The following is a 57671-nucleotide window of genomic DNA, read 5'->3' as shown; positions in this document are numbered from 1 at the left end:
AGCAGATCTTTGGTCTTAGAACCTACGATAACATCTACATCAATGCCGTGCTCATGCATCCATTTTACCTGCGGATAAACCGGAGCCGCACCGACACCGCCGGCTACGAAGAGGTATTTCTTCTTTTTCAGCTCTTCTACATCCTCATGGATAAACTCGGACGGATTTCCAAGCGGTCCTACGAAATCATGGAATGCATCCCCAGCCTTGAGGGTGCTCATCTTCTCGGTAGAAGCTCCCACGGTCTGGAATACGATCGTGATCGTTCCTGCCTGACGGTCAAAATCACAGATAGTCAGCGGGATTCTCTCGCCCTCTTCGCCCATCTTGACGATGACAAATTCGCCCGGCTCACATGCACGCGCTACACGCGGTGCTTCTACAACCATCAGATAAATCTTATCTGCCAGTTTTTCAGCTTTTAAAATCGGGTACATTCTATTCCTCCTTACTGTTATATGAACATTTTATTGTTTGACTTTTCAGAATTCTCGATTATTTTACCACTTTGTCCTATTTTTGACAACCTTAGAGCGATTCCTTTTCCAGCTTCCGATATTCCCTGAATTCATAGCATAAATTGAAAAATGTCTGCTCGCCGCTTCGTCTTACCAGTTCCCAGCCTTCTTTCTCCAGATCAACCATGTGTGTGTCTGCCACATAGGAAAAATCAATCCAGGTGATCTGCGCTGTGTCGCAGAACGGAAGGAACTGCCGGTAAACCGACTCGCCGCCGATGATGACGACATCTACATCTGTCAGATGTTTTTCCTGTTTCAGCTCGTCAATCCGCACCAGCGCCTCCTCGACACTATGGCAGATCTCTGCCCCCTTTACGCTCAGAGCCTTCTTTTTTGTCAAAATCAGGTTGATTCTGCCATCCAGCGGTCGCTGAGCCGGGAAGGTCAGAAACGTTTTATAGCCCATCACGATGATTTTTCCCATCGTTTCCTGCCGGAACAATTTCTGATCCGACGGGATCACCGTCAGCATCTGCCCTTTATTGCCGATACCCCAGTTCCGATCCACTGCCGCAATCAGCTGAAAATGTCTCGGAAACCGTTCCGGAAACTGTCTTTTGAGTGTCTTCATCATGCTCGCCGCATTGATATAGAATGCCTCGTCTGGCTGTTCTTTCTTATCTACATGAGAATGGAACACGCGCTCCATCTCCCGAAGCGCCGCCTCTTCTTCCGGGAACCGGTTCATAATATCAATCATGACATCACGGCTGTCACGAAGCTTCTGCATCAGGACATCCCAGATCGCCGCCTTATCCGCTTCACTGACAAAGCCATAGTGGTTTAAAATAATCTCTTTTGCATCCAATTCCGATGAATACTCTATCGATTCTTCTGCCGCCTTATAGTCTACCAGAAACGACGGCATATAACTCCCATCATGCCCCATGACGCCTACCGTCTCACTGCACAGCATCAACTCATCATCAATCAGGTAAGACATGGAACATTTCGTGTGGCCGATCGTCGCAAACGCGTAGATCGTATGGTCGCCCAGTTCGATCGTCTCGCCGTCCTCCAGCGATACATCAATCTGTAAATCTGCATCGTCATATTCCGAATCCCATGGAAGCCCCGCCGCTTCTGCCGCCTCGCCGCTTAGACGCCGGATCGTCTTCAAAGCGCCCGGTTTCACTAAAATTTCTTTTGCGCGCTCGGAAGCATATGTTTTCACCCCCGGCCATGCTTTCCGCACCGCCGGAAGCCCCGCTACATGATCATAATGGGAATGGGATAAAAGAACCGCGTCTAACTCTGCATCGCCCAGTTCTCTTTTTATATTTTCCACCATCTGATCGGCAGCATACGCCATCCCCGCCTCGAACAGGAGATTGGCTTTTCCCTTTATCAAAAACACCGCACCGCTTCCGCAGCCAGATACATCGATCACCGTCATTGCTTTCTCATCCTTTTTGTTTGAATTTAAAATCGAACCGAGAAAATTTGAACAAAAACAAATCCTCAAATCCATATTTCGTATTTGATTTTACTGGATCTTTATGAAAAATACAAGGACTGGTTCAAATCAGATGAATGTAAGGAATAATAGGGTAACTGTTCACAAATAGGAATTTTCTGAACTGAAAATTCTGTACGATACAGTTCTCGCAGCAGATTTTGCCGATTTGGAATGCGCAGCATCGGCAAAATCCCGTTGCTGGGCACACATGTGTGAGCAGTAACATAATGGGATTTTTAATAACAGAATGCCGCAATTTCATTCCAAACAAACGGAACAATATCTGAGCGGGTGTGGCTGGGATACTCGGACAGATTTTCTAAATTATAAAAAGGATCGGCACCGATATGAAATCGTGTGTTTCGTTACACAGATTCCGGATCAGCGCCGATCCTCTGGGTGGTTGGTTTTAATTTAGTAAATTATGGGGAAGAGCTGCACCCCAGCATGCTCAGTGGCTTCAGCGTGCTCAGTGCCCCAGCTCAAAAAAGCTGCGCTTTTCTTCGCTGGACGGGCTGCGCCCTATAAATCAGTCCAGCAAGACAGTTCCTTATGTGCAAGCACAACGTTCCTGTCTTACTGCCCTGCTTTGCACTGCTTATGCCTCAACCATGTACGGATATGTTACATCCAGGCACGGTACTCTGAGTTCTTTGATGGTTCTCGGGCTTAACCAGCGATACATGTTGATCTCGCTGCCGGCTTTGTCGTTGGTTCCGGATGCTCTTGCACCACCGAACGGCTGCTGGCCGATAACTGCACCGGTCGGCTTGTCGTTGATGTAGAAGTTTCCGGCTGTTCCTTTAAGTGCATCTTCCATCTTAACGATAGCTTCGCGGTCATCTGCAAAGATTGCTCCGGACAGACCATAGGACGTTGCGGTATCGCAGCTTGCCAGAGTCTCATCCAGTTTGTCATCCGGATATACATATACGGTCATAACCGGTCCAAAAATTTCCTCTACCATAGTCTTGAAATCTGGCTTCTTAGCCTCAATCAGGGTCGGATATATGAAATATCCCTTGGAATCATCGTATCCGCCGCAGATAACTTCTGCATCCTCGGATGCTTTTGCATAGTCGATGTACTCTTTGTTGGTCTTGAATGCGGATGCATCGATAACAGCACCCATCAGGTTTCTGAAATCGGTTATATCGCCAATTTTAATCTTCTCAATCTCTGCCAGCATACCCTCTTTAACCTGCGGCCAGATGCTTGCCGGAACAAATGCACGGGAAGCTGCGGAGCACTTCTGTCCCTGATACTCGTAGGATGCTCTTGTCAGAGCTGCTACCAGACCCGGTACGTCTGCGGAATTGTGAGCAAAGATGAAGTCCTTTCCACCAGTCTCGCCAACCAGACGCGGATATGTTTTGTATTTCTTGATGTTCTCGCCTACTAAGGAGTAAACACCGCTGAACACTTCGGTAGAACCTGTGAAATGGAATCCTGCCAGGTTCGGATCGCTTAATACGTACTTGCTCATGTCAGAACCACGGCTCGGTACAAAGTTGATAACACCTGCCGGAAGTCCTGCAGCCATCAGGGCCTGCATTACATAGTAGTTGGAAAGAACTGCTGTGGTAGCCGTTTTCCAGAGAACTACGTTACCTGCGATCGCCGGAGCGGTCGGAAGGTTAGCACCGATGGATGTGAAGTTGAATGGGGAAATCGCGGTTACGAAACCTTCCAGCGGACGGTACTCGATGCGGTTCCAAACATTCGGTGTGTTGTTCGGCTGTCTGTCATAAATCTGCTGTAAGTAGTATACGTTGAAACGAAGGAAATCAATCAGCTCGCAGGTATCAATCTCAGCCTGATATGCGGTCTTGCTCTGTCCTAACATGGTAGCTGCATTTACTTTATCTCTCATCGGACCAGCAATTAAATCAGCTGCTTTTAAAAAGATAGATACGCGGTGTTCCATCGGCATCTCGGTCCATGCTTTTCTAGCTGCCAGAGCCGCTGCGATTGCATCCTTTAACTCTTTCTCACCGCCGGAAGCTGCTTCTGCGATTACATGAGCATGGTCATGCGGCATAACTGCTTTGGTTTTTCTCTCTGTCCAAACTTCCTTACCACCGATGATCATCGGAACCTGAACAACCTGTGCGGACTGGCGCTCCAGTTCTTTCTTTAAGCTGGCTCTCTCCGGGCTTCCTGGAAGATATGCTTTTACCGGCTCATTTTTCGGCATCTCTACTTTGAAATATCCATTGCTCATTGTTCATCTCTCCTTTTTGACATTTTGTCTCATTCGTGATTATGATATGAAATTTTTTCTCACTTCATTTTCGTAAAATCTAATTTTTTCTTTTCAATTTTCATATCAGTGAATTTCTATGGCTAAATATTAGCACGTTTTTCATTTTGTGTCAATACTATTTCATATTTAAAAATACATATTTTCATTATGTTTTTCTGTGCATATCGCATAATATCTTTGCTTTTTCCTGTATTCTGTTTTGGATTGTAATTTTTATCGATCTTACTGTTCACGCATACGTGCCCAGTAACAGAATTTGCCGTGGCTTCGCATTTAAATACGGTAAATTCCTGCTGCCACCACGTTTTCTTACGGCACTTTTGCTTCCAAAAGTGTCCACCCGGGAACAGTAACTATCGATTCTTGTAATTCTGTATGTTTTTTTATGCTTTGTTTACGGGACATGGTTTTTGTGGTATACTGATCCCGCCTGAAACAACTCACAAAAGTGAGTTTATCCTGAAAATAATTCACTTATATGAAAAAGGAGTTTGATTATGCTTAAATTAGAACGTACCAGCGTCATGAATCTGGAAAATGCCATGCGCGGTGCCCGCAATCCGATGAACAGCTGGGGACGGATGGACAGCTTTTATGATGAGAATGGCAAATATAAACTGGGACCGAACGATCTCGACCTTGCGAAACGTCTCCGCAAAGCAGGCAGCGACCACCGCAAGTTTCTGCGCCAGGTATTTGTCTCAGTCGATGTGACCGCACCTCTCTACTGGTGGAAAGAATATGATACTTATAAAGTAGCGACCGTCGCCAATTCAACCAGCACGATGCACAAAATCGCCAGCAAACCGTTTTCGATGGACGATTTCAGCTGCGACCACATGACAGCCGGAACACGCGCATTTATGGAAACAGTTATCGCCAAGCTGGAGGAAATCCGCCTGCGTTATCTGGAGACAAAGAACAAGGATGACTGGTATGATATGATCCAGCTGCTGCCGAGCAGTTATAATCAGATGCGGACTTGTTCGTTTAATTATGAGACACTGATTAATATTTATTATGCCAGAAAGGATCATAAGCTGGCGGAGTGGCATACATTCTGTGATTGGATCAAGACTTTGCCGTATGGGGAAGAATTGATTATTGGGGAAGGAAAATAGATAATTAGTTTGATTTTCGTGAGAGGGACGGAGAAAAAGCCGCCCGGGCAAAAATGATCAGGTTTCGAAGACTGGGATTTTCTAGGCATCTTCGGTTTGATTAAAAACAGAAAGAAATCCTCACAAAGCAAGTTTGTTGCGGTTTCTTTCAACATCAAATCCGAATCTGCCAAGTAAATCCACAGTCTCGAAAATTCCATTTTTGCTCGGGCGGCTTTTTCTCCTGTTTATTGGATGATAACTTGGTAAAATTTAAGATCCTGGTGTCATCCAGCGCATGAATGCGGCTGGATGACGACGTAGGATCTTTTTTTATGACAGTATTGTGTTTATGATTTTAGCTGACATCTACTGTCTTATCTTATTATCTAATAAAGTAATGCCGTCACTGCTAGTCCTTCTTCTAATTGCTGAATGAGCAATTAGAATAGACGTTTAGTTATGGCAGAGAACTGGCATTCCCTTGTATACTTTCTCGTAGAGAAGTTTTGCTTTATCAACCGGCAGATTGATGCAGCCGTGGCTGCCGGAATACTGGTAGATGGTTCCGCCGAATTTACTTCTCCAGCTTGCGTCATGGAAACCGATGCCGCCGTTGAATGGCATCCAATAGTCTACGTGACTTTCATATTCATATGTGCCGTCTGCCCGTTTGGCGCCGCGCAGAACGCGGTCGGCCTGCTTGTAGGTCAGGCTGTAAATACCTTCCGGGGTTGTGTAGTTTTTGGATACGTTTCCGGTTACGCACGGAGCATCCCAAGTCAGGGCGCCGTTTTCATACATATATACATGCTGGGCGCCGAAATCAACTTCTGCGTAGGTATTGCCCCAGTCTGCGTCTGAATGGCTGGCTGCCTGCTGGGAGAACTGGACTTCACGTTCCTGATTGATACCTGTCTGCGCCATCAGAACCAGGTTGTCTGTCTCTGCAGTCTGGTCAATCTTCCATCCATAAGGGCCTGTCAAGGCTACCTCTTTTCCGGAAGTGGTATGGAAAGTACGGGTAGTTCCAGCTGTGTCGTATTTCGCTGCCAGCGCCTTGATGTAAGCAGCTGCCTTATCGCGGTCTACAGTAATGACACCATTCTCGCCGCCTGTATACCAGCTGACATATTCAGTACCGGACAGTGTCTCGGTCGCATCACCGATATGGAAGGTGATGGTCGCATTTTTAGCCTGGTTCATCTGGGCGCAGAGTGCTTTTAAGGATGCATCGCCGGAAGTCACCTGGATCGGTGTGTAACATCCCAATGCTTCCAGATCGATCTCTGTCATGCCGGAGGCGATCGCCGCATTGATCGCCGTCTGTACCTTTGCCTTATCCACAGATTCTCCCTTTACTTCCGGAACAATCGTGAAATCTTTTCCTTCTTCCCAGGCGGATATATGGGCATCTACCGTCGGTGCTACACTATCTGACATACAATTTAAGGAAGCAATGCGGTTTGCAAGCATCGTCTGATCGCAGGAAAGCGGCATCGCGATCGTCAGCGCTCCTGCTCCAGCTACCCCTGCTGCCTGCTGGTCAATCGCTGCCTGCAGCTCATTTGTAATCACTACTTTATAGCCGATCTCCGCTGCGGTGATCTCTTCTGTCTTGCCTCCACATTCTTTAATCGTTAATTTATAAGAACCGTAATTCTGCTCCAGCTTTGCCTTCGCTTCCTCATTGCTCATTCCGCCGACTGCGACGCCATTTACACTTGTTCCATTTGCAAAACTGCCATCTGCCAGTACTGGCTGTGCAAACATCAGCACCAGTGCAGCTGCTGCACCAGTCATTTTAAGTATACTCATACTTTTATTTTTCATTTTTTCACAAACCTCTCTGCCGCGCCATATGGCTGCGGCCTGTATATATGGATTCTGAATCCTTATTATAGCAGAGTCGGAAAAAAAGTCCAGACCGATTCTAAAAAAGATCGTCAAAAGATCCGATTCGTAAGAATTTCTTAACGGTTCCTTTTTTCTTTCCTTTTTCTTTCATTTTTTCCATATTCATGATTGCAGTTTTTCCATTTTGCAGTATGATGGTATTCATTGCAAATGGGAAGTATAACTTTCAGAACGTCCTTAAAAATGTTTAAAATTTTCATGTTCCCAAAAGCGCCAAAAGGACCGCCGCATCTGGCATGCCCTCTTCTAAGTAAACAAGATTTTTATTGTTATCTTGGTCTGCTTAAAAGGAAATATGCCAGTCTGCGGCAGTCCTTCTTTCTATTTCCGGTCAATTTCCGGATTGACATGCACCATAATGTGTTTTACCTTCGGAAATGTCTTTTCAATGCTGTTATGCACCACCTCGGCAATCTTGTGCGCCTCCCGCAGCGGCATGGAACCGTCTACCTCAATCTCAATGTCCGCATAAATTTTATTGCCAAAGATCCGCGTCTGAAGCAGGTCAATCCGCGCCACATCTGGATTCTGAAGAACGCAGGCGCGCAGCTGTTCTTCGGTCTTCTCATCACAGGAATGATCGACCATTTTATCCATCGCATCTTTAAAAATCTCATACGCCGCTTTCACGATAAAGACGAAAATAACCAGGCTCGCGATCGGATCCATGACCGGAAATCCCATTCTCGCGCCCACGATTCCGACCAGCGCACCGATCGAGGAAAACGCATCGGAACGGTGATGCCATGCATCTGCCATCAGTGCGCTGGAATCAATCTTTTTCGCATAATATCGGGTGTACCAGTACATCGCTTCTTTACTGACAATGGATATAACAGCCGCTGCCAGCGCCAGCATTCCCGGAACCTGCAGGTGACTGTATTCTCCCTTGAGCACGTCCGTAAGCGCCTCCACGCCAATCCCCAGACCTGTCATAAAAAGAACCATCGAGAGGACAATCGCAGCCACACACTCCATCCGCTCATGTCCATACGGGTGCTCCTTGTCCGGCTGTTTGGACGACAGCTTAATTCCAATCACCACGATCATCGTGCTGAACACATCGGACGCCGAATGGATACTGTCACTGATCATCGCATTCGAATGTGCGAACACGCCGGCTAACAGCTTCATAAACGCCAAAAGGATGTTCACTACTATCGTTACAAAAGACACCTGATTTGCCACCTTCTGAAAATCGTTCTGTTTCATATTCGTTACCTCCAAAAAATATCTCATGGCACTAACGATAGGTGGGTGCTGCGGTTTAACCCGTAAAAAAGTATAAAAAAACACCCACGAACCAGTATGAGTAACTACTGTCCCGTGGATGAAACTAACTTCCACTGTCGCTTCTGCGACCCGACCCCATGATATTCACGGTCTGCTCAGTTTGTACTGTAGTTTGATATGCAGTGCAAAGAGTTTATGATGAATAATAGCACAAGTTTACTTAGTTGTCAATATCGGGAAACGCCCTTTCTTCCATAATTTATTTCTTCAATTCCTTAATCCCAGCCTCAAGCCCTGCCGCCGTCAGCGGAAACATCGGGATCTCATCTCGGATCAGGCTGATCGTGTACGCACCGTAGGCATATGCCCAGTTATTTTCCCGCATCGGGTTCAGCCAGATCGCCGACGGAAAACGCCGGTGCATCTCCTGCAGCCAGTAAATGCCCGTCCGTTCGTTGCTGTGGAAATAGTCGAGACTGCCGCCGCGGTACAGAAGTTCCGACGGCGCCATCGACGCATCCCCGACCAGAATTACCTTGTATTCCGGTTTCAGGTTGTGAAAGACCCACTCGGTCGAGATCTTATCCCGCCAGGAGCAGGACGGCGTCGTAAACAGCTGATCGTAGAAACAGTTGTGGAAATAATAAATCTTCAAATCCTTAAAATGGGACGACTGATTGACCGCCTGGAACAGCCGGTTGCACAGATCCGCATATGCCCACATCGACCCGCCGCTGTCCATCAGAAGCAGGAGCTTCGTCTGGTTCTTTCTAGGGCGCTCCATGACGAGCTCCAGACGTCCGCCTTCGTCACAGGTCTTCTCGATCGTTTTCTCCACATTGAGTTCCGTTTTCGGTCCATCCTCACGGCAGGATAAAAGACGCAGCTTTTTGAGCGCCACCTGGAACTGCCGGATCTGGATAACCGCATCGTCGCGGAAATCGCGGTAATTCCGCTGTTCCGCCACCTGCAGCGCGCTCCGGTTTTTGCCCGGTCCGCCCACGCGGATGCCCTTCGGGCTGTAACCGGAATGTCCAAATGCCGACGTACCGCCGGTTCCAATCCACTTATTGCCGCCGTGGTGCTGCTCATGCTGCTCTTTCAGTCGTTCCGCCATCATTTTACGGATATCGTCCAGATCAAGTCCCGCAAACCGCGCATCGACCTCATCCTTATCATACGGCGTCTGCGCGTGCGCCTTGGCAAGCCAGTCTAAGACCTCCTTCGGAAGTTCCTCAAACGTCTGCACATTTTTAAAATATGCCAGAAATGCCTGGTCAAATTTGTCATATTCGGACTCTTTTTTGACCAGAACCGCCCTCGCCATATAGTAAAACTCCGTCAGGCTCGCGTCGTTCAGGTTCATTTCCAGCGCATCCATCAGGCTGTTCCACTCATTGAGGCTCGTCTTCATCCCGTAAGAACGGAGTAGATACAGAAAATCAGTAAACATATCGGTTATTCTCCACCAGCTTTAAATCCTCTGTCTTTTTTAAGAGTACCCCCGCAAACGGGATCTCCTTTTCCAGCTTCTCCACCGGCACGCCGCCGATCACAAGCGCCTGAATCCAGTCCAACACCTCGGAGGTACTCGGCTTCTTCTGCAGGCCGCGCAGATCGCGCACCCGGTAGAAGGCGTCCAGCACGCCGTCGATCAGCTTCTGGTCTAGATCCGGGTAATGTGCCTTGATGATCTTCTCCATCATCGGCTGCTCCGGGAATGCAATATAATGGAAGATACAGCGGCGCAGGAACGCATCCGGCAGCTCCTTCTCCGCATTGGAGGTAATAATCACAATCGGACGGTGCTTCGCTTTGACAGTCTTTCCCGTCTCCGGAATGTAAAATTCCATTTTGTCAAGTTCCCAGAGCAGGTCGTTCGGGAATTCCAGATCCGCTTTATCGATCTCATCGATCAAAAGAACCGTCTGCTTTTCCTTCTCAAATGCCTCTCCCATCTTTCCGAGGCGGATATATCTGGCAATATCATCAACGCCATCCGCACCAAACTGGCTGTCGTAAAGACGCTGTACCGTATCGTACACGTAAAGACCGTCTTGTGCGCGGGTCGTCGATTTAATATTCCAGATCAAAAGTTCCATATCGAGGGATCTGGCAATCGCCTCCGCGAGCATCGTCTTTCCAGTGCCCGGTTCTCCCTTGATTAAGAGCGGCTTTTTGAGCGCCGCCGCAATGTTAACGCTGCGGATCAGTTCATCCGAAGCGATGTATTCGTCACTGCCGTGAAATTGCTGCATGGTAAATTCTCCTTTTAGAAAGTTCTCCTTTTACATAACTGTAAACACTAACAAGGGCAGCATAACGATTCAGGATCCATGCTGACTGCGATCGGTTCGGATCCATCGTTCCTCTCGATCGTCATACATAATCCTGCCCGTTTGCCACCCTATTGATTTGCGATACCAGATTGCTCCGCACTATATGCTCCCGCAATCTTCAAAACCATTCGTAATTCGCTCATTTTTCTTTGAAAAATGGCTACTTACTCATGTTTTTGGCGGGGCCCAAGGTCAAAAATTCTCCTGCAAGCAAGCTTGCGTCGAACTTCTGACCTTTTGACCCTGGTATCATCATAATATAGCAATATTCTAATAGTTTGTCAAATCGTATATATGTTTAGGATTTTATTAAGAAAAACATTAATTACAGTTCACACAATTCTACTTTGCCACCCGGATATTCTTGCTGCCGCTAAATCCTTCCGGCGGCTCTGTCTCCGTGAGGATCGTCGCTTCTTCAAACCCCCCGAACGTCACCGAACTTACCATGCCGAATTTCTGGCTGTCCGCCAGCACATAGCAGCGCTCTGTCTGGCGCATCGCCTCTTGCTTGACTAATGCCTCATTCGGATCCGGCGTCGTGAAACCGTGGCGCTTGCTGACGCCGTTGGTTCCAAAAAATCCCTTTGTAAAATGATAGCTCTGGATCGTCAGGATCGCCTGACTTCCGATGACCGCCTCCGTCGTGCCCTTTAACTCACCGCCAATCAGAATTACGCGGTTTCCGGCGGCTGCCAGCCGTTTGGCATGTGATACCGCATTCGTCACAAACGTGGCGCTGCGCGCCGGAAGATAGTCTAAGATATACCCGGTCGTCGTGCCCGCGTCCAGATAGACAAAATCATCCGGCTGGATAAGTCCCGCCGCAAACTGGGCGATTCTCCTTTTCTCCTCCTGCTGCAATTCCATCTTCTGTGCCACTGACGGCTCGGTTCCCGTAAATGTCCCGTCCGAGGACACCGCGCCGCCAAACACCTTGGTCAGGCGCCCCGCCTTGTCAAGCGCATTCAGATCCCGCCGGATCGTCGATTCCGAAACTCCCAGCACCTCTTTAATCTCAGGAACTGTCACACTCCTCTTTTTATCCAGAAGTTCCAAAATCAGTTCGTATCTTTTTTCTGTCAGCATGACTCTTTTCCTTTCATCTTCTGCTGTGGTTGAACTTTTTTTAGCTCAATTTTTCACTTCTCTCTGTCTTAATATTCTTATCAACTGCAGCTGCTTTCGACAATGACCTTCCGAATCGGCAGCACACGCCCCGGCGATACGGAAAGCTCATCCACACCCATTTTCAGGAATTCTTTTGTCAAACTCAGATCCGCGCCCAATTCGCCGCAGATACCTGCCCAGATGCCCTCAGCGTGCGCATTTTCGACAACCATGCGGATCATCGCCAGTACCGCCGGATGGTGCGGATCGTAAAATGCATCCAGCTCCGGGTTCTGACGGTCAACTGCCAGCGTATACTGGGTCAGGTCGTTCGTTCCGATGCTGAAAAAGTCCACTTTTTTCGCCAGATCCCGGCTTACCATGACTGCCGCCGGGGTTTCAATCATAATGCCCTGCTTCGGATCGCCAAACTGGAGATTCTGTGCGGTCAGCTCCGTCTTGACCTCCTCGACAATCTTCGCAATCGCCTCGACCTCCCAGACACTTGTGATCATCGGATACATGATCTGGAGATTGCCATAGGCACTTGCCCGAAACAGCGCGCGAAGCTGTGTCTTGAAAATCTCCGGTCTTGTCAGGCAGATACGGATCGCCCGGCAGCCCATCGCCGGATTTTCCTCTTTTTTCAGTTCAAAATAATCGCACTGCTTGTCCGCGCCGATGTCCAGCGTGCGGATAATGACCGGTTTGCCCGCCATCGTTTCCGCTACCTGTTTATATACCTGGAACTGCTCCTCCTCCGTCGGAAATGTTTCTTTTTCCAGATACAAAAATTCGCTGCGGAACAGTCCGATGCCCGCCGCATCGTTCTGAATGACCGACGCCAGATCCTTGCTGTTGCCAATGTTCGCATACAGGCGGATCTTCTTGCCATCCATAGTGACTGTTTCGCGCCCTTTCAGTGTTTGCAGCAGTTCTTTCTTCTCCTGTTCCTCCCGCTGCCGGCGGCGCATTGTTTCCAATGTCTCCTCATCCGGTTCCACATACAGGACTCCGTTCGTACCATCCACAACCGCAAATTTCCCATCTACCGTCTCATCGAGCGCCACGTCCGTTCCGATCAGAGCCGGAATGCTCATCGTACGCGCCAAGATCGCCGTGTGGGAATTGACGGAACCGTGTACCGTCACAAAGGATAGCACCTTGTCCTTTTCAAGCTGTACCGTCTCTGACGGTGCTAAATCATCTGCCAGAATAATCACCGGCTCGTCCGTATGGATGCCCTGACCTGCGCCTCCGGACAGAACGCGCACAATCCGCTCCGAAATATCTTTGACATCCGCCGCGCGCCCGCGCATATATTCGTCCTCCATCGCCGCAAACATCTGGGCGAAATTGTCACCGGTCACCGCAACCGCATACTCGGCATTGACCTTCTGCGTATCGATGATATTCTGAACCGCGTCCAGATAGTCCTCGTCCTCCAGCATGATCTGGTGAATCTCAAAAATCGCCGCATTCGCCTCGCCAACTTCTTTTACCGCCTTTTCATACAACTCGCCGAGCTGGCGGATGGACTCCTGAACTGCCGCATTAAACCGCGCTTTTTCCTGCTCTGCATTCTCTATTTTCGTCCGTTTTACGGTCTGCTCGCCTTTCTGATACACACATATTTTTCCAACTGCGACACCACCAAATACACTTTTTCCATGATATGTCTGCATGACCATTCCCCTTTCCATTGATCCATTATCGAAAAATGCCGCCATGTAATAATCCCTTACATCGCGGCATCTTTGTTAAACTACATATTTTCCTTCATAAACTGGCTGACTGCCTCATAAGCTGCTTCTTCGTCCTCGCCCTCAAAGGTCAGGGTTACTTCCTGCCCGTTCTTTACCGCCAGTCCCATGATACCGAAAATCTTTTTGCAGTCGCCGCTCTTTCCGTCTTTCGTCAGTTTGATCGTACTCGTAAACTGTTTTGCCGCCTTTACCAGTTCACCTGCCGGGCGTGCGTGGATTCCTTCCGGGTCTGTAATGGTATATTTAAACTCTTTCATGATGATGTTCTCCTTCTCATTATAACCTATTTTGATTGATTTGACCAAAAATTTCTAATAAAGATTCACATTCCGTCAAAAAAAATTATTTATCTATTCTTCTACATTCTTCTTGAGAACTCCTAAGAGTACCGTCGAGATCGCCATGCCAACCACCAGTGCCAGCAGATAGAACAGCGGATTTCCCATGACTGGGAATACGAAGATTCCGCCATGCGGCGCCATCAGCGTACAGTTAAATAACATGCTCATCGCTCCCGCAACACCCGAACCGACGATGCAGGCTGGAAGCACGTGTACCGGATCGGACGCTGCAAATGGAATCGCGCCCTCCGTGATGAATGCCAGACCCATGATGAAGTTGGTCGGTCCTGCCTCGCGCTCTTCCTTTGTAAATTTCTTCTTAAACAGCATGGTTGCCAGCGCAATCGCACACGGCGGTGTCATACCGCCAATCATAACAGCTGCCATCACATCGTAGTTGCCGGAGGCGATTGCCGCCGTACCAAATACATATGCCGCCTTGTTGAATGGACCGCCCATGTCGATCGCCATCATCGCCGCCAGCACAAAACCAAGAATCAACTTACTCGAACCACCCATGCTGCTCAGACCATTGTTTAACGCCATATTGATCGCGCCCATGACCGGCTCTACGACGAAGCTCATAACCAGTCCGATGAGCAGGACGCCCACAACCGGGTAAATCAGGACCGGAGCAATCTTTTCCAGTGCCTCTGGAAGATTCTCGCACGCTTTCCGAAGCGCCAGAATCAGATATCCGGCAATAAAACCTGCCGCCAGGGCGCCAAGGAAACCTGATTTTCCCTGAGAAGCAATCATGCCGCCGACAAAACCGACTGCCAGCGCCGGGCGGTCTCCGATCGCCATCGCGATGAAACCAGCCAGAATCGGGAGCATAAAGCCAAATGCCACACCGCCGACATTTTTAAACCATGCCGCCAGCGGGGTAATCGTACCAAAGTTTACACGCTGGTCGAGCGGAAGTGCATTCATATCCACACTGAAACCATCAATCAGAAACGCAATCGCAATCAGGATGCCGCCGCCGACTACAAATGGAAGCATGTGGGAGACACCATTCATCAGCTGCGTGTAAATCTGGTGTCCGACACTGCCCGATTTGCCGCCAGAGGCTGCCTTTGCCGGGCTGCTGCTTCCAGATGATGCTGCGTGGTAAACCGGTACCTCCCCGGACGCCGCGCGCTCCAAAAGCTCCGGTGCCTTGCTGATACCGTCCGAAACCTGACATTCGATCACTCGTTTTCCGTCAAACCGATCCATCGGCACCTGTGCGTCCGCTGCCACGATGATGCAGTCCGCCGCCTCGATCTCCTGTGCCGTCAGCACATTTTTTGCTCCGGCTGAACCGCGCGTCTCAACTTTGATCTTCCAGCCCTTCGCGCGTGCCGCTTTTTCCAGGCCTTCGGCTGCCATGTAGGTGTGCGCGATACCGGTCGGACAGGAAGTAACCGCTAAGATCTTCGGTCCGGCTGTCTTTTCCGTCTCTGCACCCGCTTTTTGCGCCTGAATCTCCTGACCACCTGCCTGTGCGGCATTCTCTCCATTTGTATCTGCCGCTTCTTCGACGGAATCAGCCGCCAGTCTCTCATCGATGCCTGCCTGTTCTGCATCTGCCTTATCAATAATGGAAAGAAAGTCTTCCACCGAAGAGGCATTTCGCAGGGAATCTGAGAAATTCTCGTCCATCATGAGAACGGAAAGCTTGCTCAACACATCCAGATGTACGTTATCTTTTGTATTTGGCGCTGCAATCAGAAACAGCAGAGTGACCGGTTCGCCGTCCAGGGAGTCGAAATCCACGCCATTTTTGATGACCATCGCCGCCAGCCCCGGCTTTTTGACCGCATCACATTTTCCATGAGGAATTGCAATCCCCTCGCCGATACCGGTCGTGCTCTCTTCTTCTCTCGCATAAACCTGCTTGCGGAATGCTTCGACATCCGACAGCTTTCCGCTCGCCGCCATCAGCTCTACCGCCTTGTCCAGTGTCTCCGATTTGCTGGTGGGTGCCGCATCCAGCGATATACTTCTCGGATCCAGTAAATCAGTAATCTTCATATCTGTTGCCTCCCTATTTATGCCCGAATGTCAGGTATGCATTGCATATCCGGCAGTACATTCTGCCAGCTTCAAAAATGTCTGCATACAACCTCATCCGATTTTTGTGATTTTACAGGTCTCATACACTTTCTTTATCTCATCCTTCGTCGCCAGCTGCTCCGAAAAGGCGCTCGCGCTTCCAGCTGCCAGTCCCATGCGGAAGGCGTGTTCATAATCTCCGCTCTCCCCGTATCCGGCCAGGAAACCGGCTACCATCGAATCTCCGGCTCCGACACCATTTTTCAAGGTTCCCTTCGGTGCTTCCGCCGCATAGACGCTTCCATCCTCCGCCAGAAGAACCGCGCCCTTGCCTGCCATCGAAACCAGCACGTTGACCGCACCTTTTTCCTGCAGCTTCTTCGCATACGGAACAACTTCCTCCCGCTCCGAGAGCTTCACGCCGAAAATGTCTCCCAGTTCATGATTGTTCGGTTTGATTAAAAATGGATGGTGTCCCAGCACATTGAGCAGCAGATCCTTGGTCGCGTCCACAACAATCCGGACGTCCCTGCCATCCAGGCGCTCCATAATCTTCTGATAAATATCATCCGGCATCGACGCTGGAATACTTCCAGCCAGCACCAACGTATCATCCGCCCCCAGCCGGTCAAGCTGGGTCATCAGCGCATCCACCGCTTCCCGCGGAATCCTCGGTCCCCGACCGTTGATCTCAGTCCCGTCGATGGATTTCAGCTTCAGGTTGATGCGGGAGACTCCCTCATCCAGGGAAATAAACTCGGCTTTCACGCCCAGCTGCTCCACTTCCTTCCGAACCTCCTCGCCGACAAACCCGGCAGTAAAGCCAAACGCCGTATTGGCAATTCCAAGGTTTTGAAGGACCGTCGAAACGTTGATTCCCTTTCCGCCCGGAAGCAAAAGCTCCGAATCCGTCCGGTTGGTCAGTCCGAGCTTAAAATCACTCACTGACACAATATAATCTAACGATGGATTAAAGGTTACCGTATAAATCATAAGCCTTCATTCCTTTCTTATCTTGATTGATTCTGACTGTATTATAAAATCATTTTCATTCAAAATCAATCAAACTTATTCACAAACATGATGCCTCTTTTTGGGTTATATTGCACAATTTTGATTTTTTATGATTGTTTTTGATTGATTGTTTCGTGTGAATTCCGGCGAAACGATTGCTGTCACTGATGGAATAGTGTTTCCAAAAAACATCATTTTTACTCAGTTTCATCTCCTCTTCTAATCGTAAAATCCCCATTTGTTGACAAGGATTTCCCCATTTGCTATAGTAAATGAAGAATTTTGTAATATCTTTGTAATATTTCCAAGATGTTTTTATATCAGAAAGGATATACAATATGAACGATTCCCCTTTGAAACCTGCTTCTTCCAGGCGCAAAAAAATGGATAAAACAATGATGGCGATCTATTTCCTGATCCTTTTTATTGTGACCGGGGCGGCTCTGCTGGTATTTCTATGCCTCTCTAAACCTTCTGATAAGAAGAACAAAGCAGGCTCTGATCCTTCCATTGCTTCTTCCAGCACCTTAAAAAACAGTCATCAGACCGGCACCGATACTAAAAGTACGGCGAAAGCCAAAATCAAAGAAGAAAAGCCGGTCGATCCGTATGAAAATCTCGCGGTCGCCAATGTGGATGATGCGCTGAACCTGAGAGAAAAACCAGATACAGATGCCAAGGTACTCGGCACCTGCTTCCGCGGAGGCGGCGGTACCATTTTAAAACGCAAAAATGGCTGGACAAAAATCCGCTCCGGTGGGCTGGAGGGATGGCTCAAGGACGATTATCTTGTATTTGGCGATGATATCAAGCCGCTCGCCAAAGAGCTCGGTCTCTATATCGCTACCGTCAGCACACAGACACTCCATGTACGTGAGGAAGCCAGCACGGATTCTGCCATCGTCGGTCTGGCTGCCGCGGAAGACTACTATCCTGTACTGAGTCAGGAAACTGGATGGGTCAAAATCCAGCTTTCCGTTGACACCTCCGGTTACGTTTCTTCTGATTATGTCACAATCAGCGTCAAGCCAGGACGCGCAATCAGCATTGAGGCTGAGATGGCAGCGCTGGAGGCGGCACGGCAGGCTGCTGAAGAAGCTGAGCAGGCATCCAGAGCCGCCGAGGAGGCCCAGATTGCAGCCGCAAAATCGCAGGCAGAAGCAAACGCGGCTAAAGGTTCCTCCCAGACTTCGGGAAAATCTGGAAATTCTGGAAGCTCTTCGAAAAAGAGCACGGCTGCACCAGCCGCTAAATCATCCTACGTGATCTCCGCCTCCGAGAGCGACGTTTATCTGCTCTCCGCCTGCCTCACGATGGAAGCCAACGGCGGATCCTATGAAAGCTATCTGGCAGTCGGAAGTCTGATCGTCAACCGCGTCAAATCTGGCAAATGGGGCAAATCCATCTCCAGCGTCATCTACGCGGACGGACAGTTCCCAGGCGCGACCTCCGGCCTGCTTGACAAATATCTCGATAGAGGACCGTCCTCTACTGCCACCAAGGCGGCAAAGGCAGCGCTCGCCGGGGAGAATCAGATAGGCGACTACCTTTATTTTACCTCGACCAAATCAGCAAACTACGACAGCTACTCCAGCTATCAGGTGGTTGGTGGGAATTGTTTCTATAAAAAATAAAAGGCTAAAAAAGGCGGATTTAAACGCATTACATTAAACCTCATATACATTCCCATCGCCTTATGATATGATAATCATATCAGCCAAACATACAGGCAGAGGACACCTGCTGTCCATACCTTATTGATAGGTACTCTCGGAGTCTTTCCTGCAAATCATCTCACAACATTAAGCACAGAAAGCTTCCGGGAGTCCATTGATTGCAAATGGAGGAAATTATGAGAAAATCAATTTATACCTTGATGGTTTCCACTCTCATCGCAGCCGCCAGCATGACCGCCTGCTCCAGCCAGCCGTCTGAAACAACCACGGCTGAAACAACTGCCGCTGAATCCACACAGGAAAACGATACATCAGCAGAAAGCAGCGATGCCAGCGAAACAACTACTGCCGGAGAAAAAGAAACCGCCCAGACAACGGATGCAGATTATGCAGAAGACGAGACTCTGAGCGAAAAAGAAATCACAGAACTTTACCGTGGTTTTGCCAGATCCCTTCAAAGCATCATCGCCAATAAAAATATGAACGATTTAGCCGAGCTGCTTGTCTATCCGTCCTACATCGGCATCGATGACGGGATTGTCGTAAATAACAGAACTGAATTTATGGCTCTCGACGCAGACAAGGTATTTACCGACGCGCTGATTGAGGCAGTCAAGACAGCCGATGTTTCTTCCACCGAACTGACCAAGGCAGGTTTCATCGTAGGCGATCCATCCGGTAAACCGGCAGTTACCTTTGGTCTGGACAAAGAGGGATCTATCGGTATCACAGGTATTAACTACTAATCAGATATAAAATAGTGAAAAAGAGCGCCGCAACACTCACAAACCGGCTTTCCATTTCTGGTAAAACCGCTCCATGAGTGCCGCAGCGCTCTTTTCTACGTTACAGCCAGACAACTGCATCCATCAATCCGGCTGACTGCTTCTTCTACATTATCCTTCAATCGCAATATATTTTTTCTGCTCGACTTCCGGTTTTGCTTCTTTCTTCGGAACAAAAATCTTCAAAATACCATGCTTAAATTCCGCCTTGATATCTTCCTCTGTTATATCATCACCGACATAGAAGCTTCTCGCACAGGAACCTGCGTAACGCTCTCTGCGGATGTAACGACCGGACTTTTTCTCCTTCTCGTCCTCATCCAGTCCCTTCGCAGCCTGAATCGTCAGATTACCATCTTCCAGGGAAATCGAAATCTCTTCTTTCTTAAATCCCGGCAGATCCATCTCCAGCTCATAGCCATCTTCCATTTCCTTGATATCGGTCTTCATCAGGTTCTGTCCATGGCGTCCATACAGCTTTTTCTCTATCTTCTGTCCGGCGTTATCATCATAAAACGGAAAATCATTAAAGAAATCATCAAACAAATTTTCTCCAAAAATACTCGGCATTAACATAAGTCATCTCTCCTTTTCTAACTTCATTTCATTATGTTTATTTACCAACATTTTCGGAACCGGGACGGTCTGGGAACTTTTCTTTTCTTCCTCTTCCTTCGTTCTGGCTATGTTATAGCACTTCTTATTAGCACTGTCAAGAGGCGAGTGCTAATTTTTTTGTGAAGAATTTGTGAACGCTACGAGCCATGCACATTTACGTGAAAGAGCCATCTTTCAAGCTTGCTTGATAAAGATGGCTCTTTCATGGAAATGTATAGGGCGACAGCCCTACAGCGAGGGAAGTCTTTCCCGAGCTGTGCATGGCGTATGCCACTACTTCACAGGGATTTTTCACTTACTTTCGCACTCGATTTTCTTGATTTGACCACATTTTTACCACAAATTCTTGGAAAAATATATTCGTCTGATTTTCTTACCACATTTTACGACAACAACTTATGGTTTATACCACAGCAGGTACGGTTTCTGGCAGGTTCATTTTAGACATCTCATTCTCCACATGAGACTTATCTGAAATATGATTATAGACATTCATTGTGATCTGTGCATCTGAATGGCCCATCACATACTGCATAACTTTGGGATTGACATTGTTCTCACCCAATCTGGTACATCCCGTATGACGAAGGGTATGCGATGAAATAGGAGGCATCAACTCCGGCTCTCGCTTCTCTTCTTCTGCCAATTTGCTTTCTTTTTTATTATAGGCATTAACAATATTTTTCAGAAAGCTGTTCACTCCCGCTGGCATAATCGGACGTCCATGCTTTATATTAAAGATGAATCCACTGCGTCCACCTATCTCAACATTACTCTGTAAACCAAACATTAGGTTCAGTTCTCTCTGCTTACGGAACGCATCATATACCATCTGTGTCATAGGAATATTTCTGATTCCTGCATCCGTTTTGGTTTCTGAATCATGGAAACAATATCCGTCATCACCTTCATAATACACAAGCTGTCCACCTACATGGATCTCCCTGTTCTTCATATCCACATCTGACCAGGTTAAGCCGATGGTTTCACTCACTCTCAGGCAAGCCCCAAACATAACCTGCATCATTGGAAGATGAGGCTTATACACATTACTCTGTTCAACAAACTTCAAAAGTTTTTCCTGCTGTTCCAGTGTCAATGCTTCTTTCTCCTTTGCCGGAGCCCCATAATCTCCAAGTGTTCCTGTTACTGGATTCTTGCGGATAATCCCATCTTCCACTGTCAGTTCAAAACTGGGATTCAATAAGCCATAAAGACCTTTGATCGTACTGTGTGCCAGTCCTTCATCTGACAATGCAGAAAAGAACGTCCTTACGTGAGATGTCTTAAAATCCACAACACGTAGCAAAACTTAAATTCACTGCATTTTTCCTCTTTGGCAAAAGGAAAAGCACTGTAAAACCCATAATCCAACGGTTTTCAGTGCTTTTTTCATATTACATTATTGAATATCCCTCATTCTGCCTATATAAGTGAAACTTAGCGAAACTTAAATTAAATCTCTTTCAGACAATTCAATTTGGATATTCACCGACTGTGGATTATTTCTCAGTGCACCAGTTTCCAACTTACCGCCTGCTGCCTTGCATCCACAAATCTCTTATAAATACCTTCCTGTTTCATTAATTGCTCATGTGTTCCCTGCTGTGCAATTCTTCCTTTTTCAACAACCACAATCTGGTCTGCATGTCTGACTGTTTTTAATCTGTGGGCAATCATAATAATCGTTTTTTCCTTTGTAAGTGCATCTACTGCATCCATCAGCTCCTTTTCATTCTCCGGATCAACATTTGCCGTTGCTTCATCCAATATGACGATTGGCGCATCCTTCATAATCGCTCTGGCTATCGAAATACGCTGCTTCTCACCACCGGAAAGTGTGGCTCCTCCTTCTCCGATCACTGTGTCATATCCATTCGGAAGTTTGCTGATGAAATCATGACAACATGCTTTCTTCGCCGCTTCCACCACTTCCTCATGACTTGCATCCTGGCGTCCGAATTTAATATTATTCTCAATGGTGTCTGCAAACAAATACACCGACTGAAACACAAATGAGAAATTACTCATCAGACTGTTCATGCTGTAGTCTTTTACATTCACACCTCCAAGTGTCACTTCCCCGGAATCCACATCCCAGAACCTGGCAATCAGATTGCAAAGTGTTGATTTTCCTCCACCAGATGGTCCAACGATTGCTGTCGTCGTTTTCTGCGGAATAGAGAGCGATATATCATCAATGATCTTCCGTTTGTCATAAGAAAACGAAACATTAGAAAGTCTGATATCGTAATTTTCCGGCTGTATTTCTTTACCGTCGATATCCATGGTATCCAGCTCCAATATTGCATTTGCTTTATCTACACATACGCTTACCACATGTAAAAGAGATGAATAATTTCCTGCACATTCCAGACTGGCATAAAGCATAAATGCTGAAATTGTCATACCGATCGCATAGACCGCACTCATAGTTCCATTAATATAAAAATATGCACTGCAAGCCACGATCACAGCACCTGTAATTTTGGTTATCACACTTTGCAGAAAATGATAGGGCACAAACAGCATTTCCATCTTTGTATTGATCTTTTCACATGCTTCATTTGCATCATTTAATCTTTTCGCCTGTTTCCCAAGCAAGTTATATGATTTAACTTCTGATATTCCCTGCAGATACTCCATGATCTGGTTTACAAGCTCCATATCGCATACCACTTTTTGCTCTGAATCTTTTTTACCCGCATTCTGCATCACAGAATTGACCCCAAAGAAAATAAGTACTCCTGCTGCAGCTATCAGTCCAATTCTCCACTCAAAAATAAACAGCATAAGAATGATCATTGATGTTTCCAGAATTCCCTGCATTGTCAGCATAACCACTCTCGCAGCCACATCGCCAAGTATTTCCATTGTATTGGTTGTAATGGAAGAAATTTCCCCGATACTATTGGAATTGAAATACCCCATCGGCAGATATCGCAGATGTTCTGCAATCTTGATTCTCATAAAAGCACTTGCATTATATCCTCCCTCTGTCTGAAGCACTGTAGAGTATCTCTTGCAGATTACGTCGACTACAATTGCAAGAACCATAATCGCAACGGAGCCTCCAATATATTTTCCTGTCGGTTTCCCACTCAGCAGACCAATCAGTATGTACATAATAGCCGGAATCTTCATTGCTGAGGCAAGAGCCTCTATGAGTCCGATCACTATCGACAGTTTAAATTTATTGCCATTTTCCCTGCCTGAAAAACGAAAGAATTTTGCCAGAATCCCAAACATATCATTCTCCCTCCTTCACCGTATCTTTTACAGAAATATGGGCATTCCACATTTCCTTATAAAGCGGGCATGACACCAGAAGTTCCTCATGTGTGCCATGTGCTGTTACATTTCCATCATTTACAACAAAGATCTGGTCACTGTCCTTAACAGTAGAAAGTCTGTGTGCTATTACGATCAGGGTCTTCCCTGCTACCAGTTTTGCGATAGAATTCTGCAGAATTGCCTCATTTTCCGGATCTGTGTAGGCAGTTGCCTCATCAAGGATCACGATCGGAGCATCCTTTAACATTGCTCTTGCAATGGAGATACGCTGCCTCTCACCACCTGACAGATGTCCTCCTGCACCTCCTACAACCGTATCAAATCCATTCTCCAACTGCATGATAAATTCATAGCATCCACTTTTCTTTGTCACCTCGATGATCTGTTCATCTGTAGCATCCGGATTTCCCTGTCTGATATTTTCACGGACTGTTTCATTAAACAGATAATTGTCCTGTGCAACATATGCAATTTTCCGATTAAAATCTGCAAATGCCAGTTCTTTGACATCAACTCCACCGATTTTGATGCTTCCGGAATCCACATCCCACAGGGACGCAATCAGCTTTGCGATGGTCGACTTGCCGCTTCCGGAAGGTCCTACGATTGCATTTACCGTTCCTGCTTTCAGCTCCATAGTTACTCCGTACAGGATTTCTTTGTCGTGATAACCAAATCTGACATCTTCAAGAGTAACGGAGTTATCTTTTGGAACACTTTTACTTTTCTCTGGACGTTCAAGCTCCGGCTGTTCCAGAATTCCTGCCACTTCACCAACAATCACTCCGATCTTGCCAAGATCATCTGTATAGGAACCCACTGTGATCAACGGTCCAACGACTCCAAGTGATAAAATAATGCAGATGACAAAATCTGAAATCGCAAGTGTTCCATTAGCTACATAATGTGCCCCAAACGGCAATACCGTAAGAAGCGTATAAGGTGTGACCACCATCATCAGTCCATGAAAGATCGAGCACCGTTTCATCCAGGAAATAAAGGAATCTGCATAAGCCATAGCCGCCTTTGTAAATTTTGCATAAGAACTTTCTGTCTTTCCAAATGCCTTGATCACTTCGATTCCGTCAATATATTCCACTGCCGCATCATTCAGATCTTTTGTTGTCTGAACCGTTCTCTCGAAGCTTGGTTTATAATCCAGCATCATTCCAAAATAGGAAAGAAATCCCACTATAACCGGCACCAATGACCAGAGTGCCAGTCTCCAGTCTGTCAGGAAGAAATAAATCAAAATCACAATCGGTGCCAGCAGATTGGACGTGAATTCCGGGACAATATGCGCCAGTGTTGTCTCGATACTGTCGATTCTTTCCACCATAATATTTTTAAATGTACCGGAAGGTGTGTCTTTCACATAGCCAAGAGGTACCCGCGCCAGCTTGTCACAGCAGGATTTTCTTATATTTGCAAGTACTGCAAACGTTGCTTTATGTGACAATGCTGTCGAAAGTGAATGAAGCAGTTCTGCAATGATAAACGATAATGCAATCAGAACCGCTTTTGCAAGATATATTTCAAACTCCTTTTCACCATTTAAAAACAGCTTTACTACATCTGCAATAATAAAATACGGCAAAATCTTAAAAATCACATTTCCTATTGCAAGTAACACACTCCACACATAGGCAATTCTTTTTTGTCCGGCCCACGTCAGGATCCAGCTGACTGCCGACTTCTTTTTTTCTTTCACATCTTTTCACTCCTTACGTTCGTTTTATTGTTTCGTTTTATTATTTTACCTTCTGTTAGTTCGCACTAACCAACATATAATAAAATAGGTGGTCTACTGGCATCAACCACCTGATATTATTATCCTGTCTGAACTTTATTCAGAAATCCAGAACCTGCAACACACATAACCTATTCAGAATTCCTGCATCAGTTATACTGGAAATTCAATATTCCACAATCGTTCCCAGCCACCTGTATTAAATTCTTTCAGTTGATGTACATTTTTCTTTGCAGTCTCCCTGTCTATATCATGCTCAATGATCTGAAATACTGATGAAAAAAATCCCGTATAGATCATATGCATAAGGCTTTCCTCTACAATCGGTATTTTTACACCGTTCTCTTTCATCTTTTCCATATAATTCAGGCTGGACTTCATTTCCCGCTCTACCATATTGTGTATGAATAATTCAAATTTTCCACTGTCTCCGCATTTCAACAATAATCTGAAATTATCATAATGATCATAGATATAATCAACCATCTGCTCCATCCCATCACTGGATGTATCCGACATATTCCTTGTCTGATCACTGGCAGAAAGCTTTTCAAACTCCTCAACGATCTGGTCATAAATCTGATAAATATGTTCCATATAAGGATCCGTCAGTGCATCAAAAAGTGCCTCTTTCGTCGGATAATATTTGTAAAATGCGCCAGTAGTAAGTCCTGCATCTTTTACAATATTTCTTAAAGATGCTCCTGTCAAACCATCTTTCAGAAAATGTTTTCTGGCTGTATCTAATATGTTTTTCTGTGTATCTTCTGCTTTCGTCGACATTCTTTTCGTATCCTCTAAACTTCTTTTCAAAATATAACAGTGCTATATAACACTGTTATATTTTAACTCATTACAGGAATTTGTCAAGTCTTGGTGTTTCAATTTTTTATTTTCCTCGTGTATTCAGTTTCCACTCCGCAGATGCTTTCTGCAGTTTTACAAGTCTGTTCTATTCAGACAGATTTTCTGTTCCTCAGATCGTCGTTGCTCTGCTGAAGCGATTGATTCAGCTTCTGCGTTTCGGACAATTCGGTTGTCAGACACTGAATTCCTACGGTTGATTTCCGAACTTCTTCTCGCAATCTCTGCCTGTCGGACAAGATCGTCTGTTTCTCTTCTTCCAGCATCTGTATCTGCTTTTTCTGTGTCCGCATGAACTCTTTCGCTCTCTCGAAACTCTGCATTAGAAGATCTTTTTCTACTTTGAGCTTGATCGGTGATTCCTCCGGCAGCTGCGATGGCTGTGTCAAGTTCTCTGTAATAATTTCTAAGTTCTTCGGCTGCTCTGCTTTCTCTGATTTCAATATCTCTGGATTTTTTCCTATTTCTATCAAATTCATTCTCTAGTCCCTCCTTGCTGATATCCAGATGAAATGTTTTTGACAGATTGCTGTCTCTCACCTTCTTCCCATCCTGGTTCTGAAAAGTAATGTGCTTCCGTTTCTCTGTCCAATTTACATTCCATCCAAACTGTTTCATTTTTTCCTTAAACTTTTCTTTGCTGATACAATTTTCCAGTGCTTTTAAAACTGCCATTGCACAATCCGCTACTAAGCTGTCTTTCACCTGCTGATGGAACAGGTTATATTTATCTTTGCTCCATGCAATGACTTCCCCTTTTTCAATCTGGCTTCTTATTCTTGAAATGGTGATTACTCATTACCGTAAAATTCTTAGTTCTCTCTACACGAAAAATCTGTGCCATTCTATCTCACTTCCTTTCCAGACAGAAAAAGACGCAAGCCACATTTCTATGACTCACGCCTTTCTCTGCACTTCATTATTAAATTGAAAATTTCTATTCTTCTTTGTATACGTTAATTTCATTTTATTAGCACTCTCCATTTCTCATCTTTTTTTGACCACAAATTTACGACATTTACGACAAATCTGACACTGCTTTACAATACCAGACAAAATGGCTGATGCCCCGGAAAGCCTGTAAAACAGGCACTTCTAGGATACACAAGACAGAACAAAAATCGACTTCCATTATCAATAGGTGAGTGCTAATTATTTGTGAATATTTTGTGAAATTATCAATCCTTTTTCTCTCTATCGATACTGCCACACTAAAGAGGATAGGAGAATTCTTGCAAAGTGTTGTTAAAAAAGTAAATCTCTAATATTATTCTTATACTATTTCATAATCAAAACCGTCGCCAGAATACAGACGAATCCAATCAACTCTGCCGGTGTAAAAACGGAATTCAGCCAGACCGCTGACAGGCACGCCGCCGTCAGCGGTTCCAGGCAGGCAAGCACCGAAGCGCGCACCGGTCCCGTCAAAGAAACTCCCTTTAAAAAAAGAGTATACGCAACCGCACTTCCCAGTATCACAAGCACACCCAGATAAAATGCGGCATGACCGTCCAGCCCCGCCGGAACTTCCCAGATGCGGACGGCTCCCGATAAAAGCACGCCGCCGATAAACATTCCCATCCCGGTTGCAGGAATACTTCCCCACTGCTTCACCGGATTTTTTGAAAGCAGGAAATACGCAGCTGCGCCGACACCTCCCATGATTCCCCAGAAAAGTCCCTTCGCCGTCAGTTCCATGCCGTCCAGTCTTCCTCCCGTCGCGATCAGCCAGACTCCAAAGAATGCCAGACAGATACAGAAAAACGTCCGTTTCGTGGGCAATGTACGTTCTGCCGCGCATACAAAGACCGCCACAAAGATAATCGATAAATTCTGCAGCACCGTCGCCGTTCCCGAATTGGTCCATTTGATTGCATTTAAGTACGCATACTGGGACAGCACCAATCCCAGAAACGAAAACAGCACCATCTGAGCCATCGCTTTCTTATCCTGAACCAGTGCCCGCACCGGCAATTTTCCCTTCGCAGCGGCAGCAAGCAGAAGAATCGTCCCCGCCCCCAGCATTCTAAGCGCCGTCACCCACGCCGCATCAATCGGGTAGGATGAAAACAGTGCCTCCCCGCATGTTCCCGAAAATCCCCAGCTAGTCGCGCCGATCATGCAGCAGAGAGCGCCGAGGCGGGCAGACGAAGAAGGAACTTCTGTGGAATTTGATGCCTGTTTTTCTGTGGCATGATTCGACTCCTTGATGTTCATTTGATTCTTTCCATCTCTATTCCTTTTTAACATCTTTCATTTCTCCACTATTCTTTTATGAGTTTCGTTCTTTTTCATTGACTTTATCATTATATCGGTATTATCTTTATTTATATATAAAAATATCGGCTTGTTTTTTCATTATATTGAGGTTATTATGATTACAAACTATCTTTCCATAAATTCTGACCGGGAGGAAAACCTGATTCGTATTTTCCCGGATTTTCCGGTTTCGGTGTACCGAACCGACTTTTCCGATCCGTCTTATCAGCTTGTGAGCTGGCACTGGCATGAAGATTTCCAGTTCTGCCTGGTCGAGCGCGGCGAGGTCTGTTTTCAGACGCCTGGTTCCAGATTCCCGATTTCGTCCGGCTGCGGTATTTTTTTAAACCGACGGCTCGTCCACAGCGCTTTGCCATTGACGCCGGATTCCTCCTACTACTGCATCAATTTTTCCCCGGCGCTTCTGACTGCTGCCAGCGGGGCTGCTTTGTCGGATGCGATGGTTCTGCCCCTTTTGAATGAGGAAACCTTGTCTTTTTTCCAGTTTGACGCCCTCACACCCGACGGTTCTCTGCTGACGGACTCCATCTGCCGTATTTTACAGCTTTCAGAGAATCACACACCTGAAAGCTCGTTTCAGGTATATGGTACCCTGTTTTCCCTCTGGATCATCGCCTGGCGCTTTCTCCGTCAAGACGAATCCACGTTCAATAAACGCGGCGATACTTCTGCCGCCAACAGCCGCCTGAAAGAGATTTTCCACTACTTGCAGGCGCATTACTCGCAGAAAATCACCCTGCGCGAGATCTCTGACGCAGTCTGCCTCTGTCCGGAAGAATGTGAACGTTTTTTCAAACGGATGACTGGCATCACGATTTTCCAGTATCTCCTTGAATACCGGATCAAAAAAAGCCAGGAGCTTTTGAACAACTCCCGCCTATCTATCGCGGAAATTGCCCAAAGCTCCGGCTTTACAACACAAAGCTACTATTCTTCCTGTTTCAAACGCCTGACCGGATGTACACCGGGGGCGTATCGTAAGCGGAAAATTTCTCTTATAACTTTTCTTTAAGGAATTGCTTCTTCTTGAAACTTCCTTAACCGTGTTCTCATCCGATTCTTTCCATACACAGCACAAACGAGACACTTTGCACTCCTGTTTTATCAGGGATTGCAGTTCTTACAAGGTTCATATCCATCTGCAATCACTTCATCGCGCGTACCGGTAAATTCCTGCCGGTTTGCCGCCTTCATCTGGGTGACAGATGTGCAGCTTGGAAGATGAAATTTTTTCGAGTTGGTATTGAGAATGTAGGTCTGAACCGTCGCGCTGCTTCCAGAGGATCCAGCGCTGCCTCCCGACGAACCAGCTGCTCCCGATCCAGCCGATTGATTCTGGCTGCTGCCATTTCCAGCCGTTCCCTGTCCGGCTGTGCTTCCCGCACTTCCAGAACCGTCCGCCCAGCTTTCTCCTGTCGCATAATCGATCGCAATACCCGGCTGGACATTATAGACGTACACGCAGAACAGCACTCCCTCGCCCTGATCCTCGACGGATTCCGCCTCCATCAGGACGCCGGAGACAACCAGATTATTGCCCTCAAAAACCGGTGTCACGCGGTACATGACATGGTTTCCGGTTTCTTTCACGTAATCGGCTGTCAGATTTTCAAATGGCAGCATTCCCTGTACGTTCAGATAGCGGGTTCCGGTAATCAGGTTTTTGACATTAGCATTCTCCGCCGTGAGCTGGTAGCCGATCAGATGACAACGGTTATAGAGATACTTTCCATCCACATTGTCATACTTCGCCGTATGCCAGCCCGTCGGCTTGACTTCCCCGATCGAGCCGCGCTTCTCCGTCGGCATCGTGTCCTGCGAAACCGAAGCATATGCCACGCCGCAGCGCCCCAGGCTGTCCAAATCACTGTAACTCTCAAATGATACATCCGTCAGGTCCGCATCGGTAAAATACGGCACATTTCCATTGACCGCCACATACGGCTGACCGGAATATGCCGGTACATCCGCCAGATTAAATGACGTTCCCGAAGCAGAAGATACACGGTTTCCACCATTTTCTGACGATGACACCGCCTGCGAATCTCCGTCCGCACTTTCCGCCGGATTTTCCTCCGCGCTGACACTTCCGTTTCCATTCAGACTTTCCTCTGGAATCTCCTGCGCGCACGCTGAAACAGACAGCATCGCCGCTGCAGCCAGCCCCAGAAGCCACATTTTCAATTTTCTCATATGAATTTCTGCCTTTCCGTTTAAGCCTATCCCTTTCAGAGCCATGTAGATTTGCGCGTTCTGGCGCCTGATTTTCAGGTGCAGAACCGGCTCTTTTTTATATTTGACTTGTTTTTTATGTTTTTCTTACTCTTTTATATTGTACTTACTTTTTATGTATATTTTTTACCTGCGCACATACCGCTCTTCTGTGATTTTCTCATGCGAGGAACCCGCATATTCCTGCGTTTCTGCCAGCTTCCAGCTGCCCAGATCCATCTTAAAATACATATCTGCCGGATAATCCCGGTTCCAATGACAAAGAATCACTTCTTCGATCCGGCTCTCATACGGAACAACATCCTTGTTCTCGACAAAACAGTACTCTCCCGGCCCCGCCTTTTCCAAAAACGCTTCATCTGCCTGAATCTGCCCAGATTGCCCCAGTTGCCCGGATTGTTCCTGTTCTTTCGGCATATTTCCATTCACCTGTAAAAACTGTTTCTGGCTGTATGCATTCATCCACAGTTTTTTCCCACCTGTCAGCTCCATAATACGCTTTCTAAGCACGCGGTCCTGGCTCTGCCGTCTGTGATTGAACATCATGCCGTTCTGATTATCCACACATACAATTATCTTCATCTCTCTTTTTCTCCCTTTTTCTATCTGCTGTACGTTTCATGTTTCCCAAGGAATCAAAGCAAGCGTCAGCTCCTCCATCCAAGTCCGCAGATTGGGACGTCTGACTGCCAGCGTATTGACAATCACCGATCGTACACGCACTGGCATCGTTTCTCCTTCTTTTACCAGCCTGCTCACATCGTTTATGACATAAAAATTGCCATTCTCATATCCCAGATACATCATCACATGTCCCGGAAAATATAGAAGTGTGCCCGGTTCTAATGCTCTTAAAATCTGCTCTTTTTCTGAGCAGCACCGCCCCGCCAGCTCTATTTTTCTAACTGGCATCTGCAGCTGACCGGTCGTATTGCGAGGCAGGATCCATCCAAAACAGCGGTACACTTCCCGGATATAGGAAGAACAATCCCGGCTTTCCAGCATCCCGCCCCAGCCGTAACGATCTCCCAGGCACTTGAATGCCTGTTTAAGAATCCCACCGGTTGTCAGATTCAAATACCCCACTGATACATCCCGGCTCATCGGAATCAGTCCTTTTTGCCGGAAGAAACTGCCATCCGGGGCGCGGCATGGAAGCCAGACGATGTAATTATTCCAAGACAGTCTGTTCTGTACCCTCTGTTCTGCCTGTGCTTCTGTTGTCTCTATTAGCGCTCCTGTCCCTTTTATTCTGTTTGTTTCTATTGTTTCTTTTATCTCTGGAATTCCTTCTTCCACGCACAATTCCAACACCGTACCCATCCGAAGCCGGTATGCACTGGTTCCCGGATAGACCGCACTTGCTTCCAGCCAGACCATGTCCCCTGTCACTACTAACGGATGGATCGGAAATGCCGCCATCAGCCATTCCGCCCGGTTCCGACAGACTGCCACCGACTCTGCCGATATCCAGCCCTCGCTGCATTCATTCCGGACATACAGATAACTCTCCTCCTGCACCGAACCCAAAATCAAAAGCGGTTCCCCGACCATACAGAGACAAAGTGCTACCTCATCCCACTCCGGATCGGATGGATCCTCCTCATCGGCTAAAAAAGTCTCCATCGGAAACTGTTTGATCAACCCCTGTGAAATCGCGATTCCATATTTGATATGAACATTTTTATTCACGCAATTTTGAGCATCACGCACAGTCCAATTTATCCCCTGTATCCCAAATGATAAGAAATTTCCACACCATTTATCATAAACAACTCTCTCTTCTTTGGCAAAGGCTTCACTTTTCAAATCATGCATTTCCGTTCCAGATGTCCGTAAAATCCGTGCATTCAAATTTTCAATTTCTTCCGGCGTCATTTTTACTGATTCTGACACATTTTCTATATCGATCCAATGCTCTGCCTGGCATTGTTCCTTCGAAACATCTGGTGCGAATGATAAAAAAGACGATCTCATATGAACTGTTCCAAAACAGCCTGCTTAATTTTCGTATCTTTTATATGATGCATCTTCCTTTTTTATACACAATAAGGAATCGGCAGCACCCTCAGCTGGCGTCTCGTCGTTTCCGAAAGTGCCCCAGCTGACTGACCAGCAAATCCATCAGATCCTCGCCGTCCATGGCATATCCACTCTAACTCACATTACTTATACTCAATCACATACCAAATCCAGAACTACCTCTTGCGTCTCACATTCCCAAAAAAGGCATCTGCTTCCACGATTGAGTCCCCAGATTTAGTAATTCTCCGCATGAACCTCGAAATAAGCCTGCGGATGCGCGCATACCGGACAAACTTCCGGTGCTTTCTCGCCTACTACGATATGACCGCAGTTGCGGCATTCCCATACCTTCACTTCGCTCTTCTTAAATACTTCCTGCGCTTCCACATTGTGAAGCAGGGCACGGTAGCGCTCTTCATGATGTTTTTCGATCTCCGCTACCATACGGAATTTCGCTGCCAGCTCCGGAAAGCCCTCTTCCTCAGCCGTCTTGGCAAATCCATCATACATATCTGTCCACTCATAATTCTCGCCGTCTGCAGCAGATGCCAGATTCTCTGCGGTATTTCCCAGGCCGTCTAATTCCTTAAACCACATCTTTGCGTGTTCTTTCTCATTGTCTGCGGTCTTTAAAAAAAGGGCGGAAATCTGCTCAAATCCCTCTTTTTTTGCCTTGGATGCAAAATAGGTATATTTATTTCTCGCCTGTGATTCGCCGGAAAAAGCCTCCCTCAGGTTCTTTTCCGTCTGGGTTCCTGCATATTTGTTAGCCATTGCGTTGTCCTCCTTTTAATTGCATGAAAACAGTTCATCTTTTCTTTCTATTATAGCACGCTTGAATGTTTTTAATATATTTTTCAAAAGCATTTTTTTCCAACATCCAGACAAAAACAGGGATATCAGACGTTCAAATCTGATATCCCCGTTTCTTTTCTAAATAGGAATCTACTACCTTCCGCTTCCCTTACGCCTCATCAATCGCATGCCCGATATCATGGCGCATATATTTGTTAGCAAAATTGATCCACTCGGTCGCCTTGTATGCGTTGGCGCGCGCCTCTTTCAGGTCTTTGCCCTTTGCAGTAACGCCCAGCACTCGACCGCCGTTTGTCACGATGTCGCCGTCCTCATCGAACTTCGTGCCCGCGTGGAATACATAGTAACCGTCCGTGTCTTTGAATTTCTCCAGACCGTGAATCTTGAAACCTTTTTCATATTTCACCGGATAACCATCCGACGCCAGAACAACACAGACTGCCGCATTGTCCTCAAATTCCAGCTGGATCTGATCCAGGGTTCCGTCGATACATGCCTCAAAGACTTCCACGATATCGTTCTTCATGCGCGGCAGGACAACCTGTGTCTCTGGATCGCCGAAGCGCGCATTGTATTCCAGCACCTTCGGACCATCTGCGGTCAGCATCAGACCGAAGAAAATGATGCCCTTGAAGGTACGTCCTTCCTTTTTCATCGCGTCAACCGACGGCTGATAGATGTACTTTTTGCAGAATTCGTCTACTTCTTTTGTGTAGAACGGGCTTGGTGAGAAGGTTCCCATACCGCCTGTATTTAAGCCCTGATCGCCGTCCAGCGCCCGCTTGTGGTCCTGGGAGGAGGTCATAATGCGGATCGTATCGCCATCGACGAAGGAAAGGACAGAAACCTCGCGTCCTGTCATGAACTCCTCGATGACCATCTGATTGCCGGCAGAACCAAACTTCTTGTCCTCCATGATCTCCTTGACGCCTGCCTCTGCTTCCTCTAAAGTATTGCAGATCAGAACACCTTTTCCAAGTGCCAGACCATCTGCTTTCAAAACGATCGGCATCTTAGCTGTCTGTAAGTATTCCAGCGCCTTGTGCGGATCGGTAAAAGTCTCATAGGCTGCGGTCGGAATGTTGTATTTCTTCATCAGATCCTTGGAAAATGCCTTCGATCCTTCCAGAATCGCCGCATTTTTTCTCGGTCCAAATACACGCAGTCCCTGTGCCTCGAACACATCCACGATACCGCCAACCAGCGGATCGTCCATGCCAATCACGGTCAGATCAACCTCATGCTCTTTCGCAAATGCCGCCAGCTTATCAAATTCCATTGCACTGATCGGCACACACTCTGCATACTCTGCGATTCCCGCATTGCCCGGTGCACAATAAATTTTATCTACCTTCGGACTCTGAGCCACTTTCCATGCGATCGCATGCTCACGTCCGCCGCTGCCAACGATTAAAACTTTCATGTTCTTCTCCTTATATTCTTCCGTTTGCAATCGCATCGATCGCCTGCGGAAGCAGTACCCACTCTGCCTGTTCCATCACGCGCTGCTGCAGCGTCTTCGGCGTATCATCCGGCTGCACCTCTACGGCTTTCTGGAAGAGGATCGGACCGGTATCGGTTCCCTCATCCACATAGTGAACCGTCGCGCCCGTCACCTTGACGCCGCGCGCCAGTGCCGCCTCATGCACCTTCAGTCCATAATAGCCGACGCCACAGAAGGACGGAATCAGGGACGGGTGGATATTGATAATTTTATTTCTGTATGCCTCGATCATCGCCGCCGGAATCTTCACAAGAAATCCAGCCAGAACGATGAGATCCGGCTTACATGCCTTGATGGTCTCCAAAAGCGCCTCATTGAACGCATCGCGTGTTTCATACGCCTTCGGAGTCACAACAAATGCCGGGACGCCGTGGTTTTTCGCGCGCTCAATCGCATAAGCGCCCTCATTGTTGCTGATAACCGCCACAACTTCTGCGTTCGTGATCTTGCCGTTATCAACCGCATCCAGGATTGCCTGAAGATTTGTACCGCCGCCAGACACCATTACAACGACTCTTAGCATAATGTTACTCCCTTTTCTCCTGCCTCAATGGAACCGATGATGTACGGTGTATCGCCAGCGGACTTCATTGCCTCCATCGTTCGCTCTGCATCAGCCGCATCGACTGCTACGACCATGCCAATACCCATATTGTAGGTATTGTACATCATGTGCTCCTCGATATCGCCTTTCTTCGCCAGCATACCGAAGATCGGCGGAATCTGATAGCTGTCTTTCTTGATGACTGCGCGAACACCGTCTTTCAGCATACGCGGAACATTCTCATAGAAGCCGCCGCCTGTGATATGGCTGCACGCTTTCACAGTCACGCCTGCATTCTTCACTGCTTTCAGCGCCTTTACATAGATACGGGTCGGTGCCAGAAGTGCCTCGCCAAGCGTGGTTCCCAACTCCTCATAGTAGGTCTCCAGTCCCTCTTTGTTGAGTTCCTTCTCAAATACCTTGCGGACCAGGGAGAAACCATTGCTGTGAACGCCGGTGGATGCCATACCGATCAGTACATCACCCGGTTTCAGGTTTTCGCCGGTAATCATGTCTTTTTTATCAACCACACCGACAGCAAAACCAGCCAGATCATAATCTTCCTCCGGCATCAGTCCCGGATGCTCGGCTGTCTCGCCGCCGATCAGAGCTGCCTCCGACTGTAAGCAGCCTTCTGCAACGCCTTTTACGATATCCGCGATCTTTTCCGGATAGTTCTTGCCGCAGGCAATATAGTCCAGGAAAAACAGCGGCTCGCCGCCTGCACATGCAATGTCGTTAACACACATCGCAACCGCGTCGATACCGATCGTGTCATGCTTGTCCATGATGATCGCCAGTTTTACCTTGGTACCACAGCCGTCCGTACCAGATAAGAGAACCGGATCTTCCATCTCTTTAATCTTTGCCAGGGAGAATGCACCGGCAAAGCCGCCCAGACCTCCCAGCACTTCCTCACGCATCGTTTTCTTTACATGCTCTTTCATCAGTTCTACCGACTTATAACCAGCCTCAATATCTACTCCGGAATTCTTGTAATCCATGGTTTTCCTCCGTATGTCCTTGTTTATATTTTTAATATTTATTTCTGTGCCAGATACTCTTTATGTCCCAGTTTCTGTAATTTCTCATCCTTACCGACCACTTCGTTCTTCATCTCCTCAGAGTATGCTTTTAATTTTGCTAAAAGCTCCGGATCGGAAGTTGCCAGAATCTTGGCTGCCAGAATACCCGCATTCTTGCCGCCGTTGATCGCTACCGTCGCAACCGGAATACCGGACGGCATCTGTACGATCGAATACAGAGAATCAACTCCGCCTAAATCCGAGGTTTTCATCGGAATACCGATTACCGGCATCGGAAACAGTGCCGCGCACATACCCGGCAGATGCGCTGCCTTACCAGCACCTGCAATGATAACCTTAAAGCCTTTCTCCTCAGCGGATTTTGCATAGTTAAAAAAGATGTCTGGCTCACGGTGTGCAGAAATGATTGTCATTTCATAATCAATCCCCATCTTGTCCAGAAAATCTGCTGCCTGTGCCATGATCGGCATGTCCGAATCGCTTCCCATTACAATTCCTACTTTTGCCATCGTTCATTCTCCTTTTCTCTGCATTGTATTTATTAGTTCTACTTATAAGTAATTTGAATAAAAACAGCCTTACTTATTAGTAATGATACTAGGTTTTTGATCGCAAGTCAATAGGGTTTCGAGAATCCTTCAAAAAATACTATGAGATTGCAGCCTCCTTGCTTTTATGTTATCCTTATTGGCATCACAATGATTACAAAGAGGTTCCCTAAATGAAACGGACATTATCATACACTATTACAAATAAAAACAAAGCTGACACCATCGGCGCCTTCCTGCGCGATGCCGGATATTCCCGCCGCATCCTCATCGAGCTCAAACAGAACCCTGAGCAGATCTGCCTGAACGGAACACCGTCCTGGCTGAACACACCGCTTCAGATCGGAGACACCCTGACGCTCTTTCTCCCGGACGAACCCGTTTCCTCAGATATTCTTCCGGTCAATCTTCCGATCGATATAGTATATGAAGACGAAGATCTCATAATACTCAACAAAGCCACCGGAATGCCTGTCCACCCGTCCCAGGGACACCATGAAAATACGCTGGCAAACGCCCTCGCGTACCGGTTTGCCTCGCGGGGCGAACATTTCGTGTTCCGTGCCGTGAACCGCTTAGACCGCGACACCACCGGTCTTCTGCTGATCGCCAAACATAAAATAAGCGGCGCATTTCTCTCCGCCATGACTGCAAAAAAAGAGATACGCCGCGAATATCTCGCGATTGTTGCCGGTAAACCAGAAGAATCCGGCACCATCGATCTGCCGATCGCCCGAAAAGATGGTTCCACCATCGAACGCTGCATCGATATGAATCATGGGGAACACGCCGTCACCCATTACCGGTGTCTCGATTACCGGGACGATCTCGGCTGCTCCCTCGTCCGGCTTCGCCTGGAAACGGGGCGCACCCACCAGATCCGGGTCCACATGAAAGCCATCGGGCACCCGCTTTTAGGGGATTTTCTATACAACCCGGATTACCGCTTCATCGAACGGCAGGCGCTTCACTCCTATACGGTGGCATTCCGGCATCCGATCACAGGGGAAGCAATGGAGTTTACGGCTCCGATGCCGGAGGATTTTTCCTTCTTCTATTAATACTGCTTCCGCAGTCCCTTCGGATAATGGTTTTTCAGCGTCCCGCCGCTCTTCTTGCCCCATCCGAGCGAATACCCGTCCACACTCACAAGGCACCAGCCTTTTCCGGCGTCTTCCTCAGAAAGCTGGATCGTCTCGCCGCGCAGGTATGCCGCCGTCTCCGGCGCGTCGGCAGACAGGTTCACGTTCTGTTTTACCTCCGATGGATGCAGGGCAAGTGCCAGCGCGTGGGACGGCTCAAAACGATTTTTCTTAAATTCTCCCATCTGAAGCCCCGGGCGAAGCACCCGCAGCCCCTTAAAATCGACCATCTCCTCCGGCGTCCGGTAAAGCTGATCGCCAAACATCGTCATCGTACTGTCCGCTGTCCATTTCTTCGGCTCAATAAATATCTCTTTGCAGAAATCCTCATAGACTGCCAGAAGCTTCTTGTCCTTCATCGAAGCCGGATATTTACGCTTCACGCTCTCCGGCTCGCCCGTTTTTCGAAGAAGTGCCGCATAATGGCCTTCTCCCTCGGTCCGGTGCGGCCAGATACGGACCGTTTTCTCGATTCCATCCGTCACACCCGCCCCCCAGGCTGGAACGCCATGCGAAAGTCCCGGATAGTCCGGCGTTTCCTCTAGCGCAAACTCTGGATGTGCCTCTAAGAAACGTCCGATCGCCTGCTCGTCCTCCTCCGGCGCAAAAGTACAGGTGGAGTACACCAGCCGTCCGCCCGGTTTCAGCATCATCGCCGCATTTTCAAGAATCTCCTGCTGCCGCCCAGCACAGCGACGCACATTCTCCGGGCTCCATTCCGTGACCGCCGTCTCATCCTTGCGAAACATTCCCTCGCCGGAACACGGTGCATCCACGATGATCCCATCAAAAAATGCCGGAAAATACTTCGTCAGCCGCCCGGAATCTTCATTTGTCACAACCGCATTCCGGATTCCCATGCGCTCGATATTCTGCGAGAGAATCTTTGCACGCGCCGGATGGATCTCATTGCTCACCAGAAGTCCTTCTCCGCTCAGTCTCGCCGCCGCCTGCGTCGATTTTCCGCCCGGTGCCGCACAGAGATCCAGAATCATTTCCCCCGGCTGCGGGTTTAAAAGCGAAGCCGCAATCATCGCGCTCGGCTCCTGAATATAGTAAACGCCCGCATCGTGGTACGGATGACGCCCCGGACGATCTTCCGCCCCATAAGCGAATCCCTCCGCCGCCCACGCAACCGGATTCAGAGAAAATGGAGCCGTCTTAGCAAATTCCGCCGGATCCGTTTTCAGTCCGTTCACGCGCAGTCCCTGTGAGCGCTCCTTGTCGTAACTGGCGATAAACGCATCGTACTCCCTGCCGAGCATCTGTTTCATTCGTTCAGTAAATGCTGCTGGTAAATTTATCATGGTTTTGTATTATCCTTCTTAATCAAACATATAATTCATCTTTTCTAAATAATAATACTATTACATAAACAGCAATTCCGTCAACTATTTCTGCCTCTTCTTTCCAGTATCTTTTCCGCCCCATTTTCCCACACTATCCTCATGATTCGATGGATATTTACGTTCGTTCTCCTCCCATTTTTTAGTTTCTCACTCACACGCGGATGCAATCTGTTTTCTTCCAATTTTTCCAGTATCAGCATCGCACTGCACCGACGCGGCGAATTTTTTCTCTGGTGCCTGCTCTGCGGCGGCTTTTTCTACTCCCAACTCTCCCTGTACCGCCCCCGCCAGGCAAAATGCTGCCTGCTTCTCCTCACTGCCGCTGCCCTGCTGCCCTATACCCCGGAGCACCTCCCAGTCTGTGCTATCCTTCACACGCTTCTGGCGCTGGCGGCTGCGCTGTTATTTCTTTATAATCTGTTTTATTTAAGCTTGCAGCTCTATTTTTCGTCCCCAGCTCCTGTCCATTATTCCCAAAGAACCTCCAATACTGCCTTTTTCAGCAAATTGACTCACTCTCTGGATTCTCCTGCTACCCGTGGGCGTCTCTGCCTTCTGCTCCTCTGGATTTCATCCGTTTTCTGTCTGGACAGCTGGATTTTATCGGGAATCATCAACAGCGCCATGGAGATTTGCCTGACCTTAACCGCTGGAGTACTGTTCTGGCTGTTTTTTCCTTCATTCCGCCCTGCACTGAATCATCCGCATTCCCTTTTATGATTTTAAAACATCCCCATATCAAAATATCCACAGATCAGTGAACCGTCCGTGAGACCTGGCGCGTGATTCTGGTCAGCGAAGCTGACATATTCCATACAGAATCACTGTGCATCCTCGCGGAGCGTATTTTGTTTCATAGGACGTAACTGTTCAGTACCTTCACAGTCACGCGCAAAAATCCATCAAAAATTGCCTACGGCAATGGGATTTTTGCCTGCTGGCCCATGTTTTCGTACGGTCAGCGCAGTAAATGCGCAGACCTACTGAACAGTTACCATAGGACACATTTTTCTATGAAATAAAAAGCCAGTTCTATATCTCTCTTAATACACCAAAGATATAAAAACTGGCTTTTTACCATTCTTAGATTTTTATACCTGCTCCCTCATTTTAAGCAGATATGGTATGTAAACTTCCCGTCATACAGAGCCGGAAACTTCACCGAACGCCCACCTTAGTACACAATCTTGTACTCGCTGGAACCTTCTCCATTTACCACATAGTAAACGGCACGCTCTTCCGGTTTAACATACAGGGTCAGAGTCTCAATCTCGTCCTCTTTATGTCCCAGAGCTGCATATGCTTTCTTTGCTTCTGCCTCCAGCTTCTCGATAGAAATCTCCGCACCTGCGTACTGTACGTATGCAACTGTCTTTACTTCCTTTTTCTCAGCTGTCTTCTTTGCTGCAGTGGTTGTCTTTGTGGTTGTCTTTGTGGTTCTCTTTGCAGTTGTTTTCTTTACGGTCACGTCTGTCTCCTTTTTCTCTGCGGCTGCTGCCATCTCTTTCTTCTCTGCGAGGGCGGTCTCCTTCTTCTGTACCGGCGCTACGGCTGTTTCTTTCTTCTCTACATGTGCCAGTGCAGTTTCCTTTTTCGGAACGGATGCTACTGCCGTCTCTTTTTTCTCCACCGCTGCAACAGCTGTTTCCTTCTTTGCCACTTCCGCTACCGCTGTCTCTTTCTTTGCGACTGCTGCCACTGCCGTTTCTTTCTTCGCCACTTCAGCTACGGCTGTCTCTTTTTTCTCCACAACAGACGGAACCTTTTTCTCTTCCGTTGAAACAGATTTCTTTGCCGCTGTCTTGGCTAATGTTTTCTTTCTCTGAACCATATATCTCATCCTCCTTCTCTGCTTTCTCCGCAACGTCTTCCGGCTTGTGATTCTGTGCTCACTCACACGGCGCAGCTTTTCTGCCTGCGGCAATGCCTCATATCCGATTCATTCCCGACAGTCGAAGTAGGGACACCGCCTAATCACATCCTTGTCATTCTGCGGTATCCCCATAATTTAATTGTCTTATATTCAAGTTTCCCCAAGTTGTCTGTCCATTCAGATTATCACACAAATGGTCTTTTTCCGCCCTTGATCCACCGTCAAGCACATCCTATCCCTATTTCCATGACCTTGTCTGAACTTTAACAAATTATACGGCAATTTCCTGTTTTTGTCAACAAAACCGCTCTTCCTACCGAATCGCCAAGTACAAATTATAAAATCCAGTTACACTGACGATTCCCACCATAATCGGCGTCAGGAATCGGATGCAGAACACCCAGAGTTTTCCCAGACGGAATTTCGTACCGTCCGCCTCGATCTCCGCAAGCAGATACTCCGGTTTCCATTTCCAGCCTACATAGTAGCACATCGTGAGTCCACCGAGCGGCATCAGAATATTATCCGTTACCAGTCCGGCGAAATCAAAGACCGACTGATTCAGGATTGTGACATCACTCAGGACGCCGAAGGACAGCGCACTCGGAATGCCAAGCAGCGTGATCGCCGTACCAATCACAAGCGCCGCATGCTTGCGTTCCCAGCCCAGCGAATCAATCGCAAAAGAGGCACAGACTTCCAGAAGTGCGATCGCACTCGTAACGGCTGCGAAAAAAACCAGCGCAAAAAACAGGATTGCAAAGAAAGTTCCCCCCGCAATATTCGCAAATACCATCGGCAGTGTGCCGAAAATCAGTCCCGGTCCCTGTCCCGGCTCCAGACCGAAGGCAAATACTGCCGGAAAGATCGCGATACCCGCGAGAACCGCAATCACGGTGTCCAGACCACCGACGATCATACAGCTTTTTGGAATATTTTCCTTTCCACTCAGATAGCTTCCGTAGGTGATCGTGATACCCATACAGAGACTCAGGGAATAAAACACCTGTCCCAGTGCCGCGCTGACAGAAGAAAGCGTGAACGCCGAAAAATCCGGCTGGAAGATAAATAACAGTCCTTTCGAAGCTCCCGGAAGCGTCACGCTTCTGAAAATGATGACAAATAACAGAACCAGAAGCATCGGCATCATCAATTTGCTCGCTTTCTCAATGCCATTGATGCCAAAATAGCAGACAGCTATAGTCGCTGCCATAAATACAATATGCCAGATCACCGGCTCGCTGCTGCCGATAAAGGCGTTAAAATCCGGCGCTGCCGCCGTCGTCACATAGCTGGCAATATACTTTAAAATCCAGCCGCCGATGACGCTGTAATAACTCAAAATAATAAACGCCGCCAGTACGCCGAATATACCGACAATCCGTGCGTGCGGATGAATGTCCGCATATGCCTGCACCGGATCATGCCGCGTCTTCCGTCCCAGGGACATTTCCGTGATCATAACCGGCAGTCCGAGAACGACGATAAAAAACAGATACGCAACCAGAAATGGAAATCCACCGTTCTTTCCCATCAGATATGGAAATTTCCACAGATTTCCCAATCCAATCGCCGCCCCAGCCGTCGCCATAATAAAGCCCAGCTTACTCGCCCATTGTTTGTTTTTACTCATGTGTAGCCCTCTTAGTATTCTTTCATTTCATATTTGATATAGCCTTGCGTTATAACGCAATATGGACTATTATATCGAATTTTAGGGACTATGTAAACCGTTTTTAAGTGGGAATCACGCAAAAAAGCCTGTCCCCCGACACCTTTCCCATGCCAAAAGACAGACTTTTCTCTATTTCTTAATTCAATTTATTTCCGGCAGCACACTCCCGGCATTCCAGAAAGCCACGCCGAATTTCCACTTTTTATCTTAGTCCTCGATCGTATCAATCAGGCTGTCATCATCAAAGTAATTGATCCGCATCGAAGCCTTCACATCGCGAAGTGTCTCAGCAGCCTTCGCCTCTGCTGCCTTGCTTCCCTCTTTCAAGATGTCAAATACATCCGGGATTCTCTTCTCCCATTCCTGGCGTCTCGCGCGAATCGGAGCCAGTTCAGCCTGCATGACGTTGTTTAAGAATTTCTTCACCTTCACATCGCCCAGACCACCTCTCTGGTAATGCGCTTTCAGCTCGTCCAGGTTCTGGTAATCCGGAAGGAACTCTGCAAAATACTCCGGACGGCAGAATGCATCCAGATAGATGAAGACCGGATTGCCCTCGACTTTACCCGGATCCTCGACACGCAGGTGATTTGGATCTGTAAACATGGACATGATCTTCTTCTTCACATCTGCTTCCGAATCAGAAAGGTAGATGCAGTTTCCAAGCGATTTGCTCATCTTTGCCTTTCCATCGATACCCGGCAGACGCAGACATGCCTTGTTGGACGGAAGCAGGATCTCCGGTTCCGTCAGAGTCTCGCCGTACACGCTGTTGAATTTGTGGACGATCTCCTTGCACTGCTCTAACATCGGCATCTGATCCTCTCCAACCGGAACGGTCGTCGCGCGGAATGCAGTGATATCCGCCGCCTGGCTAATCGGATAAGTAAAGAATCCAACCGGAATGCTTGCCTCAAAATTACGCATCTGAATCTCTGCTTTTACGGTAGGATTTCGCTGTACACGGGATACCGTAACCAGGTTCATATAGTAGAAAGTAAGCTCTGTCAGCTCCGGCACCATCGACTGGATAAAGATGGTGGATTTCTCCGGGTCAATTCCACAAGCCAGATAGTCCAGGGCAACCTGCAGAATATTTTTACGCACCTTTTCTGGGTGATCGGCATTGTCCGTCAGTGCCTGCGCATCGGCAATCATAATATAGATCTCGTCGAATTTGCCGGAATTCTGAAGTCTCACTCTCTCGCTCAGAGAGCCAACATAATGTCCGACATGTAAGCGCCCGGTAGGACGATCGCCGGTTAAAATAATTTTCTTCATCTATTTGTTTCCCCTTCCATTCTGGTGTTTTTTCTTTAATGGATTTTTGCGCGTGACTGTTAAGGTACTGAACAGTTACGAAAATATTATATATCCTGGCTGGCAGACTGTCAACATTCTGAGACTCCATCTTCCCCAGTAACGCCCTGTTGTTTACTGTACACGCATACGTGCCCAGTAACGGAATTTGCCGTGGCTTCGCATTTAAATACGGCAAATTCCTGCTGCCACCACGTTTTCTCACGGCACTTTCGGTTCCAAAAGTGCCTACCCGTGAACAGTAACTCTGTTACCATTCTTGTCTTGCATATATATGTTAAACACCAGAATTTCCAGTTCCGGAAATTTACTTGCTCTGCGCAAACAGCCAGTCTCTGACTACTTCTGGCTCTTACTCCTGCAGGTTTACCATCACATCCGAAACATCCACTTTCTTATCGATCAGCCCGCTCTCGCTCATCCAGTCGATGTTTTCCTGCCAGCACTCTTCGGTCTGGGTCAAAAACGGAACCTCATCGCTCTCCATGAGCGGCAGAAGTGTCTCACAGGACTTCTCCTCCACGCTCTGGGTCAGAGGGAAGTTTTCCTCATTCTGATTATTCATCAGGATTGCCAGGCAGCCATTCGGATCGTTCTTAAAGTCTTCAAAGCCCTTCTTCGATGCGCGTAAGAATCCTTCCAGAACTTCCGGCTCCTGCTGGATCATTTCGTTGTTGGCAAGGAATACTTCCTCATAATAATTCGGGATTCCATATCCAGCTGCCATGAAGTAGTTGACATCAAAGCCCTCTTCCTCCATCTGCGGAACCTCATGGTTAACAAGGCATCCGATCGTCGCATCCACATTGCCGGTCGTCATAGAACTCATCAGTTCAAATCCGACATCGATCAGGTTTACATCCGATGCATCCGCTCCCACATATTCCATCATGCTCTTGACAACCGCCTCGCTGAGTGCTGTTCCGCCGTAACCAACGGTTTTTCCAACCAGATTTTCCGGTCCTGTGATATTCTTATCCTTTAAAGAAAGAACGACACTTAACGGGGACTGCACGATCGCACCGATGGATTTGATCTTCGTTCCCTGATTGGCAACCGCCTGGATCACATCCTGCTGATAGTACATGCCGATCTCCGCCTTTCCAGCCGCTACCAGTGATAACGCATCGTTCGCATTGGCCGGAAAACGCACTTTCACATCCAGTCCTTCTTCCGCATAATAACCGCGCTCGATCGCCGTATAAATAAAGGTATGGATCGCATTCGGATACCAGTCAAGAACCACATTGATCTCCTTAAGATCCTGACTTTTTCCATCTTCCGAGGTCTGTTTCGCATCCGTGCCCTCTGCCTGAGCAGCTGTCTCACTCTTTTCGCTGGCCGTTCCACATCCGCCAAGTGTCATCATTCCCATCACTGCTGCCATCACTGCGGCAGCCATTTTCATTCGTTTTTTCATCTCATATCCTTTCATTTTTACAAATTTCCGTTTATATTTCCCTATCACTTACCTGTTTTCCAGTTCTTTTGGCATATGACTTGCTGGATTCACATACCAATCTCAAAGATCTGCACTTCTTCACGAGTAGCTTTTTTGTGAATACACTTTTTTCGGTCTGCAGCACACATTTCAAAAATACAGACTTTTCAATATCCGCACACATACTTCAAAATTTCATCCTATATCACAATTTCCTACTCATTCCTCCAGAAAATCATCCGCTTTTCAAGCAGCGAGACAACCCACGTTGCCGCCATCGCCACTACCGATAAGAGCAGAATCGGTGCAAATACACCGGCTCCATCTAACTGGGTCATCATTCTCCGGCTGAAATATCCGAGTCCGCTCTGGGCGCCCAGCCATTCTCCAATCGCCGCTCCGATGATCGACAGCGGTACCGCCATCTTGATCGCTGAAAAAAAGTACGGAAGCGTCGCCGGAATCTTTAATTTCAAAAAGATCTGACGTTTATCCGCGCCAAATGTAAACAAAAGTTCTTCCATTTCCGTCTTCACCGACCGGAACCCGTCAAATACCGTGATCGTGATCGGGAAAAACGTAATCAGCACCGTTACCAGCACCTTGCTCCAGATCGTGTAGCCAAACCAGAGGACAAACAGCGGTGCCAGCGCCGTCGTCGGGATCGTCTGGGAGGCGATGATCAGCGGATACAGAGCCTTTCTTGCCGTCTCACTGGCATCCATCAGCACAGCCAGTCCCACGCCCAGCACGATCGAGATCAAAAGTCCAATCGCGACTACCGACATCGTAGCCGGCAGATGTGCCGTAAATAATGGTCCCCGAAGTTCCCACAGCCGTACAACCACCTGAACCGGAGACGGGAGAATATAGGCCGCATCAATCCCCATAGCCGCCACCTGCCATGCAAACAGAAGCACCGCCACCAGAATCAGGGCTGGAAGATTCGCATTCATCCGGCTTCCCATTTTATTTGTTTTTTTCTGTTCCATCACGCCTTCTCCTTCTTAAGCATTCCGATGAGTTCTTCCTTTAAGGACAGAATCTCCGGCCTGCGAAGCTCTTCCCGGGATCGCGGATATCCCGCCGGAACCTCGATGGAGCGCAGATGTGTGATCGGTGACTGTTCCACCACGAGAATCCGGCTGGACAGAAACACCGCTTCTTCCACATCATGCGTGATGAAAAGAACCGTCTTTTTCTCCTTCTCCCACTGTTCCAGAAGCCACTCCCGCATAGACAGTCTTGTCAGATAATCCAGGGCTGAAAACGGCTCATCCAAAAGCAGAAGGTCTGAACCCGTCAGAACCGTTCTCGCAAAGGCGGCTCTCTGGCGCATACCGCCGGAAAGCTCTTTCGGCGTCTTATCTCCCCAGTCTGCAAGTCCAACCGATTGAAGCGCATCATCCGCTTTTTTCTGCATCTGTTCCTTCGAATATCCGTCCTGAATCTCCATCGGAAGCATCAGATTCTCCCGCACAGTGCGCCATGGAAACAGCAGATCCTGCTGCGGCATATATCCGCAGTAATTTTTCTTCGTTTCGATCGATTCCCCATCCACCCGGATCACACCGGAAGCCGGGGTAAGAAGCTTATTTACCAGCCGGAAGATCGTACTTTTTCCACAGCCGGAAGCGCCGATGATGGACACAAACTCCCCATCCTGGACTTCAAACGACAGATGGTCAATGATCGAAAAATCCTCTACCGCATATTGGAAACGCACGTTGTCAAATGTAAGCATATTTACCGCCTCATTTCCCACGCCATATCCCAGAATGCCGCTTCATAGCGGGAGCAGGCCACAAAAATATCCACCAGATGTTTCTTTTGTTTCTCAGACAGATCCTCTGCCAGACGGTTCATCCACTCTACAAGGACTTCATTTTCCTTGTGGTAAGACTCGGAAGCGTATCCCCGGATCCACTCCCCATAAAATGGATGTTTGTCGGCATCCGGTCTGTCTGCTGCGATTTTCTTCGCAATCCATTCATAACTGAGGGCGCAGGACAATATCGCTGCTGCCGCCTCCGGCGCGCCCCCCTCATAAGCGATGCGAAGCATATAAGAAGTATAAGAAAGGTTATCCAGAGCGACCGGCGTCTGTTCCGCCTCTTCTCTGGTTATCCCCAAACGTTCCATGTAAGCACGGTGAATATCCATCTCCCCATCCAGAATCGAGTGGGTATATCCGGCAAACAGGCGCATAAATGCGAGATCCGTTGATTTTGCCGCCCCGATGGAAAACACCTTTGTGTAATCAATCAGATACAGATAATCCTGTATCATATAATATTTGAATTTATCATGATCCAGACTGCCGTCCGCAATGCCTTTTACGAACGGTTTTTCATTGTAACCAGCCCAGATCTCCTTTGTGGCTTCCAAAAGCCTCTCTGTCATTGTCATACGCGTTCCTCCGCAAATCCTTTTCCCCAGAAATCAAATCCATGATCCATCGGCCCGGATCCTTTTCCAAGATCCAGCATCGCTCCCAGTGCGCCGGAAATATATGCCTTGGCACGTTCCACCGCGGTGTCAAGATCATAGCCCTTCGCCAGATTGGATGCAATCGCGCTGGACAGGGTACAGCCCGTCCCATGGGTGTTGGAATTGTGGATGCGTTTTCCGTTAAACCAACGGTATCCGCCGTCCCGGTATAAAAGATCGTTGGCATCATTTAACTGATGTCCACCCTTGCAGAGAACCGCACAATGGTACGTTTCACTGATACATTTTGCTGCCGTAATCATATCGTCGGCAGACTTAATTTCCATTCCCGATAAGACCTCCGCCTCCGGAATGTTCGGTGTCAGAACCGCCGCTAATGGAAAAAGCGATTCTTTCAAGGTATCGATGGCGTCGTCGCTGATTAACTTTGCTCCGCTCGTCGCCACCATAACCGGGTCCACAACAATGTTTTCTGCCTGGTACTCACAAAGCTTCTTCGCAATCGACTTGATCAGTCCGGTTGATGAAACCATGCCGATCTTTACCGCATCCGGACGAATATCCGTAAATACGCTGTCAATCTGCTGTTCCAGAAATTCCGGGGTTACCTCAAAAATCCCCTGGACGCCGGTTGTGTTCTGGGCCGTCAGCGCCGTGATCGCACTCATTCCATATACTCCATTGGCGATCATCGTCTTTAAATCGGCCTGGATACCGGCGCCTCCGCTGCAATCACTTCCAGCGATTGTTAATGCTGTCTTCATAATTAACTCCTTTCAGGCATCAATAACTTTTATAAGGCGACACAAGGTGGTGCCCCCAATGTGCCGCCATAAAAAACTTTTTGCAAAGTTTCTTACCATTTTTTTATGAAGCTTTTTTCACAAGCTTTTTCTTATAAACTTTTTCATGCCATTTTTTTGACAAAATGACAACGTTTTCATCTTTACAGAACCTTTTTTACAGCTTCCTTCAGTTCCTCTGCTGCCTTTTCAATATCATCGGCCGCAAACAAGGCGCTGACCACTGCAATGCCGTCCACACCTGTTCCTTTTAACAGTTCCAGATGTTCTTTATTCAGTCCGCCGATCGCAACAACCGGAATATCGACTGCCTGACAGATCTTGGAAAGCATCCCCGGCGTCACGGCATCGGCGTCCTTTTTGGTTCCCGTCGGATAGATGGCTCCGACTCCCAGATAATCCGCCCCATGCTTTTTCGCAAGAAGCGCCTGTTCTACATTTTTGCAGGAAACGCCGATGATCTTATCTGGTCCCAGCTTTTCCCGGACCTTTCCCGCTTCCATATCGCTCTGTCCCACATGGACACCGTCCGCATCCACCGCCAGGGCAATCTCCACGTTGTCATTGATCACAAACGGAACCTGATACTTTCTGCAAAGCATTTTAAGCTTCTTTGCCTCCTCCAGAAACTCCGCCTCGTCAAGCTCCTTTTCTCTCAGCTGGACAAACGTCGCCCCGCCCTTCAAAGCTTTCTCAACCTGACTCTCCAGAGTTTCCCCCTTCAGCCATGCGCGGTCTGTCACCGCGTAAAGCAGCATATCTTCCGGTCTGCAGTTCATCTGCATTTCCTCCTTCTCTCAGCTCTTCTTATAAAAACGGACACTAAAGCTCTATTATCTTACTTCAAATTTTGCTCCAGCCTCCAGCGCTTCTCCGTTCATGCGATAAATAGCATCAATAATATAATTCCGATAAGTCGCATTGCCGTCCAGTTCACTTAAACGGGCGTATGCCGTCTCCCCGGCCAGTCCCATCGCGCAGACTGCCGTAGCAGCTGCCTCAAGCGGCTGTTCCTGGTTGGCTGTCACAAAGGCCGCCGTCAGAGCCGAGAGCTGACAGCCGGTTCCCGTGATGGAAGACATCTCCGGACGACCGTTGTAAATGCAGTATGCCTTCTCCGCATCCGCCACAATGTCGATCGCACCGGTGATCGCAACGACCGCATTCATCTTTCCGGCAAATGCCTTCGCAAAAGCTGCCGCCTCGTCCAGATTTTCCTTCGTCACCCGGTCTGCCAGATCGGCATCCACGCCCTTCGTCGTCCCATTTCCAAGTGCCAGTGTCTTGATCTCCGAAATGTTCCCGCGGATCACGGTAAACCTGACTTCCTTTAAAAGCTGATTGGCGGTCTCTGTTCTGAGTTTCGACGCACCGGCGCCTACCGGGTCTAAAACTACCGGATGACCCAGCTCATTTGCCCGCTTTCCGGCAAGCAGCATGGATTCGATGGTCCGGCTGTTTAATGTGCCGATATTGATATTCAGTCCGCCGCAGATGGTCTGGATATCCGAAACTTCGTCCTTATCATCCGCCATGATCGGGGACGCGCCGCATGCGAGTACCACGTTGGCACAGTCATTGACAGTCACGTAGTTCGTAATGTTGTGGATTAACGGACATTTTTCTCTTACATTATCAAATATTTCTTTAAACATGTGCTGGCTTCTCCTCTCTCAGTGCTTCCTGCATTCCTGCTAAAATATTGGCTTTCTTTAAACTTAAAATCAGAACCGCGCTTATGATCGCGCCTCCCGCGGTCGAGATCAAAAACGGAACCACATAGGCATAGACAGCCAGTCCCGCCGCGCTCTTTCCCATCAGGAAAACTGCCACCGGATATGCTGCAAATCCGCCCAGAATGGACGTTCCAAGCACCTCACCGAGCAAAGTTGCGAACACACTCTGCGTTTTCTTGTAAACCAGTCCGCAGATCAGGGCGCCAAACATACTGCCCGGAAATGCCATCAGGCTTCCAAGTCCTAACAGATTTCGGATCAGCGCCGCTGCAAAGGCCGCTCCCAGTCCATAGCCCGGTCCCAGAAGAACGGCACACAGGATATTTACCATATGCTGTACCGGGGAACACTTGCTTCCGAACACCGGAACGGAAAATAAACTTCCTACGACGGCAACGGCACAGAATACAGCCGCAATCGCCAGTTTTTTCGTGTTTGTCTTATTCATTTTTCTTCTCCTTCTTTGAAAATTTGCAACTGTTCTGTTTCTTTGATATTCTTGAACAGTTACGAACAATTTACGTTTTCTGCATGAAATTCGGTCGATACTCTCTGGTATCCTCTCACGCCGGAACACGGCTTCCCATCGCTGCCTACAAAGCTCAGGGCGCTCCCCCTCAGCTCGCCGCACACATGCGGAATACGTTCCCCCTTTCAAAGAATTTAATTTTAAAAGAATGTGCCCTGGCACATTCCCGCGCCGAGCGCGGTCGCTTGCGACATGATTCCCTTCCGCCGCAGTGCGATCCCGCCCGGTAAGACTTTTTATATAACAGGAAATTTCAACGGAATTTCCTGTTATATGAAAAAACAGGAGATACCCCTGCGGATATCTCCTGTAAAAATTCATCTCATGACTTCCTACGACGGCATTATCCGCATCAGGTTAAAGGGTCGAAGTTCGATTACTTCCTCTCAGCCCGCCAACGAGCTCCCCTGTTTTTATCAAATTTGCAATGTTTCCTTGCTGAACCATCGCCAGACTTATTATAACGCATCTGGCGGAATTTTCAAGTGTGACTTTCTGGTACACTTTTATCCCCTATCCTTTCACGATCAAGGTCAGCGTAAGCGCCCGCCAGATTCCGGTGAGTCCCATAATGCCACCCAAAAGAATCGCTAATGGGATCCTGAGACCGGTAAATGTAATGCTGAGCAGACTGCAAAGGCGCGTCTGCAATCAGCTGAGGCGTTCCATTCGTGTTATTACACAAATCCCCCAAAACCTCTACACAACTCACTACACACTTTTTTACACAATTCGCATAAGAAGATATAATAAATTGCAACAAGTTATATAAAAAAGTATCAAAAAACAGTACATAAAAAAGTGCTGAAACCCTACATAAATACTGGGGTTCAGCACTTTCTAATAAGTTATATGAAGTTACAACAAGTAGTTCGCTTACTGTGCCATCTGCTTTGCAACTTCCTCTGCAAAGTTCTCTTCCTTCTTTTCGATACCTTCACCAGTCTCAAAACGAACGAACTTCTTAACAGTGATCTTCGCACCATTCTCTTTAGCAACCTGAGCTACATACTGAGCTACGCTCTGCTTGCCATCCTCAGCCTTAACATATACCTGATCCAGAAGGCAGATCTCTTTGAGCTCTTTCTTGATACGACCCATAACCATGCCGCTGATGATCTTGTCGTTTGCGTCCGGCTTCTCGTTCTTAGCTGCTACAGTCAGGATCTCTTTCTCTTTTGCGATGTAATCTGCATCTACTTCGCTGTCGTTGGTGTACAGCGGTTTCAGAGCTGCAGCCTGCATAGCTACGTTCTTAGCCATCTCTTTGATTGCATCGTTTACAACGTCAGTCTCAACGTCTACCAGAACGCCGATCTTGCCGCCTGCATGGATGTAGGAAGCAACGAAACCGTTCTCCTCAGCTAACTGAGCAAAACGACGGATCTTCATGTTCTCGCCGATGATGGAGATCTGGGAAGACAGAGCCTCTGCAACTGTCAGGGACGGATCCTTTGCCCATTTTTCAGCCAAGAATGCGTCAATATCTGCTGCGCTTGTGTTCAGCGCCTGCTCAGCAACATCAGATACATAGTTCTGGAACTTCTCGTTCTTAGCTACGAAGTCTGTCTCTGCGTTTACTTCTACTACAACTGCCTTCTTTTCATCAGCGGTAACCTTAGTCATAACGATACCCTCTGCTGCAATACGGCCAGCTTTCTTAGTAGCGCCTGCAAGTCCTTTTTCTCTCAGGAACTCAACAGCTTTGTCCATGTCGCCATCTGTAGCTGCAAGAGCTTTCTTACAGTCCATCATACCAGCGCCTGTCATTTCACGTAACTCTTTTACCATTGCGGCTGTAACTGCCATCTTAAATCCCTCCGTGTATATAAATTCAGGTACACGTTCGTATACCCGCGCGGAGCACGCTTTTATGCGGAAAACCGCGGCGTGCTCCTGGTCTTTTGGTTTCAGTTTTTAATTTTGGGGTTAATTAAGCCTCTGTAGCCTCTGCTTCGCCCTCTGCTGCAGCTGCCTCAGCCTCGCCCTGCTTAGCTTCGATAACAGCGTCTGCCATTCTGGAAACGATCAGTTTTACGGCACGGATAGCATCATCGTTACCCGGGATTACATAATCCAGCTCTTCCGGATCACAGTTGGTATCGATGATACCGATCAGCGGAATACCCAGAGTATGAGCCTCCTGTACGCAGATTCTTTCCTTCTTCGGATCTACTACGAAGATAGCATCCGGGATCTTCTTCATATCTTTGATACCGCCCAGGTTCTTCTCCAGCTTCTCCCACTCTTTTTTCAGCTCGATAACTTCTTTCTTCGGCAGAACGTCGAAAGTTCCGTCCTCAGACATAGCCTCGATCTGTTTTAATCTAGCGATACGGCTCTGGATGGTCTTGAAGTTTGTCAGCATACCGCCTAACCATCTCTCGTTTACATAGAACATACCACATCTCTCAGCCTCGGTCTTGATAGCGTCCTGAGCCTGCTTCTTTGTACCAACGAACAGGATTGTGCCGCCGTCTGCTGCGATATCGGATACTGCCTTGTAAGCCTCATCTACTTTACCTACAGATTTCTGAAGATCGATGATGTGGATACCATTTCTCTCGGTGTAGATGTACGGAGCCATTTTCGGGTTCCATCTTCTGGTCTGGTGTCCAAAATGTACACCTGCTTCGAGTAACTGCTTCATTGAAATAACGCTCATGTTTCTTTCCTCCAATTTTGGTTTTTCTTCCGCCGTCTTCTCATGCTTTCCGCGGGGACTCATAATGAGCACCGTCCTGCGCAAATCCGACCGGCGTGAATTTTCAGCCTTTATACTATATCACAGGCAAGGTATACATGCAAGTGGAAATTAAAAAAATCACGCATTTTCCTTCATTTTTCTTCGTTTCTTGAATTTCTTCCAGCAAGCATATACGGAATGATAATACAAAGCCTTCAGTAAAAACTTTTAGCAATTCTATGTAAATTAAAAGCGGGCTCCGAAAACCTCGGAACCCGCATAAATCCTAGAAATAAAAAAGAGCGCGAGACGGGACTCGAACCCGCGGCCTCGACCTTGGCAAGGTCGCGCTCCACCAACTGAGCCACTCGCGCATATTTGTAAGAATCGGGGTGACAGGATTCGAACCTGCGACCTCCTGGTCCCAAACCAGGCGCTCTAGCCAAGCTGAGCCACACCCCGTCATCCACGTTATTACTATATTGTGTTTGAAGATTTATATACCTTCAAAACTGCACACCGAATTTCTTCTACTTCTATCTTTCCATCCTTAAGGAAATAACTTCCTCTTTCCTATCCAATCCTTAACCATATCCTTTTGGTTAAGCCCTCGACCGATTAGTAACAGTCAGCTTCATGTATTACTACACTTCCACCTCTGCCCTATCTACCTCGTCGTCTTCAAGGGGTCTTACTACTTGCGTATGGGATATCTCATCTTGAGGGGGGCTTCACGCTTAGATGCCTTCAGCGTTTATCCCGTCCCGGCTTGGCTACTCTGCCATGAACTTGATAGTTCAACAGATACACCAGAGGCCAGTCCACCCCGGTCCTCTCGTACTAAGGGCAGCTCCTCTCAAATATCCTACGCCCGCGCCGGATAGGGACCGAACTGTCTCACGACGTTCTGAACCCAGCTCGCGTACCGCTTTAATGGGCGAACAGCCCAACCCTTGGGACCTACTTCAGCCCCAGGATGCGATGAGCCGACATCGAGGTGCCAAACCACTCCGTCGATGTGAACTCTTGGGAGTGATAAGCCTGTTATCCCCAGGGTAGCTTTTATCCGTTGAGCGATGGCAATCCCACTTTCTACCACCGGATCACTAAGTCCTACTTTCGTACCTGCTCGACCCGTCGGTCTCGCAGTCAAGCTCCCTTCTGCCTTTGCACTCTTTGAATGGTTTCCAACCATTCTGAGGGAACCTTTGAGCGCCTCCGATACCCTTTCGGAGGCGACCGCCCCAGTCAAACTCCCCACCTGACATTGTCCCACCTCCGGGTCACGGAGGTTGGTTAGAAATCCAGTACCACAAGGGTGGTATCCCAACAGCGACTCCGACAAGACTGGCGTCCTGTCATCAAAGTCTCCCACCTATCCTGTACATGCAGTACCGAATCCCAGTATCAAGCTAGAGTAAAGCTCCATGGGGTCTTTCCGTCCTGGCGCAGGTAACCAGCATCTTCACTGGTATTTCAATTTCACCGGGTGCATTGTCGAGACAGCGCTCAAATCATTACGCCTTTCGTGCGGGTCGGAACTTACCCGACAAGGAATTTCGCTACCTTAGGACCGTTATAGTTACGGCCGCCGTTTACTGGGGCTTAGATTCAAAGCTTCGATTGCTCTAACCTCTCCTCGTAACCTTCCAGCACCGGGCAGGCGTCAGCCCATATACCTCACCTTTCGGTTTCGCATAGACCTGTGTTTTTGCTAAACAGTTGCTTGAGCCTATTCTCTGCGGCCACATCTCTGTGGCACCCTTTATCCCGAAGTTACAGGGTCATTTTGCCGAGTTCCTTAACAATGCTTCTCCCGCCGGCCTTAGGATTCTCTCCTCATCCACCTGTGTCGGTTTACGGTACGGGTACATATCACACAATAGCGGCTTTTCTCGACAGCTCGAATCCCGGACTTCACTACTTTAATTCGCTCCGCATCACGTCTTCGGCTTACTAAGCGGTTTTGCCAGCTTAGCACCTACCTCGCTTGCCCTGGTATCTTCATTCCCAGGTTCCGGTATCTCTCTGTGTCCCCACAGTTCTGATGATATGCAGTACAGGAATTTCAACCTGTTATCCATCGACTACGTCTTTCGACCTCGCCTTAGGCCCCGACTTACCCAGAGCAGATCAGCTTTACTCTGGAAACCTTAGATATTCGGCCTGGAGGATTCCCACCTCCATCTCGCTACTCATTCCGGCATTCTCTCTTCTTAAAAATCCACAGCTCCTTATCGGTACTGCTTCGTCTCTTTAAGAATGCTCCTCTACCAATGTATAATTACATTCCTAAGCTTCGGTGTTGTGTTTTAGCCCCGGACATTTTCGGCGCAGGACCTCTCGACTAGTGAGCTATTACGCACTCTTTGAATGTGTGGCTGCTTCTGAGCCAACATCCTAGTTGTCTTCGAAATCCCACATCCTTTTCCACTTAACACACACTTTGGGACCTTAGCTGTAGGTCTGGGCTCTTTCCCTTTTGACTACCCAACTTATCTCGTGCAGTCTGACTCCCGTACATCATTTATGCGGCATTCGGAGTTTGATATTCTTCGGTAGACTTTGACGCCCCCTAGGAAATTCAGTGCTCTACCTCCGCTAAACTAATACGAGGCTAGCCCTAAAGCTATTTCGAGGAGAACCAGCTATCTCCGGGTTCGATTGGAATTTCTCCCCTATCCACACCTCATCGCCACCCTTTTCAACGGATGTGCGTTCGGTCCTCCATTCCCTTTTACGGGAACTTCAACCTGGACATGGATAGGTCACCCGGTTTCGGGTCTGCACATGCTGACTTTACGCCCTATTAAGACTCGCTCTCGCTTCGGCTCCGGAGCTTTACTCCTTAACCTCGCCAGCATCCGCAACTCGCCGGACCGTTCTACAAAAAGTACGCGGTTGCACCTTAACGTGCTTCCACAGCTTGTAAACACAGGGTTTCAGGTTCTCTTTCACTCCCCTCCCGGGGTCCTTTTCACCTTTCCTTCACAGTACTATGCGCTATCGGTCACTAAGGAGTATTTAGCCTTGGGGGGTGGTCCCCCCGAATTCCCGCAAGGTTCCACGTGTCTCGCGGTACTCTGGATCCTGCCGCTGCCTATCGTTTTCATGTACGAGGCTTTCACTCTCTCTGGCCGGTCTTTCCAGGACCGTTCCATTAACGAATCAGCTCACTTATGCAGTCCGTAACCCCAGAGTGCACGCACTCTGGTTTGGGCTCTTCCCATTTCGCTCGCCGCTACTTTGGGAATCGATGTTTCTTTCTCTTCCTCCGCCTACTTAGATGTTTCAGTTCAGCGGGTTCCCTTCCATACGTTATGTATTGGCGTATGGATGACTGAGGTCTTCTCAGCCGGGTTTCCCCATTCAGATATCTCCGGATCAATGGATATTTGCTCCTCCCCGAAGCTTTTCGCAGCTTATCACGTCTTTCATCGGCTCTTAGTGCCAAGGCATCCACCCTGCGCTCTTATTAGCTTAACCAATTGATTCACACCGCGGGTACGGTGTTCCTCTCAGATGCATAGCGTTGCATCTTTGGCTTATGGTGTTTACAATTAATAATTGCTTGTTTT

Annotated in this window: 47 protein-coding genes, 2 tRNA genes, 1 rRNA gene and 2 riboswitches (1 of these 52 running past the window's edge); of the genes, 5 read left to right on the top strand and 45 right to left on the bottom strand. The window is 47.8% G+C overall.

Going from position 1 to position 57671, the window contains the following annotated elements:
* The 3 genes from DWX68_RS03425 to pruA all read right to left on the bottom strand — a co-directional run.
* On the bottom strand, positions 1–437 hold the beginning of the coding sequence (locus DWX68_RS03425) for a sulfide/dihydroorotate dehydrogenase-like FAD/NAD-binding protein (protein WP_022359686.1). It extends 454 nt beyond the left edge of the window; the window shows 437 of its 891 coding nt (coding positions 1–437); it begins with the start codon at positions 435–437; the stop codon falls past the left edge of the window.
* A 91-nt stretch (positions 438–528) separates the two neighbouring features.
* Positions 529–1917: a dihydrofolate reductase gene (locus DWX68_RS15060; protein WP_338126567.1), complete on the bottom strand. Its 1389-nt coding sequence runs from the start codon at positions 1915–1917 to the stop codon at positions 529–531.
* Positions 1918–2578: 661 nt separating this feature from the next.
* Entirely contained in the window at positions 2579–4204 is a 1626-nt protein-coding gene (pruA, locus tag DWX68_RS03415; RefSeq protein ID WP_118628626.1) for an L-glutamate gamma-semialdehyde dehydrogenase, read from the bottom strand.
* Positions 4205–4743: 539 nt separating this feature from the next.
* Between pruA and DWX68_RS03410 the strand changes: the two genes are divergently transcribed.
* Positions 4744–5367, top strand: a complete 624-nt coding sequence (locus DWX68_RS03410) for a hypothetical protein (protein ID WP_118556091.1) — start codon at positions 4744–4746, stop codon at positions 5365–5367.
* Between the two features lie 435 nt (positions 5368–5802).
* On the opposite strand, the gene DWX68_RS03405 is transcribed toward DWX68_RS03410, so the two are convergent.
* From DWX68_RS03405 to pfkB, 9 genes are all read right to left on the bottom strand, one after another.
* Positions 5803–7164: a L,D-transpeptidase family protein gene (locus DWX68_RS03405; protein ID WP_243027517.1), complete on the bottom strand. Its 1362-nt coding sequence runs from the start codon at positions 7162–7164 to the stop codon at positions 5803–5805.
* A 420-nt stretch (positions 7165–7584) separates the two neighbouring features.
* On the bottom strand, positions 7585–8475 hold the full coding sequence (locus DWX68_RS03400; protein WP_022359193.1) for a cation diffusion facilitator family transporter: 891 nt from the start codon (positions 8473–8475) through the stop codon (positions 7585–7587).
* A gap of 105 nt (positions 8476–8580) precedes the next feature.
* Positions 8581–8665: riboswitch (NiCo riboswitch) on the bottom strand.
* 90 nt (positions 8666–8755) lie between these two features.
* Complete coding sequence (locus DWX68_RS03395; RefSeq protein ID WP_117796347.1) at positions 8756–9949, bottom strand: VWA domain-containing protein; 1194 nt, start codon at positions 9947–9949, stop codon at positions 8756–8758.
* On the bottom strand, positions 9939–10754 hold the full coding sequence (locus tag DWX68_RS03390; RefSeq protein WP_022359195.1) for a MoxR family ATPase: 816 nt from the start codon (positions 10752–10754) through the stop codon (positions 9939–9941). The genes DWX68_RS03395 and DWX68_RS03390 overlap by 11 nt, the downstream gene beginning before the upstream one ends.
* A 423-nt stretch (positions 10755–11177) precedes the next feature.
* Positions 11178–11924 (bottom strand): DeoR/GlpR family DNA-binding transcription regulator, encoded by a 747-nt coding sequence (locus DWX68_RS03385; RefSeq protein ID WP_118467835.1) that lies wholly within the window; start codon positions 11922–11924, stop codon positions 11178–11180.
* Between the two features lie 80 nt (positions 11925–12004).
* Entirely contained in the window at positions 12005–13630 is a 1626-nt protein-coding gene (ptsP, locus tag DWX68_RS03380; protein WP_118628712.1) for a phosphoenolpyruvate--protein phosphotransferase, read from the bottom strand.
* A gap of 80 nt (positions 13631–13710) precedes the next feature.
* Entirely contained in the window at positions 13711–13968 is a 258-nt protein-coding gene (locus DWX68_RS03375; RefSeq protein WP_118467833.1) for an HPr family phosphocarrier protein, read from the bottom strand.
* Positions 13969–14061: 93 nt separating this feature from the next.
* Positions 14062–16071 carry a fructose-specific PTS transporter subunit EIIC gene (locus DWX68_RS03370; protein WP_118628624.1) on the bottom strand — a complete coding sequence of 670 codons (2010 nt, stop codon included), beginning with the start codon at positions 16069–16071 and terminating at the stop codon, positions 14062–14064.
* A 93-nt stretch (positions 16072–16164) separates the two neighbouring features.
* Positions 16165–17085, bottom strand: a complete 921-nt coding sequence (gene pfkB / locus DWX68_RS03365) for a 1-phosphofructokinase (protein WP_107000354.1) — start codon at positions 17083–17085, stop codon at positions 16165–16167.
* Positions 17086–17489: 404 nt separating this feature from the next.
* Between pfkB and DWX68_RS03355 the strand changes: the two genes are divergently transcribed.
* Together DWX68_RS03355 and DWX68_RS03350 are read left to right on the top strand one after the other, a co-directional pair.
* The gene (locus DWX68_RS03355) at positions 17490–18740 is read left to right on the top strand and encodes a cell wall hydrolase (RefSeq protein ID WP_243027515.1); all 1251 of its coding nucleotides are present in this window, start codon (positions 17490–17492) and stop codon (positions 18738–18740) included.
* Positions 18741–18958: 218 nt separating this feature from the next.
* The gene (locus DWX68_RS03350; protein WP_118293599.1) at positions 18959–19528 is read left to right on the top strand and encodes a hypothetical protein; all 570 of its coding nucleotides are present in this window, start codon (positions 18959–18961) and stop codon (positions 19526–19528) included.
* Between the two features lie 150 nt (positions 19529–19678).
* On the opposite strand, the gene DWX68_RS03345 is transcribed toward DWX68_RS03350, so the two are convergent.
* The 7 genes from DWX68_RS03345 to DWX68_RS03310 form a co-directional block, all read right to left on the bottom strand.
* Complete coding sequence (locus DWX68_RS03345) at positions 19679–20143, bottom strand: Hsp20/alpha crystallin family protein (RefSeq protein WP_022359203.1); 465 nt, start codon at positions 20141–20143, stop codon at positions 19679–19681.
* 445 nt (positions 20144–20588) lie between these two features.
* Positions 20589–21482 carry a tyrosine-type recombinase/integrase gene (locus DWX68_RS03340; RefSeq protein WP_227589625.1) on the bottom strand — a complete coding sequence of 298 codons (894 nt, stop codon included), beginning with the start codon at positions 21480–21482 and terminating at the stop codon, positions 20589–20591.
* Positions 21483–21694: 212 nt separating this feature from the next.
* Positions 21695–23434, bottom strand: coding sequence for an ABC transporter ATP-binding protein (locus tag DWX68_RS03335; RefSeq protein ID WP_118628622.1), 1740 nt, complete (start codon positions 23432–23434; stop codon positions 21695–21697).
* A gap of 1 nt (position 23435) precedes the next feature.
* Positions 23436–25190 (bottom strand): ABC transporter ATP-binding protein, encoded by a 1755-nt coding sequence (locus DWX68_RS03330; protein ID WP_118628621.1) that lies wholly within the window; start codon positions 25188–25190, stop codon positions 23436–23438.
* 192 nt (positions 25191–25382) lie between these two features.
* A complete protein-coding gene (locus DWX68_RS03325; RefSeq protein WP_021739680.1) occupies positions 25383–26012 on the bottom strand; it encodes a TetR/AcrR family transcriptional regulator in 630 nt (209 codons plus the stop codon).
* A 156-nt stretch (positions 26013–26168) separates the two neighbouring features.
* Entirely contained in the window at positions 26169–26768 is a 600-nt protein-coding gene (locus tag DWX68_RS03320) for a hypothetical protein (RefSeq protein WP_181357169.1), read from the bottom strand.
* 603 nt (positions 26769–27371) lie between these two features.
* On the bottom strand, positions 27372–28343 hold the full coding sequence (locus tag DWX68_RS03310; protein WP_118467827.1) for an EamA family transporter: 972 nt from the start codon (positions 28341–28343) through the stop codon (positions 27372–27374).
* Between the two features lie 124 nt (positions 28344–28467).
* Between DWX68_RS03310 and DWX68_RS03305 the strand changes: the two genes are divergently transcribed.
* On the top strand, positions 28468–29385 hold the full coding sequence (locus DWX68_RS03305) for an AraC family transcriptional regulator (RefSeq protein ID WP_117796338.1): 918 nt from the start codon (positions 28468–28470) through the stop codon (positions 29383–29385).
* Between the two features lie 92 nt (positions 29386–29477).
* On the opposite strand, the gene DWX68_RS03300 is transcribed toward DWX68_RS03305, so the two are convergent.
* The 8 genes from DWX68_RS03300 to purE form a co-directional block, all read right to left on the bottom strand.
* Positions 29478–30566 carry a DNA/RNA non-specific endonuclease gene (locus DWX68_RS03300; protein ID WP_118628710.1) on the bottom strand — a complete coding sequence of 363 codons (1089 nt, stop codon included), beginning with the start codon at positions 30564–30566 and terminating at the stop codon, positions 29478–29480.
* A gap of 165 nt (positions 30567–30731) precedes the next feature.
* Positions 30732–31187 (bottom strand): ribonuclease Z, encoded by a 456-nt coding sequence (locus DWX68_RS03295; RefSeq protein ID WP_118570058.1) that lies wholly within the window; start codon positions 31185–31187, stop codon positions 30732–30734.
* Positions 31188–31223: 36 nt separating this feature from the next.
* Positions 31224–32297, bottom strand: a complete 1074-nt coding sequence (locus tag DWX68_RS03290) for an NlpC/P60 family protein (protein WP_182432127.1) — start codon at positions 32295–32297, stop codon at positions 31224–31226.
* Positions 32298–32864: 567 nt separating this feature from the next.
* Positions 32865–33404 carry a rubrerythrin gene (gene rbr, locus DWX68_RS03285; RefSeq protein WP_107000364.1) on the bottom strand — a complete coding sequence of 180 codons (540 nt, stop codon included), beginning with the start codon at positions 33402–33404 and terminating at the stop codon, positions 32865–32867.
* Positions 33405–33594: 190 nt separating this feature from the next.
* Positions 33595–34869, bottom strand: coding sequence for a phosphoribosylamine--glycine ligase (gene purD / locus DWX68_RS03280; protein WP_118628619.1), 1275 nt, complete (start codon positions 34867–34869; stop codon positions 33595–33597).
* A gap of 10 nt (positions 34870–34879) precedes the next feature.
* Complete coding sequence (gene purN, locus DWX68_RS03275; RefSeq protein ID WP_118628618.1) at positions 34880–35473, bottom strand: phosphoribosylglycinamide formyltransferase; 594 nt, start codon at positions 35471–35473, stop codon at positions 34880–34882.
* Complete coding sequence (gene purM, locus DWX68_RS03270) at positions 35467–36498, bottom strand: phosphoribosylformylglycinamidine cyclo-ligase (RefSeq protein WP_118472119.1); 1032 nt, start codon at positions 36496–36498, stop codon at positions 35467–35469. Before purM ends, purN begins: the two co-directional genes overlap by 7 nt.
* Before the next feature lie 38 nt (positions 36499–36536).
* Positions 36537–37049, bottom strand: coding sequence for a 5-(carboxyamino)imidazole ribonucleotide mutase (gene purE, locus DWX68_RS03265; RefSeq protein WP_022359211.1), 513 nt, complete (start codon positions 37047–37049; stop codon positions 36537–36539).
* Positions 37050–37261: 212 nt separating this feature from the next.
* Between purE and DWX68_RS03260 the strand changes: the two genes are divergently transcribed.
* A complete protein-coding gene (locus DWX68_RS03260; protein WP_118628617.1) occupies positions 37262–38149 on the top strand; it encodes an RluA family pseudouridine synthase in 888 nt (295 codons plus the stop codon).
* Here DWX68_RS03260 and DWX68_RS03255 read toward each other — a convergent pair.
* The 18 genes from DWX68_RS03255 to DWX68_RS03170 form a co-directional block, all read right to left on the bottom strand.
* A complete protein-coding gene (locus DWX68_RS03255) occupies positions 38146–39537 on the bottom strand; it encodes an RsmF rRNA methyltransferase first C-terminal domain-containing protein (RefSeq protein WP_182432126.1) in 1392 nt (463 codons plus the stop codon). The two genes, DWX68_RS03260 and DWX68_RS03255, sit on opposite strands and share 4 nt — an antisense overlap.
* 189 nt (positions 39538–39726) lie before the next feature.
* Positions 39727–39954 carry a hypothetical protein gene (locus DWX68_RS03250; RefSeq protein ID WP_117796332.1) on the bottom strand — a complete coding sequence of 76 codons (228 nt, stop codon included), beginning with the start codon at positions 39952–39954 and terminating at the stop codon, positions 39727–39729.
* Positions 39955–40753: 799 nt separating this feature from the next.
* The gene (locus DWX68_RS03245; protein ID WP_117796331.1) at positions 40754–41410 is read right to left on the bottom strand and encodes a DUF6465 family protein; all 657 of its coding nucleotides are present in this window, start codon (positions 41408–41410) and stop codon (positions 40754–40756) included.
* Positions 41411–41765: 355 nt separating this feature from the next.
* Positions 41766–43085 (bottom strand): sodium-dependent transporter, encoded by a 1320-nt coding sequence (locus DWX68_RS03240; protein WP_117796330.1) that lies wholly within the window; start codon positions 43083–43085, stop codon positions 41766–41768.
* Between the two features lie 249 nt (positions 43086–43334).
* A complete protein-coding gene (gene trpS / locus DWX68_RS03235; protein WP_117796329.1) occupies positions 43335–44408 on the bottom strand; it encodes a tryptophan--tRNA ligase in 1074 nt (357 codons plus the stop codon).
* 391 nt (positions 44409–44799) lie between these two features.
* Positions 44800–45867 (bottom strand): ABC transporter substrate-binding protein, encoded by a 1068-nt coding sequence (locus tag DWX68_RS03230; protein ID WP_233430188.1) that lies wholly within the window; start codon positions 45865–45867, stop codon positions 44800–44802.
* A 236-nt stretch (positions 45868–46103) separates the two neighbouring features.
* Positions 46104–46844, bottom strand: coding sequence for an ABC transporter permease (locus tag DWX68_RS03225; RefSeq protein ID WP_118628708.1), 741 nt, complete (start codon positions 46842–46844; stop codon positions 46104–46106).
* 35 nt (positions 46845–46879) lie between these two features.
* Positions 46880–47632 carry an ABC transporter ATP-binding protein gene (locus DWX68_RS03220; protein WP_118628616.1) on the bottom strand — a complete coding sequence of 251 codons (753 nt, stop codon included), beginning with the start codon at positions 47630–47632 and terminating at the stop codon, positions 46880–46882.
* A gap of 2 nt (positions 47633–47634) precedes the next feature.
* Positions 47635–48297 (bottom strand): thiaminase II, encoded by a 663-nt coding sequence (gene tenA / locus DWX68_RS03215; RefSeq protein WP_107000374.1) that lies wholly within the window; start codon positions 48295–48297, stop codon positions 47635–47637.
* On the bottom strand, positions 48294–49103 hold the full coding sequence (gene thiD, locus DWX68_RS03210; RefSeq protein WP_118628615.1) for a bifunctional hydroxymethylpyrimidine kinase/phosphomethylpyrimidine kinase: 810 nt from the start codon (positions 49101–49103) through the stop codon (positions 48294–48296). The genes tenA and thiD overlap by 4 nt, the downstream gene beginning before the upstream one ends.
* 182 nt (positions 49104–49285) lie before the next feature.
* Positions 49286–49921, bottom strand: coding sequence for a thiamine phosphate synthase (thiE, locus tag DWX68_RS03205; RefSeq protein ID WP_118628614.1), 636 nt, complete (start codon positions 49919–49921; stop codon positions 49286–49288).
* Between the two features lie 54 nt (positions 49922–49975).
* Entirely contained in the window at positions 49976–50797 is an 822-nt protein-coding gene (gene thiM, locus DWX68_RS03200) for a hydroxyethylthiazole kinase (protein WP_118628613.1), read from the bottom strand.
* The gene (gene thiW, locus DWX68_RS03195) at positions 50790–51326 is read right to left on the bottom strand and encodes an energy coupling factor transporter S component ThiW (protein WP_118628612.1); all 537 of its coding nucleotides are present in this window, start codon (positions 51324–51326) and stop codon (positions 50790–50792) included. The genes thiM and thiW overlap by 8 nt, the downstream gene beginning before the upstream one ends.
* Before the next feature lie 393 nt (positions 51327–51719).
* Positions 51720–51826, bottom strand: a riboswitch (TPP riboswitch).
* 457 nt (positions 51827–52283) lie between these two features.
* Positions 52284–53216 carry a translation elongation factor Ts gene (gene tsf / locus DWX68_RS03190; protein ID WP_117796323.1) on the bottom strand — a complete coding sequence of 311 codons (933 nt, stop codon included), beginning with the start codon at positions 53214–53216 and terminating at the stop codon, positions 52284–52286.
* A 124-nt stretch (positions 53217–53340) separates the two neighbouring features.
* Positions 53341–54072 carry a 30S ribosomal protein S2 gene (gene rpsB, locus DWX68_RS03185; RefSeq protein WP_022359217.1) on the bottom strand — a complete coding sequence of 244 codons (732 nt, stop codon included), beginning with the start codon at positions 54070–54072 and terminating at the stop codon, positions 53341–53343.
* Positions 54073–54394: 322 nt separating this feature from the next.
* Positions 54395–54467: transfer RNA gene (locus tag DWX68_RS03180), tRNA-Gly, on the bottom strand.
* Positions 54468–54480: 13 nt separating this feature from the next.
* A tRNA-Pro gene (locus tag DWX68_RS03175) sits at positions 54481–54555 on the bottom strand.
* Between the two features lie 136 nt (positions 54556–54691).
* A 23S ribosomal RNA gene (locus tag DWX68_RS03170) occupies positions 54692–57579 on the bottom strand.
* Positions 57580–57671: the final 92 nt, after the last annotated feature.

Origin of the sequence: Clostridium sp. AF20-7, assembly GCF_003479275.1 — a bacterium.
GTDB lineage: Bacteria > Bacillota > Clostridia > Lachnospirales > Lachnospiraceae > Otoolea > Otoolea fessa.
The sequence above is the reverse complement of the archived record's forward strand: the minus strand, read 5'-3'. Positions and strand labels throughout refer to the sequence as shown.

Excerpts from the sequence above, each read along its gene's own strand:
- DWX68_RS15060 (WP_338126567.1), bottom strand. The coding sequence starts at position 1,917 with ATGACGGTGATCGATGTATCTGGCTGCGGAAGCGGTGCGGTGTTTTTG.
- pruA (WP_118628626.1), bottom strand. The coding sequence starts at position 4,204 with ATGAGCAATGGATATTTCAAAGTAGAGATGCCGAAAAATGAGCCGGTA.
- DWX68_RS03410 (WP_118556091.1), top strand. The coding sequence starts at position 4,744 with ATGCTTAAATTAGAACGTACCAGCGTCATGAATCTGGAAAATGCCATG.
- DWX68_RS03405 (WP_243027517.1), bottom strand. The coding sequence starts at position 7,164 with ATGAGTATACTTAAAATGACTGGTGCAGCAGCTGCACTGGTGCTGATG.
- DWX68_RS03400 (WP_022359193.1), bottom strand. The coding sequence starts at position 8,475 with ATGAAACAGAACGATTTTCAGAAGGTGGCAAATCAGGTGTCTTTTGTA.
- DWX68_RS03395 (WP_117796347.1), bottom strand. The coding sequence starts at position 9,949 with ATGTTTACTGATTTTCTGTATCTACTCCGTTCTTACGGGATGAAGACG.
- DWX68_RS03390 (WP_022359195.1), bottom strand. The coding sequence starts at position 10,754 with ATGCAGCAATTTCACGGCAGTGACGAATACATCGCTTCGGATGAACTG.
- DWX68_RS03385 (WP_118467835.1), bottom strand. The coding sequence starts at position 11,924 with ATGCTGACAGAAAAAAGATACGAACTGATTTTGGAACTTCTGGATAAA.
- ptsP (WP_118628712.1), bottom strand. The coding sequence starts at position 13,630 with ATGCAGACATATCATGGAAAAAGTGTATTTGGTGGTGTCGCAGTTGGA.
- DWX68_RS03375 (WP_118467833.1), bottom strand. The coding sequence starts at position 13,968 with ATGAAAGAGTTTAAATATACCATTACAGACCCGGAAGGAATCCACGCA.
- DWX68_RS03370 (WP_118628624.1), bottom strand. The coding sequence starts at position 16,071 with ATGAAGATTACTGATTTACTGGATCCGAGAAGTATATCGCTGGATGCG.
- pfkB (WP_107000354.1), bottom strand. The coding sequence starts at position 17,085 with ATGATTTATACGGTAACCTTTAATCCATCGTTAGATTATATTGTGTCA.
- DWX68_RS03355 (WP_243027515.1), top strand. The coding sequence starts at position 17,490 with ATGGATAAAACAATGATGGCGATCTATTTCCTGATCCTTTTTATTGTG.
- DWX68_RS03350 (WP_118293599.1), top strand. The coding sequence starts at position 18,959 with ATGAGAAAATCAATTTATACCTTGATGGTTTCCACTCTCATCGCAGCC.
- DWX68_RS03345 (WP_022359203.1), bottom strand. The coding sequence starts at position 20,143 with ATGTTAATGCCGAGTATTTTTGGAGAAAATTTGTTTGATGATTTCTTT.
- DWX68_RS03335 (WP_118628622.1), bottom strand. The coding sequence starts at position 23,434 with ATGTTTGGGATTCTGGCAAAATTCTTTCGTTTTTCAGGCAGGGAAAAT.
- DWX68_RS03325 (WP_021739680.1), bottom strand. The coding sequence starts at position 26,012 with ATGTCGACGAAAGCAGAAGATACACAGAAAAACATATTAGATACAGCC.
- DWX68_RS03320 (WP_181357169.1), bottom strand. The coding sequence starts at position 26,768 with ATGGCAGTTTTAAAAGCACTGGAAAATTGTATCAGCAAAGAAAAGTTT.
- DWX68_RS03310 (WP_118467827.1), bottom strand. The coding sequence starts at position 28,343 with ATGTTAAAAAGGAATAGAGATGGAAAGAATCAAATGAACATCAAGGAG.
- DWX68_RS03305 (WP_117796338.1), top strand. The coding sequence starts at position 28,468 with ATGATTACAAACTATCTTTCCATAAATTCTGACCGGGAGGAAAACCTG.
- DWX68_RS03300 (WP_118628710.1), bottom strand. The coding sequence starts at position 30,566 with ATGAGAAAATTGAAAATGTGGCTTCTGGGGCTGGCTGCAGCGGCGATG.
- DWX68_RS03295 (WP_118570058.1), bottom strand. The coding sequence starts at position 31,187 with ATGAAGATAATTGTATGTGTGGATAATCAGAACGGCATGATGTTCAAT.
- rbr (WP_107000364.1), bottom strand. The coding sequence starts at position 33,404 with ATGGCTAACAAATATGCAGGAACCCAGACGGAAAAGAACCTGAGGGAG.
- purD (WP_118628619.1), bottom strand. The coding sequence starts at position 34,869 with ATGAAAGTTTTAATCGTTGGCAGCGGCGGACGTGAGCATGCGATCGCA.
- purN (WP_118628618.1), bottom strand. The coding sequence starts at position 35,473 with ATGCTAAGAGTCGTTGTAATGGTGTCTGGCGGCGGTACAAATCTTCAG.
- purM (WP_118472119.1), bottom strand. The coding sequence starts at position 36,498 with ATGGATTACAAGAATTCCGGAGTAGATATTGAGGCTGGTTATAAGTCG.
- purE (WP_022359211.1), bottom strand. The coding sequence starts at position 37,049 with ATGGCAAAAGTAGGAATTGTAATGGGAAGCGATTCGGACATGCCGATC.
- DWX68_RS03260 (WP_118628617.1), top strand. The coding sequence starts at position 37,262 with ATGAAACGGACATTATCATACACTATTACAAATAAAAACAAAGCTGAC.
- DWX68_RS03255 (WP_182432126.1), bottom strand. The coding sequence starts at position 39,537 with ATGATAAATTTACCAGCAGCATTTACTGAACGAATGAAACAGATGCTC.
- DWX68_RS03245 (WP_117796331.1), bottom strand. The coding sequence starts at position 41,410 with ATGGTTCAGAGAAAGAAAACATTAGCCAAGACAGCGGCAAAGAAATCT.
- DWX68_RS03240 (WP_117796330.1), bottom strand. The coding sequence starts at position 43,085 with ATGAGTAAAAACAAACAATGGGCGAGTAAGCTGGGCTTTATTATGGCG.
- trpS (WP_117796329.1), bottom strand. The coding sequence starts at position 44,408 with ATGAAGAAAATTATTTTAACCGGCGATCGTCCTACCGGGCGCTTACAT.
- DWX68_RS03230 (WP_233430188.1), bottom strand. The coding sequence starts at position 45,867 with ATGAAAAAACGAATGAAAATGGCTGCCGCAGTGATGGCAGCAGTGATG.
- DWX68_RS03225 (WP_118628708.1), bottom strand. The coding sequence starts at position 46,844 with ATGAATGCGAATCTTCCAGCCCTGATTCTGGTGGCGGTGCTTCTGTTT.
- DWX68_RS03220 (WP_118628616.1), bottom strand. The coding sequence starts at position 47,632 with ATGCTTACATTTGACAACGTGCGTTTCCAATATGCGGTAGAGGATTTT.
- tenA (WP_107000374.1), bottom strand. The coding sequence starts at position 48,297 with ATGACAATGACAGAGAGGCTTTTGGAAGCCACAAAGGAGATCTGGGCT.
- thiD (WP_118628615.1), bottom strand. The coding sequence starts at position 49,103 with ATGAAGACAGCATTAACAATCGCTGGAAGTGATTGCAGCGGAGGCGCC.
- thiE (WP_118628614.1), bottom strand. The coding sequence starts at position 49,921 with ATGAACTGCAGACCGGAAGATATGCTGCTTTACGCGGTGACAGACCGC.
- thiM (WP_118628613.1), bottom strand. The coding sequence starts at position 50,797 with ATGTTTAAAGAAATATTTGATAATGTAAGAGAAAAATGTCCGTTAATC.
- thiW (WP_118628612.1), bottom strand. The coding sequence starts at position 51,326 with ATGAATAAGACAAACACGAAAAAACTGGCGATTGCGGCTGTATTCTGT.
- tsf (WP_117796323.1), bottom strand. The coding sequence starts at position 53,216 with ATGGCAGTTACAGCCGCAATGGTAAAAGAGTTACGTGAAATGACAGGC.
- rpsB (WP_022359217.1), bottom strand. The coding sequence starts at position 54,072 with ATGAGCGTTATTTCAATGAAGCAGTTACTCGAAGCAGGTGTACATTTT.